The organism is Niveispirillum sp. FG156, from assembly GCF_057809555.1.
In genome coordinates this window covers 1-40,681 of the sequence record NZ_JBMDKE010000055.1, presented here as the reverse complement: position 1 = coordinate 40,681, position 40,681 = coordinate 1, and the positions used below count along the sequence as shown (strand labels likewise).

Annotated in this window: 40 protein-coding genes; 15 read left to right on the top strand and 25 right to left on the bottom strand. The window is 63.1% G+C overall.

Translation table 11 applies throughout. The features are described 5' to 3' along the window. Positions 1-99: 99 nt before the first annotated feature. Positions 100-477, top strand: a complete 378-nt coding sequence (locus ACODSP_RS25900; RefSeq protein ID WP_488968405.1) for an Mth938-like domain-containing protein — start codon at positions 100-102, stop codon at positions 475-477. Between the two features lie 7 nt (positions 478-484). On the opposite strand, the gene ACODSP_RS25895 is transcribed toward ACODSP_RS25900, so the two are convergent. Both ACODSP_RS25895 and ACODSP_RS25890 read right to left on the bottom strand, forming a co-directional pair. Continuing rightward, positions 485-949, bottom strand: a complete 465-nt coding sequence (locus tag ACODSP_RS25895) for a spore coat protein U domain-containing protein (protein WP_444734486.1) — start codon at positions 947-949, stop codon at positions 485-487. A 65-nt stretch (positions 950-1,014) separates the two neighbouring features. After that, positions 1,015-1,476: a spore coat protein U domain-containing protein gene (locus ACODSP_RS25890; protein ID WP_054167577.1), complete on the bottom strand. Its 462-nt coding sequence runs from the start codon at positions 1,474-1,476 to the stop codon at positions 1,015-1,017. 377 nt (positions 1,477-1,853) lie between these two features. On the opposite strand from ACODSP_RS25890, the gene ACODSP_RS25885 reads away from it, so the two are divergent. The 6 genes from ACODSP_RS25885 (at position 1,854) to ACODSP_RS25860 (ending at position 9,198) form a co-directional block, all read left to right on the top strand. Next, positions 1,854-3,227: an adenylate/guanylate cyclase domain-containing protein gene (locus tag ACODSP_RS25885; protein ID WP_488968404.1), complete on the top strand. Its 1,374-nt coding sequence runs from the start codon at positions 1,854-1,856 to the stop codon at positions 3,225-3,227. Positions 3,228-3,281: 54 nt separating this feature from the next. After that, positions 3,282-4,472 (top strand): vWA domain-containing protein, encoded by a 1,191-nt coding sequence (locus tag ACODSP_RS25880; protein WP_488968403.1) that lies wholly within the window; start codon positions 3,282-3,284, stop codon positions 4,470-4,472. 438 nt (positions 4,473-4,910) lie between these two features. Beyond that, positions 4,911-6,362, top strand: coding sequence for an NADP-dependent isocitrate dehydrogenase (locus ACODSP_RS25875; protein ID WP_102111246.1), 1,452 nt, complete (start codon positions 4,911-4,913; stop codon positions 6,360-6,362). Positions 6,363-6,624: 262 nt separating this feature from the next. Then, a complete protein-coding gene (locus tag ACODSP_RS25870) occupies positions 6,625-6,999 on the top strand; it encodes a GcrA family cell cycle regulator (RefSeq protein ID WP_082372212.1) in 375 nt (124 codons plus the stop codon). A gap of 227 nt (positions 7,000-7,226) precedes the next feature. Beyond that, a complete protein-coding gene (locus ACODSP_RS25865) occupies positions 7,227-9,044 on the top strand; it encodes a methyl-accepting chemotaxis protein (protein WP_488968402.1) in 1,818 nt (605 codons plus the stop codon). A gap of 1 nt (position 9,045) precedes the next feature. Continuing rightward, positions 9,046-9,198, top strand: a complete 153-nt coding sequence (locus ACODSP_RS25860; protein ID WP_488968401.1) for a hypothetical protein — start codon at positions 9,046-9,048, stop codon at positions 9,196-9,198. A 63-nt stretch (positions 9,199-9,261) separates the two neighbouring features. Here ACODSP_RS25860 and ACODSP_RS25855 read toward each other — a convergent pair whose 3' ends face one another. From ACODSP_RS25855 to ACODSP_RS25795, 13 genes are all read right to left on the bottom strand, one after another. Then, positions 9,262-9,771 (bottom strand): NmrA family NAD(P)-binding protein, encoded by a 510-nt coding sequence (locus tag ACODSP_RS25855; RefSeq protein ID WP_488968400.1) that lies wholly within the window; start codon positions 9,769-9,771, stop codon positions 9,262-9,264. After that, positions 9,768-10,049, bottom strand: a complete 282-nt coding sequence (locus tag ACODSP_RS25850) for a hypothetical protein (protein ID WP_488968399.1) — start codon at positions 10,047-10,049, stop codon at positions 9,768-9,770. Before ACODSP_RS25850 ends, ACODSP_RS25855 begins: the two co-directional genes overlap by 4 nt. 2 nt (positions 10,050-10,051) lie before the next feature. Then, complete coding sequence (locus ACODSP_RS25845; RefSeq protein ID WP_488968398.1) at positions 10,052-10,213, bottom strand: hypothetical protein; 162 nt, start codon at positions 10,211-10,213, stop codon at positions 10,052-10,054. Between the two features lie 232 nt (positions 10,214-10,445). After that, complete coding sequence (locus tag ACODSP_RS25840; RefSeq protein ID WP_488968397.1) at positions 10,446-11,492, bottom strand: oxidoreductase; 1,047 nt, start codon at positions 11,490-11,492, stop codon at positions 10,446-10,448. Positions 11,493-11,530: 38 nt separating this feature from the next. After that, positions 11,531-12,325, bottom strand: coding sequence for an MBL fold metallo-hydrolase (locus tag ACODSP_RS25835; RefSeq protein WP_488968408.1), 795 nt, complete (start codon positions 12,323-12,325; stop codon positions 11,531-11,533). 9 nt (positions 12,326-12,334) lie between these two features. Then, a complete protein-coding gene (locus tag ACODSP_RS25830; RefSeq protein ID WP_488968407.1) occupies positions 12,335-13,129 on the bottom strand; it encodes a TatD family hydrolase in 795 nt (264 codons plus the stop codon). Then, positions 13,129-14,676, bottom strand: coding sequence for a methionine--tRNA ligase (gene metG, locus ACODSP_RS25825; RefSeq protein WP_488968396.1), 1,548 nt, complete (start codon positions 14,674-14,676; stop codon positions 13,129-13,131). The genes ACODSP_RS25830 and metG overlap by 1 nt, the downstream gene beginning before the upstream one ends. A gap of 31 nt (positions 14,677-14,707) precedes the next feature. Continuing rightward, positions 14,708-15,835 (bottom strand): DNA polymerase III subunit delta', encoded by a 1,128-nt coding sequence (locus tag ACODSP_RS25820; protein ID WP_488968395.1) that lies wholly within the window; start codon positions 15,833-15,835, stop codon positions 14,708-14,710. Continuing rightward, a complete protein-coding gene (tmk, locus tag ACODSP_RS25815; protein WP_488968394.1) occupies positions 15,832-16,467 on the bottom strand; it encodes a dTMP kinase in 636 nt (211 codons plus the stop codon). The genes ACODSP_RS25820 and tmk overlap by 4 nt, the downstream gene beginning before the upstream one ends. An 8-nt stretch (positions 16,468-16,475) precedes the next feature. Beyond that, positions 16,476-17,666, bottom strand: a complete 1,191-nt coding sequence (locus ACODSP_RS25810) for a D-alanyl-D-alanine carboxypeptidase family protein (protein ID WP_488968393.1) — start codon at positions 17,664-17,666, stop codon at positions 16,476-16,478. Positions 17,667-17,830: 164 nt separating this feature from the next. Then, on the bottom strand, positions 17,831-18,859 hold the full coding sequence (locus ACODSP_RS25805; RefSeq protein ID WP_488968392.1) for a septal ring lytic transglycosylase RlpA family protein: 1,029 nt from the start codon (positions 18,857-18,859) through the stop codon (positions 17,831-17,833). Positions 18,860-18,901: 42 nt separating this feature from the next. Next, complete coding sequence (locus ACODSP_RS25800) at positions 18,902-19,888, bottom strand: lytic murein transglycosylase (protein WP_488968391.1); 987 nt, start codon at positions 19,886-19,888, stop codon at positions 18,902-18,904. An 80-nt stretch (positions 19,889-19,968) separates the two neighbouring features. Further along, positions 19,969-20,760: a YdcF family protein gene (locus tag ACODSP_RS25795; RefSeq protein ID WP_488968390.1), complete on the bottom strand. Its 792-nt coding sequence runs from the start codon at positions 20,758-20,760 to the stop codon at positions 19,969-19,971. A gap of 345 nt (positions 20,761-21,105) precedes the next feature. On the opposite strand from ACODSP_RS25795, the gene ACODSP_RS25790 reads away from it, so the two are divergent. Further along, entirely contained in the window at positions 21,106-22,446 is a 1,341-nt protein-coding gene (locus ACODSP_RS25790) for a putative bifunctional diguanylate cyclase/phosphodiesterase (RefSeq protein ID WP_488968389.1), read from the top strand. A gap of 64 nt (positions 22,447-22,510) precedes the next feature. Here ACODSP_RS25790 and ACODSP_RS25785 read toward each other — a convergent pair whose 3' ends face one another. The 8 genes from ACODSP_RS25785 to ACODSP_RS25750 all read right to left on the bottom strand — a co-directional run bounded on the left by ACODSP_RS25785 (position 22,511) and on the right by ACODSP_RS25750 (position 30,498). Further along, positions 22,511-23,821: a LysM peptidoglycan-binding domain-containing protein gene (locus ACODSP_RS25785; RefSeq protein WP_488968388.1), complete on the bottom strand. Its 1,311-nt coding sequence runs from the start codon at positions 23,819-23,821 to the stop codon at positions 22,511-22,513. Beyond that, positions 23,761-24,417: a protein-L-isoaspartate(D-aspartate) O-methyltransferase gene (locus ACODSP_RS25780; protein WP_488968387.1), complete on the bottom strand. Its 657-nt coding sequence runs from the start codon at positions 24,415-24,417 to the stop codon at positions 23,761-23,763. Before ACODSP_RS25780 ends, ACODSP_RS25785 begins: the two co-directional genes overlap by 61 nt. Beyond that, positions 24,414-25,190, bottom strand: a complete 777-nt coding sequence (gene surE, locus ACODSP_RS25775; RefSeq protein WP_488968386.1) for a 5'/3'-nucleotidase SurE — start codon at positions 25,188-25,190, stop codon at positions 24,414-24,416. The genes ACODSP_RS25780 and surE overlap by 4 nt, the downstream gene beginning before the upstream one ends. Continuing rightward, complete coding sequence (gene serS / locus ACODSP_RS25770; protein WP_488968385.1) at positions 25,183-26,457, bottom strand: serine--tRNA ligase; 1,275 nt, start codon at positions 26,455-26,457, stop codon at positions 25,183-25,185. Before serS ends, surE begins: the two co-directional genes overlap by 8 nt. A 131-nt stretch (positions 26,458-26,588) precedes the next feature. Next, the gene (locus ACODSP_RS25765) at positions 26,589-27,626 is read right to left on the bottom strand and encodes a hypothetical protein (RefSeq protein ID WP_488968384.1); all 1,038 of its coding nucleotides are present in this window, start codon (positions 27,624-27,626) and stop codon (positions 26,589-26,591) included. A 273-nt stretch (positions 27,627-27,899) separates the two neighbouring features. Next, positions 27,900-29,267, bottom strand: a complete 1,368-nt coding sequence (locus tag ACODSP_RS25760; RefSeq protein WP_488968383.1) for an ATP-binding protein — start codon at positions 29,265-29,267, stop codon at positions 27,900-27,902. After that, positions 29,264-29,974, bottom strand: coding sequence for a response regulator (locus ACODSP_RS25755; protein ID WP_488968382.1), 711 nt, complete (start codon positions 29,972-29,974; stop codon positions 29,264-29,266). The genes ACODSP_RS25760 and ACODSP_RS25755 overlap by 4 nt, the downstream gene beginning before the upstream one ends. 32 nt (positions 29,975-30,006) lie before the next feature. Next, positions 30,007-30,498, bottom strand: coding sequence for a MarR family winged helix-turn-helix transcriptional regulator (locus ACODSP_RS25750; protein ID WP_102111230.1), 492 nt, complete (start codon positions 30,496-30,498; stop codon positions 30,007-30,009). A gap of 72 nt (positions 30,499-30,570) precedes the next feature. Here ACODSP_RS25750 and ACODSP_RS25745 point away from each other — a divergent pair, with 72 nt between their 5' ends. Beyond that, on the top strand, positions 30,571-31,464 hold the full coding sequence (locus ACODSP_RS25745) for a branched-chain amino acid aminotransferase (RefSeq protein ID WP_488968381.1): 894 nt from the start codon (positions 30,571-30,573) through the stop codon (positions 31,462-31,464). 92 nt (positions 31,465-31,556) lie between these two features. Here the strand turns inward: ACODSP_RS25745 and ACODSP_RS25740 are convergent, their stop codons facing one another. Further along, a complete protein-coding gene (locus ACODSP_RS25740) occupies positions 31,557-32,801 on the bottom strand; it encodes a pyridoxal phosphate-dependent aminotransferase (protein WP_488968380.1) in 1,245 nt (414 codons plus the stop codon). On the opposite strand from ACODSP_RS25740, the gene ACODSP_RS25735 reads away from it, so the two are divergent. Next, complete coding sequence (locus ACODSP_RS25735) at positions 32,800-34,167, top strand: M48 family metalloprotease (protein ID WP_488968379.1); 1,368 nt, start codon at positions 32,800-32,802, stop codon at positions 34,165-34,167. The two genes, ACODSP_RS25740 and ACODSP_RS25735, sit on opposite strands and share 2 nt — an antisense overlap. Positions 34,168-34,208: 41 nt before the next feature. Here ACODSP_RS25735 and ACODSP_RS25730 read toward each other — a convergent pair whose 3' ends face one another. Continuing rightward, entirely contained in the window at positions 34,209-35,783 is a 1,575-nt protein-coding gene (locus ACODSP_RS25730; protein ID WP_488968378.1) for a DUF3369 domain-containing protein, read from the bottom strand. Between the two features lie 237 nt (positions 35,784-36,020). Between ACODSP_RS25730 and ACODSP_RS25725 the strand changes: the two genes are divergently transcribed. The 5 genes from ACODSP_RS25725 to accC all read left to right on the top strand — a co-directional run bounded on the left by ACODSP_RS25725 (position 36,021) and on the right by accC (position 40,511). Continuing rightward, complete coding sequence (locus ACODSP_RS25725; protein WP_488968377.1) at positions 36,021-36,785, top strand: DsbA family protein; 765 nt, start codon at positions 36,021-36,023, stop codon at positions 36,783-36,785. A gap of 144 nt (positions 36,786-36,929) precedes the next feature. Beyond that, positions 36,930-38,075, top strand: coding sequence for an MBL fold metallo-hydrolase (locus ACODSP_RS25720; RefSeq protein WP_488968376.1), 1,146 nt, complete (start codon positions 36,930-36,932; stop codon positions 38,073-38,075). A 97-nt stretch (positions 38,076-38,172) separates the two neighbouring features. After that, positions 38,173-38,631 carry a type II 3-dehydroquinate dehydratase gene (gene aroQ / locus ACODSP_RS25715; RefSeq protein ID WP_488968375.1) on the top strand — a complete coding sequence of 153 codons (459 nt, stop codon included), beginning with the start codon at positions 38,173-38,175 and terminating at the stop codon, positions 38,629-38,631. A 34-nt stretch (positions 38,632-38,665) separates the two neighbouring features. Next, on the top strand, positions 38,666-39,133 hold the full coding sequence (gene accB, locus ACODSP_RS25710; RefSeq protein WP_488968374.1) for an acetyl-CoA carboxylase biotin carboxyl carrier protein: 468 nt from the start codon (positions 38,666-38,668) through the stop codon (positions 39,131-39,133). 31 nt (positions 39,134-39,164) lie between these two features. Then, positions 39,165-40,511: an acetyl-CoA carboxylase biotin carboxylase subunit gene (accC, locus tag ACODSP_RS25705; RefSeq protein ID WP_488968406.1), complete on the top strand. Its 1,347-nt coding sequence runs from the start codon at positions 39,165-39,167 to the stop codon at positions 40,509-40,511. Positions 40,512-40,681 lie beyond the last annotated feature (170 nt).

Genomic DNA, 40,681 nt, shown 5'->3' with positions numbered 1-40,681 from the left:
GAGCAGGCGGCTGTTAACCGCCCGGTCGGGGGTTCGAATCCCTCCCTGGGAGCCATTTCAACCTGGCCCGTCAGACGGGCCCATCGGAATATCCCCGACATGGTCGATATCACCCCCATCATCCCCGCTGACCGTCAGGTCATCGACACCTATGCCCCTGGCCGTTTCCGGGTGTCCAACATGGTGCATGAGGGGGCTGTGATCGTGTTCCCCGATCATACCATCGCATGGGATGTACCCAGCTTCGCTGATCTGACCGTCGATCATTTCGCCGCTGTGCTTGCCGCCGATCCAAAGCCGGATGTGCTTCTGCTTGGCTCTGGTGCCCGTATGCAGCTTTTTCCCTCTGCCCTGCGCAAGGCGCTGCGGGAGCAGGGTCTGGTCGTGGATGTCATGGACAGTCCTGCCGCCTGCCGCACTTATAATGTGCTGCTGGCCGAGGGGCGGCGTGTGGCCGCCGCCTTGCTGACGGTCTGATCCAGCCTCACCGGGCGGCGATGGTCACTGTGATCGTGTCGGCATAGTCGCCGGCCACATGCTGATTGGAAATCGGCACCGTCACCTTCAGATCGGACTTCTTGCCGAACTGTGCCGTCGCACGCTGGACCACCATCTGGCTGGTCAGGTTGCCGGCATTGCTGTCGTAATCGACGGAGTAGGCGATCTCGTTGACGCCGCTTTTCATCTTGCCGCCATTGGCCGAGGCCAGGCTGATGGAATAGCCATTGCCGGCATTGCAGCTTTCCGTCACCGACCCGACCGTCTTCGACCCTTCGCCGCTGGTCAGGTTCCAGATGACGTTATTGTCCTGCACGCTGATGGCGCAGGACATGGGCATATTGCCCCGCAATGACAAATTGCCGCCCGTGCTCTGCGCCATGGCGGCGGGCATCAGGGCGGTTGATGAGAGAAGCAGGGCCAGAACGGCCCGGACCAGTACACGGCGCATTCTGCACCTCTTTGTCCGGATATGGAAAACCCCGCCCGGTTTCGGGCGGGGTTGGGTCGGCAAACTTACTTGGCGGCGATGGTCACGGTGACTGTATCGGCATAGTCACCCGCGATATACTGGTCGGAGGCGGCGATGGTGACCTTCAGGTCGGACTTCTTGCCGAACTGGGCGGTGGCGCGGTCAACGACCATCTGGCTGGTCAGCGCGCCGCCCTGGCCGTCATAGTTCACCTGATAGTCGATGGTGAAGTTGCCGGACTTCAGCTTGCCGGCATTGGCCGACGCCAGCGTGATCTTGTAGCCGGAGCCGGAATTGCAGGTCTCGGTGACCGAACCAACCGTCTTGGCATTCTCACCGGCCTTCAGCGCCAGGGACTGGTTCAGGTCCTGGACGGCGATGGTGCAGGACAGAGCGACATTGCCCTTCAGCGCAATCGTGCCGGACGCATTCTGGGCCATTGCCGGGGCGGCGAAAGCAACAGCGATGGCAGCGGCGGCGGCGGTCTTGGCGAAGAACTTGGTCATGATGTCGGCTCCGTCTGGGCTTTTTTTTCTGGGAAGGCGTTTGCCTTTCTGATCACTCCTGCTGCACGGGGTATGCCAATCGGATAAGGGCGGATTCTCGGGTGGAAATGATGGTCACAGGCGGAAAATCGTTTCATAATGATTTGCATAATGCAAACATTGCGATGGCTAATGCATTTCGCATTGATTATCGCAAATGCAGGATGTGGAAAACCACATCCTTGCCATCAACCCTCCATGATTGCCGTTCATCGTCGCCCGGCTTGCGGGATCGGCTGGGGTGGGTTGATGCTTGGCCCTGTCATAAAGACCCATTGTCGCGTTAACTTGGTAAGCAGGGGACGGCACCGTCGGCAAAGACGGTGGGAAAGGGTGGCATGAGCAACCTGTCGGATCGCAATCTGGGGGCGGAAGCGCGGCTGAAGGCCGTGTTTGCGCGCGAACAGGCGCGCGGCATCGAGATGGCCACCTGGGCGCGGCTGATCGGGTTGGGCGCGATCTTGAGCTGGATCACCGCCCTGGACCAATCGGTCGGTAACATCGCGGGCTATATCTGCATCGCCATTCTGGCCTGCAACGGCATGGGTCTGTGGGCGCTGCACCGGACAAGGGCGTTCCGGCCATGGCACCTGTTCGCGTCGGTCGCCTTCGATCACGCGGCAATTGCGGCTGTGATGACAGTGCCTGTGGTTTTCAGCGGGGAGGTGATGCCGGCCGCCCTGACCACGCGCAGCGTCTGGTTCGCGGTCTTCTTCCTGATGGTGGTCAGCTCCGCCACGTTGCAGCGGCCAGCCCTGGTGGTGTGGAGTGGGTTGACCGCCGTCCTGTCCTGGTCGGCGGTGGTCGTCCATGCCCTGCGAGAGCCGCGATCCTTCACCATGCCGATGGATTGGCCCTTTCACAGCACCAGCCTGAACGAGATTTTCGAGGTCATGCTGGACCCCTACTATATCGACCTGCCCGGCTGGCTCAGCCAGGTGCTGATCTTGATGCTGGTTGCCCTGACCCTGGCGGCGGCGGTACGGCGGTCCAAGATGCTGCTGGTCAGTCAGGCCGCGACAGAGTGTGAGCGGGCAAACCTGGCGCGGTACTTCTCGCCTGACATGGTGGAACGGCTGGCGGCCAGCGACAGCCCCCTGTCGCAACCCAATACTCGCGTCGTCTGTGTCCTGTTCGCCGACCTGACAGGTTTCACCCGCCTGTGCGAGAATGCGCCGGCAGCGGAGATCATCGACCTGTTGCGCCAATTCCGCATCCGGATGGAGCGGGCCGTCTTCACCCATGGCGGCACGGTCGACAAATATATCGGTGACTGTGTGATGGCCACTTTCGGCCTGCTGGCTCCCAGTGGCCGGGACCCGGCGGCGGCCCTGGCCTGTGCCCATGACATGCAGGATGCCATCCATGACTGGAACCGTGAACGTGCAGTCCATGGCCTGCCGTCGGTCGGGCTGGGTATCGGTGTGCATTATGGAGCTGTCGTGGCGGGTGATATCGGGTCGGATCAGCGGCTGGAATTCACCGTCATCGGCGATACGGTCAATGTCGCCAGCCGTCTGACGCATCTGACCCGCGAGTTGGAAGCCGGCATTGTCATTTCCGATGAGGTGGCGGGTGCGGCCCTGGTCACCGATGGTGAGACGGCGCTGGCGGGATATCGCCGGGTGGAGGAAATGCCCCTGCGCGGGCGTGATGGCGCTATCGCGCTATGGTACCGGCCCCTGGTCTTGCGCGATGATGTCGCGGCCTGAGCCGGGGCCTGCTATCCTGCGTCCTCTCTGCCCTTCCCAAGTACGTGAGAACCCATGTTCACCGGCTTCTTCTATGACCTGCGCAAGGCCGGCGTGCCTGTCAGCCTGAAGGAATATCTGGCGCTGATGGAGGCGATGCAGGCCGGCATCGCGGGCTATGCGGTGGAGGATTTCTATTACCTGTCGCGCGCCATCCTGGTGAAGGATGAACGCAACCTGGATAAGTTTGACCGGGTGTTTTCGACTGTTTTCAAAGGCTTGGAAGGTTCTGCTGCCATTGGCGCTGAGGAGCTGACGGCCCAGATTCCCGAGGAATGGCTGCGCAAACTGGCCGAGAAATTCCTGACCGACGAGGAGAAGGCGCAGATCGAGGCGCTGGGCGGCTGGGACAAGCTGATGGAGACACTGGCGCAGCGGCTGGCCGAACAGAAGGACCGGCATCAGGGCGGCAATAAATGGATCGGCACGGCGGGGACCAGCCCGTTCGGCGCCTATGGCTACAATCCCGAGGGGGTGCGCATCGGCCAGGATGGCAGCCGCCACCGTCGCGCCGTGAAGGTCTGGGACAAGCGGGAATTCCGCAATCTGGATGACAGCGTCGAACTGGGCACCCGTAACATCAAGGTGGCGCTGCGCCGTCTGCGCAAATTCGCGCGCCAGGGGGCTGCCGATGTGCTGGACCTGCCCGACACGATCAGCTCAACCGCCCGCAATGCCGGCTGGCTGGACATCAAGATGGTGCCGGAACGGCACAATGCCGTGAAGGTGCTGCTGTTCCTGGATATTGGCGGGTCGATGGACGACCATATCCGCCTGTGCGAGGAATTGTTCAGCGCCGCGCGTGGCGAGTTCAAGCACCTGGAATATTATTACTTCCATAATTGCGTCTATGAGGGCGTGTGGAAGGACAATAAGCGCCGGCATGTGGAGAGGCTTTCCACGTTCGACGTCATCAATACCTATGGCCCCGACTATAAGCTGGTCTTTGTCGGCGATGCGTCGATGAGCCCTTATGAAATTACACAGCCCGGCGGCTCGGTGGAGCATTTCAACGAGGAGGCGGGCATTGTCTGGATGCGTCGCCTGCTGGACAAATACCCGCATTCAATCTGGCTGAACCCGTCGGATGAGCGCTACTGGACCTATACGCAGTCGATCGGGATTTTCCAGAAGATCATGGAAGGCCGCATGTACCCGCTGACCCTGGCCGGGTTGGACGCGGGCATGCGGGAACTGATGCGCTGATCAACTCTCCCGCCGGCATCGGTTTTTTGTTAGGATGATTGCCGTTCCACCCGATCTGCATCCGCTGTGAAACACGCAGGCGAACCCTGTTGCGTAGGGTTTCGCATCTGTCGGTGGGGCACACGCCGCGTAACATCGCCGACATGGATGTTGCGTAGGGTTTCACAGGGCCGGGCCAGCACATCCTGTGAAAGACGTGCCGATGGGATGGTGCACAATGTTTCACAGGGCCGGTTCGTCGCCTTGTCGCGAAAAATATCGGGGACAGGCGTGGTTTCGACACAAAAGTTCTTTGTGATCCGTGACTTGTGTCACGGGGTCAGGGCCGCCCCGACCTTCGGTGCGATTGTGCGCAAACGGTAACGGGATTAACTTCCCCCCCGCCAAGCCCGGCAAACCCCGCTGAAGGGGACGGGCATTGACGAAAAGGAACATCACATGACCGAACCTACCCCCATTACCATTGCGCGCGGCGATGGCATCGGCCCCGAGATCATGGACGCCACGCTGGAAGTGCTGCAGGCATCGGGCGCCAATCTGGCGTTCGAAGAAATCCAGATCGGTGAAAGCGTCTACAAGCGCGGCATCATGAACGGCATGGAGCCCAGCGCCTGGGACAGCCTGCGCCGCACCAAGGTCTTCCTGAAGGCCCCGATCACCACGCCGCAGGGGGGCGGGTACAAGTCGCTGAACGTGACGATCCGTGGCGCGCTTGGCCTTTACGCCAATATCCGCCCCTGCGTCTCCTATCATCCCTATGTCTCGACCAAGCACCCGACCATGGACGTGGTCATCGTGCGCGAGAATGAGGAAGACCTGTATGCCGGTATCGAATACCGCCAGACGCAGGAAGTGACCCAGGCGGTAAAGCTGATCACCCGGCCCGGTTCGGAAAAGATCATCCGCTACGCCTTCGAATATGCCCGCGCGAACCATCGCCGCAAGGTGACGGCCTTCGTGAAGGACAACATCATGAAGATCAGCGATGGCCTGTTCCATCGCGTCTTTGATGAGATCGCCGCCGAATATCCCGATATCGAACATGAAAGCATGATCGTCGATATCGGCGCTGCCCGGCTGGCCGACACGCCGGAGCAGTTTGACGTGATCGTCACGCTGAACCTCTATGGCGACATCATTTCCGACATCGCGGCCCAGATAACGGGTTCGGTCGGTCTGGCTGGATCCTCCAATATCGGCGACCAGTGCGCCATGTTCGAGGCCATCCACGGCTCTGCCCCCACCATCGCCGGTAAGAACATTGCCAATCCGTCGGGTCTGATCCTGGCGTCGGTGATGATGCTGGTCCATATCGGGCAGGCCGAGGCCGCGGAGAAGATTCACAATGCCTGGCTGCGCATGATCGAAGACGGTATCCACACTGTCGATATCTTCAAGCGCGGCGTCTCCAAGGCCCGCGTGGGCACCCGCGATTTCGCCCAGAACCTGATCGATCGCCTGGGTGAGCGCCCGACCCAGCTGATCCCTGCCTCCTATCAGGTGGGCGAGAAGGCCAGCTTTGCCGGTATCGCGCTGAAAGATTATGCGCGTCAGGAAAAGAAGCTGATCGGCGTCGACGTGTTCCTGGACCATAAGGGCGGCAATGGCGACGACATGGCAGCGCGTGTGGCGGGCCTGATCGGCGGCGATCTGAAGCTGTCCATGATCTCCAATCGCGGTCAGAAGGTCTGGCCCGATGGGGCGCCGGAAACCTTCTGCACCGATCATTGGCGCCTGCGCCTGCTGGGCGATGGCAAGGCTCCCGTTAGCCCGGCTGCCATCATCAGCCTGCTGGGCCGTTTCGCCGATGCCGGCCTGGACGTGGTGCAGACGGCCAGCCTGTACAGCTTTGACGGCGCCAACGGCTTCTCTGCCGCCGCCGGGCAGTAAGCGCAAAGGATGAGGTGGGGAAGGGGGCCTATACTCCTCCTTCCCCCTTTGGGTAGGTAACGGAGTTACCCACAGGAATCCGTACCACGCCCCCTACCCAAGCCGAATCAAATTTGGTAGGTTCACATCCAAGAGGCCACTATATTTAGTGGCCGGATAATGGATAAGACAGCGATCCGCAGTGTCTGGGGCTAGACCCGCCAATGTGGTGAACTATCTGTTCCGGTGTCGGTAATTGCCATAGCACAAGGGGACCTGGAGCGTGGAAGCGACGGAAAGCACCTGGAGCGAAGAGCGCGTTGAGAAGCTGCGCCAGCTTTGGGGTCAAGGCATGAGCGCCAGCGAGATCGCCGAGCTGTTGGGGAATGTCACCCGCAATGCCGTGATCGGTAAGGCGCACCGTCTGGGCCTGTCTGGCCGGCCGTCACCCATCAAGAAGAAGCCGACCAAGGGTGCAACGATCCTTTCCCTGACGGAACGGATGTGCAAGTGGCCGGTTGGCGATCCAAAGTCGCCTGACTTCCATTTCTGCGGCAAGCCCTCCTTGAATGGTTTGCCCTATTGCGCTGAACATGCGGCTATCGCCTATCAACCGGCCCGCAAGCGCGAGGATGACCGCAAGTTGGGCGTGGCCTGAAAGCCCCTGACTGAACGGTGACAAGGATAACCCCGGCATCGAAAGATGCCGGGGTTTCTTTTTGCCTATTGATATGTTTGCCGAATTATCTACACATATTTTTCTGTGCAAATGGATGGTTTCCAATATTTCAACCATGTCAACAGCAAAAGTTAAATTTCAGGTAATAATCAGGGCGCACGTTAAGCGCAGGCGAAGAAATCGTCGTGCCAGAACAGGAGCGTGCCGTGCGGTCTTATCTTTCTAACCTTTCGGTTACAGGCAAGCTGTCACTAGCCTTTGGTATAGTGATCGGTGTCGTCGCCCTTTCCGGTGTCGGGATCACCAGCTTCTTGAACAGGGCACATGAAGCGGTTGATCTGAACACCCAAAGTTATCAGGTGCTGGATAAGGTCTCGGTCCTTCAGCAATCGATCCAGCAGCAGGAAAGCGCGCTGCGCGCCTTTCTGGTGACGGGCGATAAGGAGTTCCTGACCCCGATGCCCCCGGCCCGCGCCAATTTTACCAAGGCCATGGATGAAGCTATGGGCCTGTCGGGTGAAGATCCTGCGACACAGGCCCAACTGCGGGAAATTGCTGCTGCCGCGTCGGACTGGCAGACGAGTGTGGCTGATCGGGAGGTCACGCTGGCCGGACAGCCCGGCGGGCTGCAGGCGGCCCGGGATATGGTGGCCCAGCATGCCAGCGCGCCGATCATGGCGCGGTTGAGCAAGGCCCTGGATGCCATTGAAAAGGCAGAACGGGCGCAGCTGGCCGACCGGACGGTGATCGCCGACAACGGATTGGATGGCATGCTGACCATGCTATGGTCGGTCATTGCGGGTGCCGCGCTGGTCGCACTGCTTTGTGCTTTCGCCCTGGCGCGGACGGTCGTGACGCCACTGAACCGGGTCAGTGCCGCCATTGGCGAACTGGCGGGCGGCAAGGTGACCCGCGCGCTGGATTGGGCGCGGGGCGATGAGATCGGGCGGATCGCGCAGGCCTTCGACACACTGCGTGGCACCGTGGCCAAGGCCTTTGCCCAGGCGCAGATGATTGCCGATGCCCCGCTGGGCGTGATGACCTGTGATCCCGCCGACAATTTCCGCATCAACTACATGAACAAGCGCAGCGCCGAGGTGCTGAAGACGGTTGAACACCTGCTCCCCTGCAAGGTGGACGAGATGGTGGGCAAGTCGATCGACATTCTGCACAAACATCCCGAACATCAGCGCCGCCTGTTGTCCAATCCGGCCAACCTGCCGCACCGGACCAAGATCAAGCTGGGTGGGGAGGTCATGGATCTGCGGGTGACGGCGATCCTGGACAGTGAAGGCCGTTATGTGGCGCCTATGCTGACCTGGTCGCTGGTGACCCAGCAGGTCAATCTGACCAATGACTTCGAGGCGAATGTGAAGGGCGTGGTGGATCTTGTTGCCCAGGCTGCCGACGAGATGGCCCGCGCCGCCGATGCGCTCAGCATGACGGCCAACAATGCCAGCGGGCAGTCGGTGGCTGTCGCCGCCGCTGCCGAGGAAGCCAGCGCCAATGTCGCCGCCGTGGCCAGCGCCACCGAAGAGCTTGCCGCTTCCATTCAGGAGATCGGTCGTCAGGCAGAGGCATCGAACAGCAGGACGAGCATGGCTGTGAAGGAGGCTGGCCAGGCTGACGAGTTGATGCGTCAACTGACTGAAAGCGCTCGGGAAGTGGGCGAGGTTGTTGAACTGATCAAGGCCATTGCCAGCCAGACCAATCTCCTGGCCCTGAACGCCACGATTGAGGCCGCGCGGGCCGGGGACGCAGGCAAGGGCTTTGCCGTCGTGGCCGGTGAGGTGAAGGGGCTGGCAACCCAGACGGCGCAGGCCACCGACCGTATCCGTCAGAAGGTGGAGGAAATCCAGGCCGCGTCAGGACGGGCTGGTGGTGCCCTGCGCGGTGTCACGACCATGATCCGCGAGTTGCACGCCACCGCTGCGGCCATCTCTGCGGCCGTGGAGCAAGCAGCAGCAGGCCGCCACCCGCGAGATTGCCAGCAACATCGCCCAGGCGTCTGCCGGCACCCGTGACGTGACGGAGCATATCAGCGGGGTCAACCAGGCCACTGGCGAGACCGGGGCCGCCGCCGCACAGGTGCGAGGCAGCGCGGATGAGTTGAGCCTCGGCGCCGGCAAGCTGTCGCAGCAGGTTGAACGCTACCTTACGGAAGCACGCGCCGCCTGACCGGTTCACGCTCCCGGTAACAGGTGAAAACTGGGCCGGACGGGCGACCGTCCGGCCCGATCTTTATCCGCGGTTCAGGATGAGACGCGCCCATTCGGTCAGCGCGGTTGCGCCGTGCAGGGCAGGGCACCCTTCCCAATCCACGGTCCCGTCCGCGATGCCGGTATGCATTTCCAAGAATTCCTTCTGCACAGCCGGGTGAAGGCCCCACTGGGCTATCGCTTCCGCCCAACCTTGCGCGGGTACCCCCAGGACCTGTACTGGTTTACCCGGCACCTGTTCGAAGGCGGCGCCAATTTCCCGGATCGTGATCGGCTTCTGCCCGTGCAGTTCCACGACCGGGGCTGCCGCAGCCAATCCGGTCAACAGATCGGCAGCAGCGGCGCCGATATCACGAACCGGGATCATGTCCATCCGCTGGTCCAGATCGATCAGGCTGGGAAGCAGGCCCTGTTCCTGAACCAGCGGCAGCACCGAGCCCAGATTCTCCAGGAAATAGGGGGCCCGCAGGAAGGTCGCCTTGGCACCTGCCGCTTTGAATGCCATCTCCACCCGGTTGTTGGTTTTGATCATGCCGGTGCCGGTCGTGTGTTGGGCCGCGATGGAGGACAGCACCACGACCAGGGCAGGGGCAGGTCAGCTGCCTTGCTGGCCGCTGCAAGGGCGGTTCCGGTCCGGGCCGCTGCCTCAATCGGGTCAGCAATGTCATAGCGGGGCGGGCTCAACAGAAAGGCCCCATCCGTTCCGCGCAGTGCCTGGGTCAGGGCAGGGACATCGCCCAGGTCTGCTACGGCCACCTCCGCCCCCCGTGCTGCCCAGGCGGCTCCCTTGCCGGTATCGCGGACGATCATCCTTACGCCATGCCCCCGCGACAGAGAAGGGCATTGGCAACGGCGGCGCCGGTATTGCCGGATTTCATGGCCTCCCCCCTTGTGGTGGCACAGACCGATATGGGGTCCTTGACGGTGCCATCCGGATTGGCAAGGCGGGTGGCCGTTCTGGCACCGCTGGCCATCCTGCCAACGCCAATCGACCTTGGTGGCTTCGATGTCAGCGTCGCATGGCATAAACGGCTTCAAGACGATCCGGCCCACACATGGTTCCGGCGCGAGATCGTCAGTGCACTACGCGAAGGTGTTTCCATAACCAACTGATTATAAAGAAGAGTCGCACTTCAAAATAGAACCCACCCCGCTTACAATAAAAAAATTGATAATTTATCTTATGGAAAATAATATCCCATCCCATCAAAGCTTTACGGTATGTTCCGTCAATGCGCTTTGCACACCGGCCTCAATCATCTCCATCACGTTTATGGCCTGGCTGGCTGTGACCGGGTTTGGCCGCAGGCCCCTGATCGTGTCTGCTACCCCTGCATAATAGCAGCGATAATCACCCGGTAGGCCCGTATGGGCTGCCATTGTCATGGTTCCATCAGCATCAACGCGTGTCAGCTGCCCAGGTCGCGGATCCAAGCCCCAGCCGTCGCAGCCCGGTGCCAGACCTGCCTTCAGCATGTCCTCCTGGCTATCAAGGCCGTGCTTCACAAAGCTGCCACTGTCCCCATGCACTGCAAAACGCAAAGCACTGTCTGCTGTCAGCATCGATCCATGCAAGATCACACGCAAACCGTCAGCATAGCGCAGGATGGCGTGGAAATAGTCAGTGGCACCGCCACCGGGCCGTTGTGTGCCGATATCGGCCCATAGGCTGGCTGGCCTGCCGAACAGGCATAAGGCCTGATCCAGGATATGCGGGCCCAGATCGTACCAGAGGCCGGCCCCAGGCACGCCCGCCTGTTCACGCCAACGGTCGCGTGGGACCGGCCGGAACCGATCGAAATGGCTTTCAAACTGTGTAACCCGCCCCAGGGTCCCATCCTTGATCAAGCGTGACAGGGTCAGGAAATCAGCGTCCCAGCGTCTATTATGAAAAATAGATAGGGTCCGGCCTGTCTGCTGTTCCAGGGTTGCCAGCGCCCGGGCCTCGTCCAGCGTAACGCTAAAGGGCTTATCCACCACCACATGCTTGCCTGCCAGCAGCGCGCGCTGCGTCAGGTCGGCATGGGTATCGTTGGGTGTCGCGATCACCACCAGATCGATATCGGGATCGGCCAGCACCATGTTGATGTCCGGCGTGACAGCGACGTCTTCTCCCCAATATTGCCGCACCTTGCCGGCATTTGAGGAAACGATGCAGGCCAGTTCCAGGCCCACCGTTGCCGCGATCAGGGGCGCATGAAAGGTCTGGCCCGCATAACCGAAGCCGACAAGGGCGGTGCGCAGCGTGGCCATAACTCTTCCTTTCAAAACAATCAATTGTGGGAGGATGTTTAATCCCCCTGCCCGCCCGGTATCAGCACCATGCCATCATAGCCCGGTTCGACCCCCGGCGGCAGCATGGCGCGCAGGGTGGCGTAATCCATGCTCTGGTTCATGTGGGTCAGGATGGTCCGGCGGGGACGCAGCCGCTCGATCCAGCCGCGCGTGATCTCCCAATGGGCATGGACCGGATGCGGCGGTTCGATACGCACACAATCGACGATCCAGGTATCGACCCCGGCCAGGATATCGAACGCTTCGTCCGACAGATGAACGACGTCGGTGGAATAGCCGATGGGGCCAAAACGGAACCCTAGGCTTTCCGAATAGCCATGATCCTGCACGAACGGCAAAATCTCAATGGAACCAATGGTCAAAGGGCCATCGATGATATTGGGGATCAGGACCGGACGCGGAAAAAAGGGCGGCTTCACCTCTGCCGCCGCGAAGCAGTAATCAAAGCGGCGGGTCAGGATGTCCATGGTGGTGGCGTCACCATGAAGCTGTACCGGTGCATGCTGCAGCCAGTTCACGGCCCGCAGGTCGTCGATGCCATGGGCGTGATCGGCATGGGCATGGGTATAGAGTACCCCATCCAGCCGCTTCACCCCGGCATCGTTCAGCTGTTCGCGCATGTCGGGGCCGGTATCGACCAGAATGGTCGTATCCCGGTTCTGGACCAGGATGGAGGGTCGCCGGCGGCGATTGCGCGGCTCTGTCGGGTCGGCATTGCCCCAGACGTTGCCGACCAGCGGCACCCCGCCCGACCCGCCGCAGCCCAGGATGGTGACACGCATATCATCCATCGCGGACACTTACGCCGCCTTCAGAGCCGATGTCGGCACCTTATTGAAAAGATGCAGAAAATTGGCGGTGGAGACGGACGCCATGGTGGCCGCGTCCACGCCCTTTACCTCGGCCAGGGTGCGGGCCGTGTGCGCCACGAAGGCCGGCTCGTTCCGCTTGCCCCGCATCGGCACGGGCGCCAGATAGGGGGCATCGGTTTCTACCAGCAGCCGGTCCATCGGCACGATGGCGGCGGTATCCCGCAGCTCCTCCGACTTCTTGAAGGTCAAGATGCCGGACAGGGAGATGTAGAAGCCGATTTCCAAAGCCTGTTCAGCCAGTTGCCGGCTGCTGCTGAAGCAATGCAGCAGGCCGCGCAGACGTCCCTGCCCCTCTTCTCGCAGGATGCGGATCGTATCCTCATCCGCATCGCGGGTATGGACGATGATGGGCAGGTCTGTTTCCAGGCAGACGCGGATATGGCGGCGGAAGCTTTCCTGCTGCACATCGCGCGGCGACTTGTCGTAAAAATAATCCAGCCCCGTCTCCCCGATGCCCACGACCTTGGGCTGCCGCGCCAGGCGCAGCAGCTCTGCCTCACTGCACAGGGGGAATTCTTCGGCGGCCTGATGCGGGTGCACCCCAAGAGTGCAATAGACATCGTCATAATTCATGGCGATATCATGTACTTGGCCGAACCGGCTGATATGGGTGCAGATGGTCAGCATCAGACCCACGCCCGCATCCCGCGCCCGCTGCACCACCGCGTCACGCTCCGGCGCGAAGTCGGGGAAATCCAGATGGCAGTGGCTGTCGACCAGCATCATTTCGCCTCCTCCGGCTCAACATAGCGCGGGAAGGCCGGGGCCGGGGGCGGCAGCAGCGTGCCGGGCGTCAGCGGATGGGCCGCCAGATTGGCAAAGCCACGCTGGTCAGCCGGCACCACCAGCAGATCCAGGATGCGGTTGCTGGTATCGGGCATGAAGGGCTGGGTCATGATTGCCAGCTGGCGAATGACATCGGCCAGGGTGTATAGGACCGTGCCTAGCCGCACCTTGTCGGTCTTTGACAGGGTCCACGGAGCCATTTCCTGAACATAACGGTTGGCTTCGTCCACGACGTGCCAAATCGCATCCAGCGCCTTGTTAAAGGCCTGAACGTCCAGTTCGGCCCGCACGGCTTCCAGCATGCCCTTGGCGGCATTCAGCAGGGCATGATCATCATCGCTCAGCACGTCCGGTGCCGGCAAATGACCGTCATGATACTTCTGAATCATGGAGAAAACGCGCTGGCACAAGTTGCCGTAACCATTGGCCAAATCGACATTGATCCGCTGGGCCATGGCGCGTTTGGAAAAGTCGCCGTCATTGCCGAACGGGATTTCCCGCATCAGGAAATAACGCGTCTGGTCCAGGCCATAGGTCTCGATCAGGTCGGAGGGCTTGACCACATTGCCCAGCGACTTGGACATCTTCTCACCCTCGACCGTCCACCAGCCGTGGGCGAAGACGCGGCGCGGCAACGGCAGCTTGGCCGCCATCAGGAAGGCCGGCCAATAGACGGTGTGGAAGCGCAGGATGTCCTTGCCCACCATATGCAGGTCGGCCGGCCAGTACTGCGCAAACTCTCCCGTCGTATCCGGATAGCCGACGGCGGTGATGTAATTGGCCAGGGCGTCCAGCCAGACATACATCACATGCTTCTCGTCACCCGGAACCTTGATGCCCCAGTCAAACGTAGTGCGGCTGATCGACAGGTCACGAAGGCTGCCCTTCACGAAGCTGATCACTTCCGACCGCTTGCCCGAGGGCATGATGAATTGCGGCTGCTCCTCGTAGAGCTTCAGCAGCGGTTCGCCATAGGCGGACAGGCGGAAGAAATAGCTGGGTTCCTCGACCCATTCGACGGGCGCGCCGGTGGGGGCGAAACGCTGGCCGTCGCGTTCCGTCAGCTCATCTTCATTGTAATAGGCCTCGTCGCGGACGGAGTACCAGCCGCTATAGCTGCCCAGATAGACATCACCGCTTTCAAGCAGCCGTTCCCACAGGAACTGCACCGCCTTGATATGGCGGGCCTCCGTCGTGCGGATGAAATCATCATTGCTGACGTTAAGCAGCTTGGCCAAGTCCCTGAAATTCTGGGAGTTCTTGTCCGCCAGTTCCTGCGGACTGGTGCCGAACGCCTCCGCCGACTTCTGGACCTTCTGGCCATGTTCGTCGGTGCCGGTCAGGAACTTGACGTCGAAACCATCCAGCCGCTTGAAGCGGGCCATCACGTCGCAGGCGATCGTCGTGTAGGCGTGGCCGACATGCGGCGCATCGTTCACGTAATAGATCGGCGTGGTGATGTAATAGGGCGCGCGCCCGGACATGGGACTTCTCCGCGAAGCGACAAGGACGGGTTCAGCCGGCAGCGGCCGCTTCGATCCGCGACAGCACCGACATCAGGGTCTGGCGCCGGTCGAGATTGGCGGATTCCGCCTTGGCGAACATATGGTTCGTGTTCTCCCACACCTCTACCCAGCGATCAAGGTTACCCGACCGTTGGCTCCCCTGCATCAGGCGATGGACAAGGGCGGCCTCACCGGGAACCACCTCCGGCGGGATGGTGCCACGGACACCGGCGCGGGCCACGCGGCCCAGCCACCAGCCGATCAGTTCGGTGACGGCGACCCAGTTCGCCTCCTCGTTTCCGCCGCGCAAGGTCGCGTCGATGAAGGTATAGGCCTCCACGATGTCGAGCCTGGGCAGGCTGTCGAAGACGCCCAGCATGGCCTTATACAGGGTCAGGCCGCCGGCGGTGTGAAGTTCCATCGCGCGGCCGATGCTACCTTCCGACAGGCGCGCCAGGGCCGTGCGCTCCGCATCGTCCAGGTCGGGCAGATAACGGAACAGCAGAGCCTTCACCTGCGCCTCGCTCAGCGGTTCGAGCGCCAGCTTGCGGGTGCGCGACCGGATGGTGGGCAGCATGGCGCCGACATTATCGGCCACCAGCAATATCAAGGCCTTGGAGGGTGGTTCCTCAAGGATTTTCAGAATGGCGTTCTGACCACTGGTATTCAACTGATCGGCGCCATCGACGATCACCACCCGCCAGCCACCCTCTGCCGAGGTCAGGCGCAGGAAGGGGGCGATCTTGCGGATTTCGTCAACGGGCAGGTCACGCTTGAAGCGCTTGCGCTTTTCATCCCAGGTGCGCTGCACCGTCAGGAGGTCGGCATGACCGCCAGAGGCAATACGGTGGCAAACGGCGCTATCGGGATCGACCACCAGACTGGTCGGTTCGGGGGGCGGGCCGAACAGGCCCATTTCCTGCTCCCCATGCCCCCCCTTGGTCAGCACGAAGCGCGCCATGCGGAAAGCCAGGGTGGCCTTGCCGATACCGGGTGGCCCGCCGATCAGCCAGGCATGATGCATGCGTCCGGAATTCCAGCTGTCCAGCAGCAATTTCTGTGCGGCGACATGGCCTTCCAGATGGGTATTGCGACGCGGGTTGAACGCGTCATCCGCCTCATGCGGTTGCCCGCTCACAGCGCCACCCCCAGCCGGTCGGCGACGGCGGCACGGATCGCGGCCTGGATTGCATCGATCCCGACCGACGCGTCAATAACGGTACAGCGAGAAGGTTCAGCCTTTGCAATGGCTTGGTACCCTTCCCTCAACCGCTCATGGAACGTGACCTGCATCTTCTCATACCGATCCTCCCCCCCACGACGAGCGGCGGCACGGGCCAAGCCCTGGGCGGGATCGATATCGAGGATCAGGGTGAGGTCGGGTCTGGTGTCGCCCACGGCGATATCGCGCAGGGTCGTCAGCACGCCATGGTCCAGACCATGGCCGTAACCCTGGTAGGCCATGGTGCTGTCGGCAAAGCGGTCGCACAGCACCCACTGGCCGGCATCGAGCGCGGGGCGGATGGTGCGCATGACATGATCATGGCGGGCAGCGGACAGCAGCATCGCTTCGCTGACCGGCAGCCAGCGGCCCGGCTCCCCATTGACCAGCAGGTCACGCACCGCTTCTGCGCCCGGAGAGCCGCCCGGCTCGCGAGTGGTCACCACATTGATGCCGGCGGCGCGCAGCGCGTCGGCCAGCAGGCGGATCTGGGTGGATTTTCCCGCCCCCTCGCCGCCTTCCAATGTGATGAAGCGCCCGTGTCCCATGCTGGCCGTCACTGTGCCGGAGCTGGGGTCGGCGCCGGCTGGCTGGACCCGCCGAAGAAGTGCGACAGGGCAGCACCCATGCGACCGAACAGACCCAGCTGTGCCACATCGGCACCGGCCAACAGCGGCAGCTCCAGCGTCTCCAGACCCGGTGCGGTGACGGTCAGGGTACCCAGCTTGGCGCCCTTGGTGACGGGAGCCGCCACGGGGCTGTCGGCCTTGAAGCTGACCTTCATCTTCTGCTTCTGATCATGGGTCATGGTGACCTTCACCTGATCCTGGATGACCAGCGGCACCGTTTCAGCGACACCCAGCCAGACGGGCAGACTGTCCACCGTCTCCCCCGCCTTGAACAGGGTGAAATTATCGAACTCACGCCAGCCCCATTCCAGGATGCGCGCACTTTCATCGGCGCGGGCCTGCATGTTGGGCAGACCATTGACGACCAGCACCAGACGGCGGCCATCGCGTTCACCCGACGCGATCAGGCCATAACCGGCAGCCTCTGTATGGCCGGTCTTGATGCCGTCCACACCCATGTTCCGGTACAAAAGCGGGTTGCGGTTGCCCTGCTTGATACCGTGATAGGTATAATCCAGCTCCGAATAATAATGATAATGATCAGGGAAATCCCGGATCAGGTGGCGGGCCAGGATCGACAGGTCGCGGGCCGTGGAATAATGGTTCGGATCGGGCATGCCCGAGGCGTTCATTAGGTTGGTATTGTTGAGGCCCAGTTCCTTCATCCGCTTGGTCATGGCGGCGGCAAAGGCCTCTTCGGTGCCGGACATGCCTTCGGCTAGAACCACACAGGCATCATTGCCCGACTGGATCACCATGCCGCGCACCAGATCCTCGACCTTGATGTTGTTGCCTAGCTCCACAAACATTTTGGAGCCCTGGACCTTCCAGGCGCGTTCCGACACGGGCAACGTGTCGTCGAGCGAGATACGGCCTTCCTTCACGCGTTCGAACAGCATGTAGGCGGTCGCCACCTTCGACATGGACGAGGTGGGCATACGCTCATCCGCGTTCTTTTCGAACAGGATGGTGTTGGTCTCGGCATCGACCAGGATGGCTTCCCTGGCAATGGTGTCCAGATCGACCGCCATCGCGGGCAGCGCCGACACCGTGAACAGGAGGGTCGCGGCAAAGAAGCGGGCGGCACCCTTCATCCGATGTGCGATCCGAATATCCATCTCTTTCATCAACCCTTCACAACAAGAACAGGTGGGGGCCAGACCCCCAGGGCGACAGTGGGACGGGCGAGGTGGACATGTCCAGCCCTGCGCGCCACCGCGACATTGTGCAACATCGTGAAACATGGTGCCGGCCCTGGTTTCACAGGCGCCGGGCGCCAGGATCAGTCCACGATGATCTTCGCTTCCGACGTGCCGGCCTGCAGAACCTGGGCCAGCACCTGATCGGCGCGTTCGACCTGATCGAACGGACCGACACGAACGCGGAAATATTGCGTGCCATTGACCATGGCGTTTGACAGGTTGGTCGGCGCAATGGAATTCAGCTTGGCCCGCAGCTTGTTGGCATTGTCATAGCTGGCGAAGGCGCCGGCCTGGATATAGATCTTGCCGGGCTTGGCCGGAACCGCGCGCTGTTCGACCACGGGGGCCGGCAGGAAGCGGCCATCATCGGTGGTGGTGCCGGCCAGACTGGTCGGGGCGGCGATGGTACGGGGCGGTGCCGGCGTTGCCTGCGCCACCTTGGGCGGAATGGCGCTGCCGGGAGCGGCCTTGGTCCCGGCGGGCGGGGCCAGGGGCGTGGATTCCACCGTCACGCTGGGGCGCGGGGCGGCCTGCGGCACGGGGCCGCCGTCGGGCGATACGCCAGCGACCTGGGAGGCGAAGTTCATGGCGGCGGCGGCGATGGCGCGGCTTTCCTCCGCCAGAACCTCAACCCGGACCTTGGCGGTGCCCTGCTGGTCAAAGCCCAGCAGCTGTGCCCCACGACGCGACATGTCGATGATGCGGCCCGACACGAAGGGGCCACGGTCATTGATACGCACCACGATGGAACGGCCATTTTCCAGGTTGGTGACGCGCACCAGACTGGGCATGGGCAGGGTCTGATGCGCCGCCGTCAGCTCATTCTCATTATAGCCCTCACCATTGGCGGTGATCTTGGTGTGGAAGCCGGGGCCATACCAGCTGGCGATACCTGTCTCGTTATAGGAATAATCGACGCGGGGGTAATACCAGACGCCATCGATCTGATAGGGATTGCCGACCTTGTAGCTGCCGCCCGGCGTGGGCTTGGGCTCCACTGGTGCGGGTGCAGCAGCCGGGGGCTTGGGCGGCGGCGGCGAGGAACAGCCGGCCAGCCCCGCAATGGTGACACCCAGGACCGCCAGTTTTACAAGATTTGCCCGCGCCATACTTCCCTACCCCAACCAATTGTGGCCGCAGCCTACATCAACTCATTTACCGGAGCCAATATGGTCGGCGAGAATTCCGACTGCGGTTGCGAAATAGGTGGACCGGTTCCAGTCCATGATGGTCCGATAATTGCCATAGACCAGGAATGCCTTGCCCTTCGGCCCATCCGGCTGCACCAGCCAGGCATCGATCTTGGCCTTGGGCAGCGGTTTGCCGTCTGAACTGCGCAGACCGCGCTTTGCCCAGACGGACAGCGGCTGTGCCGGCTTGTCCAAACCGGCCCAGGCCGCCGAATCAGCACCCTTGGGCAGACGGACCGCCCTGCCCCAGGTCTGGTCGGTTTTCCAGCCCACGGTGGCCAGATAATTGGCCGCAGACGCGAAGACATCGGCAGGCGTGGTCCAGATGTCCCGCTTGCCGTCGCCATTTCCATCCTGGGCGAACTTGAAGAAGCTGGAGGGCATGAACTGACACTGCCCCATGGCGCCCGCCCAGGAACCCAGCATGCGGTCTGGCGCGATATGCCCCTCATCCAGGATGCGCAGCGCCTTCAACAATTCCCCCCGGAAGAAGGTGCTGCGGCGACCGTCATAGGCCAGCGTCGTTAGCGCATCCACCACCTTGAACCCACCCATATTGCCGCCGAAATCCGTCTCCATGCCCCACAGGGCGACGATGAAGCGGGCAGGAACGCCGTACTTCTTCGAAGTTTCGGCCAGCAACGCCTTGTGCGTCACCATGCGTTCACGCGCCTTCTTGATGCGTGCCTTGGTGACCGACCGGGACAGGTAGGTGTCGAAGGTGATGGTCCGTTCGGGTTGTTTGCCATCCAGTTCCAGAATGCGGGGGATTGGGGCGACACCGGTCAGGGCCGTGTCCACGATGGCGGGGCGGATGCCCTCACGCAGCGCTTCAGACTTCAACTCCCCCAGCCATTGCTGGAAATCCGGTGCGGCCTGTGCCGTTTGGGCCAGCAATGTGCCCAGCAGAAGGCAAGCCGGCAACAGGCCCCGAAGGCGGCTTCGCATCGCGTGCATCATCATCTGGGGGCCTTCCGCAGTGTCTGATCCCATCGGTTGTGGCACGGGCAGGCAGACAGGGGCAAGCGTCAGGGAGAGGGTAATACCGTCGGGATACGCCCGGCGAGACGGTAGGCGACCAATCCCCGCCATTCATGGGCGGCATTGTCGAAACGGTCCAGATTATCGGTCAGGTTAAGGCCGAAACGGTCAGCCTCGATGCGGTTGGCGTTGTAGGCGACGGGAAAGGCCGTCAGATGGACATCGGGCATGACGGACCGGAAAACACCCATGGCGCGCGGCATATGGGCCGCAGATGTCACAAGCAGCCAATGTTCGCCGGTGTTCAGCAAAGGCGCGCTGTGCACCGCATTCTCCCAGGTGTTGCGCGACGCATCCTCCAGCGTGATCCGGGTGGTATCGACGCCCCAATCGGTCAGCAGGGCAAGGACGAAGGCCGCTTCCCGATCATCGGGATAGCGCGGGTCACCACTGCCGCCGGTGAAGACCACGCGGGCCTGCGGAAAGCGCCGCATCAGTCCCGGCAGCACCGTCAGCCGTTCGGCATCGCGCGTCAGCTGTGGCGCGCCATGTTCGCGCGAGGCGATGGGCATCAGTGCGCCGCCCAGGACGATGATGCCGTCAACCGGCGGGATCACCGTCAGGTCCGGTGCGGAGAACCGCTCCTCCAGCGGCAGGAGTGCCCATGTGGAAACAGGGGTGACAGCAATGATCAGCAAGGGGAACAAGCCCGCAGCCATAATAACCAAGCCCCAGTGCCGCCGGGCCAGAACCGCGATCATACCCGTCAACATTATCAGCAGCAGAAGATTGCCGGGCGATGTCACGGCTGCGAACAGTTTACCCAGCGCAAACTCCATCCCCGGCTCTCCAAAAATATCAATAATTTAACGAACGTTCTTTTCTATGGTTATAAGAAACTGGTGCCGAAAAAGAGTGTCAGAAAATGATCGTTGCCGCTATTGATGCGTTCCATCAAGGGGTCGGATGTGCAATGATCTTGCCTACCCTGTAATTTGGACATGCCGGAATGCACCATCGGTGTATCGCCGGCTGAACAGGTTTCGGGGGGTGCCGGGAGCCCGGATGCCGGAACAGCCGTGGAAACCCGCGACAAAGGCAGCAGGTAGGATGATGCATATGGTCAAGTTCTTGTCCGCCGAACATTCCCCGATCTGATGCCTGGACCACGGAACAACGCTGTCGTGACTTTGTCCAAGATACTGAATACGGATGGCGGTCAGGCTGCCGACTTCATCCCCCGCGATGCCGTTACCGGCGTCTGGGAGATGCGGCCCTTTGCCAACCGGGTGGCCGAGATACTGGCCCAGCATGACGGGCGGCTGATTGCGGGCATCCTGGTGGTCGAGATTGACCGCATGCCGCAGCTATTCCGCGTCCATGGCCAGCAGGCCCTGGATCAGGCCATGGCGACGTTGGTCAAGCGCCTGATGCCGGTCTGCGGCTCCAACGATCTGATCTGCCGGTTTGCGCAGACGCAGTTCGCCATTTTTCTGCCGGGCTTGGACCATGCCGGCAAGGCGCTGTTTGCGGCGTCGGCCATCGCCAATTCCATGGTCGAACCGATTATTGTCGAAGGCCAGCAGCTGTTCGTGTCGGCCAAGATCGGCGTGGCCGTGTCGCCCAATGACGCCACCGATGGCCCGTCGCTGATCCGCAATGCCTGCGTGGCGCTGGAACAGGCGGTGAAGTCGGGGACGGCCAATTACCTGCATTTCACGCGCACCATGCGCGACGATTTGAAGGAACGGCTGGACCTGGAGGATGAGCTGCGGGCCGCCATCCGTGATAACCAGCTTGTCCTGCATTACCAGCCCAAGGTCGCCATCCAAGGCGGGGAGCCGGTGGGGGGAGAGGCGCTGCTGCGCTGGCGCCACCCCGTGCGGGGCATGGTGCCGCCCGGCGTGTTCATTCCCACGGCGGAGGAAACGGGCCTGATTGTTCCCATCGGGGAATGGGTCCTGCGTAACGCCATCAAGCAGATTCGCGAATGGCTGGATGCCGGCCTGCCGCCGATCCAGATCGCTGTGAATGTGTCGGAACGGCAATTCCGCTGGGGCCACCTGCCGGCCCTGATCGATGTGCTGCTGGCCGAGAGCGGTATACCGCCGCATCTTCTGCAGCTTGAGATCACGGAAACCATCCTGCCGGAAGACCTTGAAGGGGCCCTGCAGCAGATGCGCTGGATCGCCGACCGTGGGGTGGCGTTGGCGCTGGATGATTTCGGAACTGGATACTCTTCGTTGTCCTACCTGCGGGAATTGCCGCTGGACTGCCTGAAGGTGGACCGCAAGTTCGTGATGGATATGGAGCGGGACCAGAGCACTCGCCATATCGTGGAGGCCATCGTGGCCATGGCGCAGGCCATGGACCTGAAGGTGGTAGCCGAAGGCATCGAAACCCCGGCGCAGTGGGAAATCCTGAAGCGGCTGGGCGTTGAGGAAGGCCAGGGCTACCTGTTTGCCCGCCCGATGCCGGCGGAAGGTTTCGCCGAATTCATCCGGCATGCGGCGAAGCCGGTCTGAACCGGATATAAGCTTGATTTAGGAATGATGTCGGAAAGGGCAAGGGATACCTTGCCCTTCGCCGTTATTTTTCCAGCTGATCAATGGGGTTCAGGACCTGTTCGCCCTTACGCACGGCGAAGTGTAGCTGTGGTGAGCGGACATTGCCCGTCTGGCCGACGGTACCGATCCCCTGCCCGCGCGTGATGCGCTGTCCCTGCTCCACGCCAATGGCATCCAGATGGGCATAGACGGTGACCCAGCCGCCATCATGGCGGATCAGCACCAGATTGCCGAAGGATTTCAGCTGATTGCCGGCATAGGCGACGATGCCGTTTTCGGCAGCGGCCACGGCGGTGCCGCGCGGCGCACCGATATTGATGCCATCATTGCGCAGGCCACCCGGCTTTTCCCCATATCCCGACAGGATTGTGCCGCGCACGGGCCAGAGGAAACGGTTACCGGCACGGGCGGGCACCGCCTCTTCCCGTGGGGGAACCGGCGGCGGGGCCGTGGCGACCTGGGTGGGGGGTGGTTCGGCCACCGGGGCGGATGCCGGCGGTGGGGTCGTGCTGACCGGGGGCGGAGCCAAACGGCGGTCGGGTGCCACGGCGGCGGGCACTGTCTGTGCCGGCGCAGCGGCGGGCGGCGGGGCCAGGGTTTCCGTCTCCACGCCCTTGCGACCGAGTGCCGATCCAGACGCGGTGGCCGGTGGTGCGACGATGCCGGGCCGCGTGGGCGCCGTTGTGGCCGGAGCGGCGGATGGCGGAGGCGGCAAGGTCGCCACCTCCACCGTCGGGCGCTGTGCGCGCTCTGCCGGCATGGAGCTTGCGGCGGGCGGTGCCTCCGGTTTGCGCCCCGGTGCCGGCATGCCGGGCGGTTTGGCGACGGGGGCAGAGGCGATGGCGGTCGTGCTGGCCGGCACCGGGCTTTGGCCCGGCAGGCGCAGGGTTTGACCGGCTTTCAGCGTGTAGGGCTGCTGCAAGTTATTGAGGCGGACCAGTTCGGCGGTATCCACCTGATATTGCCGCGACAGGCCATAGAGCGTGTCGCCGGGCTTCACCACATAGACCTTGGGCAGCGGCAGCAGCAGACGCTGCCCCGGCTGCAGCATATAGGGCGCGGTCAGGCCGTTCGCCTCAATCAGGTCACGGACAGGCACATTGTACTGCTGCGCCAGCTTGTAGAGATTGTCGCCACGGGAAACGAAGATGGAATTGATGGGGGCCGCCGGGGCACGCGCCGCCTTGCTGGGCAGATCGCCCTCCGTCGAGCAGCCGGCCAGCATCAGGCCCGGCAGCAGCAGGGCCGCCAGGGCAAAGCCCAACCGGCGCTTCAGGCCGATACGGTCTCCGGCGCGATTTCCGGCAGCAGGGGAACAAACCTGACGGGCCACAGTACCTCTCGCTTCAATCCATCTTCGTCACGGCGGATACGAACCACATTCAAGGCCCGATGATCCGGCCCCAACGGGATCACCATGACGCCACCAACCGCCAGTTGCTCCACTAGACCATGAGGTGGATTGCCAATGCAACCTGCGGTGACCAGTATCCGTTCAAAGGGGGCCGCTTCCGGCCAACCCTTGATGCCATCCCCTACCCTGGCCGTCATGTTGTGAAGACGCAAGGCGGTAAATCGCTGCTCCGCCTCCTGCGCCAGGGGACGATGTCGTTCGATTGTATAGACCCTACGCGCGATCTTGGCCAGAATCGCGGCCTGATAGCCCGAACCGGTGCCGATCTCCAGCACCTTATGCCGGTCGGTCAGCTCCAGTGCCTGGGTCATCAGGCCCACCACCTGTGGCTGGCTGATGGTCTGGCCATGGCCGATGGGCAGGGCCGTATCCTCATAGGCCTGATCACGGAACAGCCGCGGCACGAAAAGCTCCCGCGGGATCAACTCGATCGCGCGCAGGACATTGACGTCCGTTACCCCCTGGCGGCGCAGCAGCATCAGCAATCTGATCTTGCGCGCCGCCCCGCTGGTCATGCGAAGACCCCTTTCAGGCTCTCCAGGCAACCATAATGGGTCAGGTCCAAGAAGATGGGCGTGACCGCGATGCCGCCATGATTGACGACATGCACGTCGGTGTCGGCGGGCACATCATCATCGCCGCGCGCCGCGCCGATCCAGAAGTACCGCCGACCACGCGGGTCAATCCGCTCGTCCAGCTCGTCCCCGATCTTGCGGTTGCCGTGGCGGACCACATGCACGCCCGTGACATCGCCGACAGAAACGTCGGGATAATTCACATTCATCAGGACCAGCTTGGGCCAGTCGGCGGCCATCACCTTGCGCACCACCTGCCCGCCCAGTCCTTTAGCTACCGCCCAGTTGGGCGGGCCGCCATGGGGCATGCGCTGGCTCATGGCGATGGCGCGCACGCCCAGCAGCGTGGCCTCCATGGCGCAGGCGATGGTGCCGGAATAGGTCACATCCTCACCCAGGTTGCTACCATGGTTGATGCCCGACAGGACCAGGGCCGGCTTCTTGTCGGCCATGAAATGGTTGATGGCCAGCAGCACGCAGTCGGTGGGGGTGCCATCCACGGCAAAACGCTTCGGCCCCAGTTCCCGCACCCGTAGGGGCCGGTGCATGGTCAGCGAGTGGGAGGCGCCGGACTGCTCCGTCTCCGGCGCCACCACCCAGACATCGTCCGTCAGTTCCCGCGCGATTGCTTCCAAGACGGCCAAGCCCTGAGCGTGGATGCCGTCATCATTGCTGATCAGGATGCGGGTGCCGGTGAAGTCGAAATCAGCCATGGGCGGCAATCCGCTCCAGCCCGCCCATATAGGGGCGCAGGGCCTCCGGGATCAGGATGGAGCCGTCGGCCTGCTGATAATTCTCCAGCACCGCGATCAGGCAGCGGCCCACGGCGGTGCCGGACCCGTTCAGCGTATGCACGAACTGGGTCGACTTCTCCCCCTTCGCGCGGAAGCGGGCCTTCATGCGGCGGGCCTGGAAGTCGCCGCAGTTGGAGCAGGAGGAAATCTCCCGATAGGCGCCCTGGCCCGGCAGCCAAACCTCGATATCGTAGGTCTTCTGGGCCGTGAAGCCCATGTCGCCGGAACAGAGCGTGACGGTGCGGAACGGCAGGCCCAGACGCTTCAGCACCGTCTCCGCCGCATCGGTCATCCGCTCATGCTCAGCCGCCGATTGGTCGGGGCGGGTGATGGAAACCATTTCCACCTTGTAGAACTGATGCTGGCGGATCATGCCGCGCGTGTCACGACCGGCGGACCCGGCCTCTGAGCGGAAGCAGGGCGTGCGGGCGGTCAGGCGCAGGGGCAGTTCCTCGGCGTCCAGGATGGCATCGTTGACGAGGTTGGTCAGCGGCACTTCAGCCGTGGGGATCAGCCAGAAGCCGTTGGTTGTCTGGAACAGGTCCTCGGTGAATTTGGGCAGCTGGCCCGTGCCGAAGGCGGCATCATCCTTGACCAGCAGCGGCGGGGACACTTCCTCATACCCGTATTCGGTCGTGTGGATGTCCAGCATGAAATCGCCCAGGGCGCGTTCCAAGCGGGCCAGTGCCCCGCGCAACACCGTGAAACGCGCGCCCGACAGTTTGGCCGCCAGATCAAAGCTCATCAGGCCCAGGGCTTCGCCCAGTTCAAAATGCTGCTTGGCATTGGCGATGGGCGTGGGTGTGCCGATGCGGCGGATTTCGACATTGTCATGTTCATCCTTGCCGTCGGGAACCTCCGCGGCCGGGATGTTGGGATAAGACGCCAGGATCCGGTCCAGCTCGGCCCCCAGCTCCTTCTCCCGCTCTTCAAGCTGCGGCATCTTTTCCTTGATCGCCGCCACCTCATCCAGCAGGGGCTGGGCGTCCTTGCCGTCCTTCTTATAGGCGCCGATCAGCTTCGACGCCTCGTTCCGGCGCGCCTGCAGCTCCTGCGACTGCGTCTGGCAGGCGCGGCGTTCCTGATCCAGTTCCAGGATGCGGGAAGACAGCGGTTCCACGCCGCGCCGGGCCATGCCGGCATCAAAGGCAGCGGGATTGTCGCGGATGGAACGGATGTCGTGCATGGAAAACCAGAAGCAAAGGGTAAACGGTGCCCCGTTTATAGATGCACGGCGGGCGGCGCGTAAAGCGCCCGTAGGTCAGACCATGGCGTTAACCCTGTGAAACATGGCGCAACCTCCCCTGCGTGCCGGTTTCACAGGATGCCGGGCTTGGGTGCCCAGGACAGCCAGCGCGGACGTTCGGCCCAGACAATGTTGGTCAGGCCGGGGGTGGTGGGCAGGTTGTCCAGCACGGTTTGGGTCTCAAAGAGAATCCGGACCAGCAGGCGTGGGGCCGACCGGCGGTGGCGCGCGGCGGGGCGGAAGGGCGGCGCCGGATTGCGCGGGATGGGCGGGCATGCGGCGTTCACGCGGGCCGGCGGTTTGGGCGGGGCGAAGCGCAGTTCGGGGGGGTAGTCAGGCGGGTAATCGCCGGACTGGCCCATGGCGTCGGAGGGGGGTGGGGGCAGGTCCTGGGCGGGAACCGGCGTGGTGGAGAGGTCGGGCGTGTGGCCCCTGGGTCCCGGCGTCCGCCGGGATGACGAGGGGAGTGGATCGGTGTGAGCCGACGGGTCGGGCAGGTCGGCGGCAAGGTCGGCGGCGAGGTCGGGGGCTTCGGCGGTGGGGGCGGTCAGGGGTTCCAGGCGGATGGCATCGGCACCATCCGGGGAAAACCAGTCCGAGGGGACGCGGGCGTGGCCGGGCTTGGGCTTTTTTTCCGACGGTTGCAGCAGGTCCCCGCCCAGGCCCAGACGGTCGGCGGCCCACAGGGTGGCGCGCATGTCGCCGCTGGCCACGGCATGGTAGATGCTGTCGACCACCAGGGTGCGCAGGGAGACGAAGCGGCTTTCCGCCTCCCGCCGCAGCAGGGCGCGTTCTTCAGCGATGCGGCGGCGTAGATTGTGGGAGCGCTGCAGGGCGCGCCAGATGGTGGTGCGCGACACGCCATATTCCGCCGTGATCTCCTTGATCTTGCGGCCTGCCGCGATGTGGAAGGCGATCTTGGCCCAGGCGACGTCCGTCACCTTGCGGGAGACGTAACCCTCCGTCAGATGCTCATCAGGGGCGAAGCCCACATCCTCGGTAAAGGGCTTGGTATGAAGGTCGGAGGACCCGCGCCACCAGGCCTCCGACTGTTCCTGCGGCGTCAGGGTGGGGTGGTCGGTGTCGTAGGGATTATGGGACAGGGACATGGGCCGGCGCTCCCGAAGGCAAGGGATGGGTCCATGATCCTAACAGGTTTTGGGAATTTATTCCATTAATAGCGTTTGGAGCGCATTGCTTCAATTGCCCTCCCCTTCGTCATCCCGGCGGAAGCCGGGACCCAGGGGCCACAGGATCAAACCTTCCCACCGCCGCTGGAAAAGCAGCGGAAAGGTGGGGCGCTTGGCCCCTGGGTCCCGGCTTTCGCCGGGATGACGAGGGAGAAACGGGATGACGATGGGGGGCGATGGTGTATTCAAGCCCTATAACGGCAACCGTACGACTGCGCGCAGGCCCTTTTGCGGGCTGTCGCGCAGCAGGATGTCGCCGCCATGGCGCCGGGCGATGTCGCGGGCGATGGTCAGGCCCAGGCCGACGCCGCCGGTTTTCTGATTGCGCGACGGTTCCAGGCGGTGGAAGGGGCGGAAGACGGCTTCCCGCTGATCCTCCGGGATGCCGGGACCGTCATCATCGATGAGGATTTCCACGAAATTGCCGCGCCGTTCCAGGCTGAGCCACACATGCCGCCCATAACGTGCGGCATTGCCGATCAGGTTAGTCAGGCAGCGGCGCAGCGACAGGAGGCGCAGCGGCAGGACCACGGCGTCGCCCTGTGTGACCATCGGGTCCAGCGTCAGGCGAGCCCCTTCCCGTCTGGCATTGCCGGCGATTTCGGCCAGCAGCAGGGAGAGATCGACCTGCCGCTCCTCCTCCTCCCCGTCGCCGCGCGCGAAGGAGAGATAGCCGTCGATCATCACCTGCATCTCGGCGACGTCGGCCTTGATCTCCTCCACCTCCGCCATGTCGGGCATCATGGCCAGTTGGAGCTTCATGCGGGTCAGGGGGGTGCGCAGATCGTGGCTGACGCCCGCCAGCATTTCCGTGCGCTGCGCGATCTGGCGGCGGATGCGGTCGCGCATCAACAGGAAGGCATGGGCCGCCTGCCGCACCTCCACCGCCCCTTCCGGGCGGAAATCGCTGATATCGCGGCCCTTGCCGAACGCGTCGGCGGCGACGGCCAGACGGCGGATGGGCCGGATCTGGTTACGCATGAACAGGGTGGCGATGGAGAACAGGACCAGCGAACTGCCCAGCATCCAGATGATGAACAGGTAGGAAGTGAAGCTGTAGAGCCGTCGTTCGGGCGACAGGACCGACAGCACCCCGTTCGGCATCTGCACCCGGATTTCGATCCATTTATGGGCGACGTTGGAATTGATGCGCCAGGGCCGGCGGACACGGTCGTCCAGAGCCTGGCCCAAGGTTTCCTCCAGCCCGCTATAGAGCCGGGCGGGCGGGTCGTCCAGCACCTCCCCGCCGGTCCAGGTGAACAGGATGTCGGTATGGCGCGCGGCCATGGACAGGGTTTCTTCGCGCGCCTTTTCATCGCCGTCGCGCGACAGCTGCTCGATCACCAGGGCGATTTCACCGGCCACCGAATTGGCCAGCCGGTTGGTCATCGTGTCCCAGTGCCGGTCATAGAAGACGAAGGTGGCGATGGCCTGGGCCAGCACCACGGGCGTCATCATGATCAGCATGGAGCGCGCGAACAACGTGGCCGGCATCATCCGTTTCAGCCCACGCAGGGGCCGGGGACGGTTTTTCCACAAGGACTGCAACCAGCCGGTCAATCGGGCCTCAACACATAACCTTCGCCACGCACAGTATGAAGATAACGCGGTTCACGCGGATCATCTTCCAATTTGCGGCGCAGGCGGGTGACCTGAACATCAATGGTGCGTTCATTGGCGGCGTCAACGCCAGCCTTTTCCACCAGCGCCTCGCGGCTGAACACCACGCCGGGTTCGGCGGCCAGCACGCGCAGCAGGCCGGACTCCATGGCGGTCAGGCGGATGATCTCTTCCCCTGCCCGCAATTCCTCCCGCTCGGCATCGAACAGGTACCGGCCCAGGCGGATGGGCACAGCGCTGCTGGCGGTGCGGCCACGGGGGCGTAGGGTGCGGCGCAGGATGGCGTTCAGGCGCAGGACCAGCTCGCGCGGCTCAAACGGTTTGGGCAGATAGTCGTCGGCCCCCGCCTCCAGCCCGTCGATCCGGTCGCCCGCCTCCACCCGCGCGGTCAGCAGCAGGACGGGCGGGCCGCCCGTGGCCGACAAATGGCGGCAGAGCGACAGGCCATTCTCGCCCGGCATCATCACGTCCAGCACCACCAGATCGAAGGCCAGCCCCGCCAGCTTGGCCCGCGCGTCAGCCGCGTCAGCAGCACCGGTGACCAGAAAACCGTTCTGGCACAGGTACCGGCGCAGCGCCTCACGCAGGCGCGTGTCATCATCCACGACCAGGATGTGGGGCTGTTCGGCGGGATCATCACTCATCATGGCCCTTCACATAGCATGGAAGGGCGCGATGGTCACCGCTTGCCGGGGGGCGGAAATTTGGCGCGGTCTTCGGCGTCGATGATGCCCAGCATGACGGTGCGGAACCCCTCCACCGCCGCGGCACCCGCCGCGCGATAGGCGCTGGCGATGCGGGCGCGTTGCGCGTCCGACAGGCTGCGTTCCAGGTCCACGCCCTTGTCCGTCAGTGTCAGCAGGCGCTGGCGCCGGTCCTTGGTGCCCGGACGCTGCGCGATATATTCCTGATCGACCAGATCGGACAGAACACGGCTCAGGCTCTGTTTCGTGATCTGCAGGATGCCCAACAGTTCGGTCACCGTGATGCCGGGATAGCGGCCCACGAAATAGACGACGCGGTGATGCGCGCGGCCCAGACCGATCTTGGCCAGCATGGCGTCGGGTTCCGCCGTGAAGTCGCGGTAGGCGTAGAACAGCAGCTCAATACCCTGGCGAAGATCCTCCTCGCGCAGGAAAAGCGGGTTCGGCCCCGATTTTATGTCAGCCATGTTGACTTATTTCCGCAATTCTGTATCGTGGATGCTGTTGTACACGACATAAAACAACAAGGAAGCCCCAAAATGTCCGTCATCCCCTTCCATGACCGTGATGGCCATATCTGGTTCGACGGGGCGATGGTGCCCTGGCGGGAAGCGCAGGTCCATGTGCTGACGCACGGGTTGCACTATGCCAGCTGTGTATTCGAGGGGGAGCGCATTTACAACGGCGTGATCTTCAAGTCGCATGAACATGCGGTCCGCCTGCGCCGATCGGCGGAACTGCTGGGGTTCGAGATCCCGTACAGCGTGGCGGAGATCGAGGCCGCGAAGGTGGAGGTCTGCCGCGCGGCGGGCCTGGCCAACGGATATCTGCGCCCCGTCGCGTGGCGCGGCAGCGAGATGATGGGCGTGGCGGCGCAGAAGAACCGCATCCATCTGGCCGTCGCCTGCTGGGAATGGCCCAGCTATTTCAGCGCGGAAGCCCGGATGCAGGGCATCGATCTGGAAATCGCCCGCTGGCGCCGGCCGGCCCCTGATACGGCACCCACGGAGTCCAAGGCGGCGGGGCTTTATATGATCTGCACCATTTCCAAGCATGAGGCGGAGCAGAATGGGCGGCAGGATGCGCTGATGCTGGATTACCGGGGGTTTGTGGCCGAAGCGACGGGGGCCAATTTCTTCATGGTCAAGGATGGCGTGGTGCATACGCCCATCCCCGATTGCTTCCTGAACGGCCTTACGCGCCAGACCATCATCGATCTGGCGCGGCGCCGGGGCCTGACCGTGCTTGAACGGCATTTCACCCTGGACGAGGTGCAGGGGGCGGATGAGGTGTTCCTGACCGGGTCGGCGGCGGAGGTGACGCCCGTGCGCCGCATCGGCGATTGGGAATTCACCCCCGGTGCCATTTGCCGGGCCATGATTGGCGATTACAGCGATCTGGTGAATGGGCGCATGGCGGCGGTGGCGGCGTGATCAGCCGTAGGTCAGCCCGAGGCCTGACAGACACGGATTGAAGGCCTTTTCTGTCAGGGCTCGCTCACGCTCGACCTGACCTACGGGGTTGGTCATCTGTGCCAGGCGACGAGGCGGCGGGCGGCTTCGGCCACTTCCGCCTCGGCCGCGGCGAAGCTGATCCGCAGGTAGCGGTGGCCGCGCGCGGTGTCGAAATCCAGGCCGGGCGTGATGGCGACGCCGGTTTCGGCCAGGATGCGTTTGCAGAAGGCCTGACTGTCGTCGGTCAGGCCGCTGACATCGGCATAGACATAGAAGGCCCCGTCGGCGGGGGCCAGATTGTCGAACCCGGCGCGCGGCAGCTCGTTCAGCAGCAGGTCGCGGCTGCTTTTGTAGCGGGCGACGTGGCTGTCGGCCTCTTCGGTGCAGTCGAAGGCGGCGATGGCCGCGCGCTGGGACAGGGTGGGCGCGGAGATATAAAGGTTCTGGGCCAGACATTCGGCAGAGCGCACCAGTTCCGGCGGCACCACCATCCAGCCCAGACGCCAGCCGGTCATGCTGAAATATTTTGAAAAGCTGTTGATGATGATGGCGCGCTCGCTAAAGGCCAGGGCCGTCTGGCCCTTCACGCTCGTAAACTCGATGCCGTGATAGATCTCGTCGGAGATCAGGCGGACGCCGTTTTCCTCACACCACACGGCCAGTTCGCGCAATGCCTCGGGCGACAGCATGGTGCCGGCGGGGTTTGACGGGCTGGCCACGATCAGGCCCTTCACGGGCCTATCCAATGCGGCCAGCAGGGCCGGGGTTGGCTGGAACCGTGTTTCGGGGCCGGTCGGGATTTCGACCGGTTCCAGGCCCAGGGCACGCAGGATGTTGCGGTAGGCGGGATAGCCGGGGGCCGCCAGGGCCACGCGGTCGCCCGGCTCAAACGCGGCCAGGAAACCCAGCAGGAATCCTGCCGACGAGCCCGTGGTGATGGCGATGCGTTCGGGCGCCACCGGCACGCCGTAATGGTCGCGATACCAGCGGGCGATGGCTTCGCGCAGCGGCGGAATGCCGAACGCGTCGGTATAGGCGATGCGGTCATTATCCAGCGCCTCATGGGCTGCCGCGATGACGCCGCGCGGGGCTGGCGTGCCCGGCTGCCCGATTTCCAGATGCAGGACATCGCCCCCGGCGGCGGCGCGTTCATTGGCCGCACGCATCACCTCCATCACGATGAAGGGCGAAACGGCGCCACGCTGTGAGGGGGCCCAGATCGTGTCACCGGCGAGGGCCTTTAAACTCGCCCTTCCCTCGCCATGTTTTTCGTGGCTAGTGTCGGGCCGAGGGGCCTTGCCGATGGATAAAGACATGTTTGCGGTTCCAAAGCGGATTGCCAGTGCGGCCGTGGCGTTGTTGATGTCGGCGACGCTGGCCGTGCAGCCCGCCATTGCCCAGCGGTCGATCAGTTTCATTCGCGACACCGAAATCGAACATATCCTGCGCGTCTATTCCACCCCCATCTTACAGGTGGCGGGTGTCGTGCCGGAATCGGTGACCATCGCCATGGTCAATGATGACAGCCTGAACGCCTTTGTGGCGGGCGGGCAGAACATGTTCTTCCATACCGGCTTCCTGATGGACACGACGGTGGAGGAACTGCTGGGCGTGACGGCGCACGAGACGGGGCATATTGCCGGCGGCCATCTGGCCCGCGCCGGCGATGCCATGTCGAACGCCGCCACCATCGCCAGCATCTTCACCCTGCTGGGCATGGCGGCGGCCATCGGGGCCGGGCGCACCGATGTCGGCATCGGCCTGATGGGCGGCGGCCAGGAAGCGGCCATGCGCACCTTCTTCGCCTTCACGCGCGGCCAGGAAGGGTCGGCGGATGAGGCGGCCATGCAGTACCTGGAAAAGCTGGGCTGGTCGTCCGAAGGCCTGATGAAGATGATGCAGCGGCTGGCGGGACAGGAGCTGCTGCCCGAAAGCCGGCAGGTGGAGTTCGTGCGCACTCACCCCCTGACCCGCAACCGCATCGAGGCCATCCGCAATTTCGTGGAAACGAAATCACAGAATAATGGCAAGCGCTTGCCGGATAATTTTTATGCGATGCATGAACGCATGGTGGCCAAGCTGATGGGCTTCATGCGGCCGGACGTGGCAATACGCCATTATTCGCCGACCGATACCAGCATCCCCGCGCGCTATGCCCGCGCCATCGCGCTGTATCAGCGCGGCAATGTCCGCGAGGCGCTGACCATCACCGACAGCCTGATCGCGCAGGAGAAGGAAAACGCCTATTTCCATGAATTGAAGGGGCAAATCCTGTTTGAGGATGGCAAGGCCGCCGAAGCCGTCATCCCCTATCGCGAGTCTGTACGGCTGGACCCGGAATCGGGCCTGCTGCGCAATGCCCTGGGCCATGCGCTGCTGGAGGTGGGCAACGACCGGTTCCTGAACGAGGCCATCACGCACCTGACGGCGGCGGCCCGGCTGGAACATAATTCGGCGCTGACCTGGCGGTTGCTGTCATCAGCCTACAGCCGGGGCGACATGCAGCCGCAACTGGCCTATGCCCGCGCCGAGGAAGCGCTGGCGCGCGGCGATATCCGGGCGGCGAAATACCATGCCGACCGGGCCGAACGCATGCTGCCCGCCGGTTCGCCGGAATGGATCCGGGCGCAGGATATCCGCGTGATGGTGGAAAGCCATCCGGGGGTTCGGGAATATAATTAAGGGTTTGCCCCTTGCGGTCGCGTGGGTGGATGCGAACGTGATTACCGCATCCGGCCCCGCGCCTGCCGCACCTGGAAGAAGGCGGCGACGACGGTGGGGTCGAACAGGGTGCCCGCCCCTTCCTCAATCGACTTCAACGCATCGGCCAACGGCACCGCATCACGCCAGGAACGGCGGTGGGTCAGTGCGTCATAGACATCGGCCACGGCCATGATGCGGGCGGCGGGCGGAATATCGGCACCCGACAGGCCGTGCGGATAACCACTGCCGTCCCAGCGTTCATGGTGCGCGCGCGCGATGGCGGCGCCGAAGGACAGGTAATTGCTGCCCTCCACCAGCCGCGAGGCCTTTTCCAGGATGGCGGCGCCGCGTTCGCAATGCATCTCCATCTGGTGGCGTTCATCCGCATCCAGCATGTTCTCCTTGCGGATCACGCTGTCGGGGACACCGACCATGCCGATATCATAGAGCATGGCGGCCATGGTGATCTGTTCCAGGAACTCATCATCGATGATCCTGTCCCATCCCTCCTGCTGACGCAGCGCGAAGGCGATTTCGGTGACCAGCCGCGACAGGCGCAGCCCATGGTCGCCGCCGCCATCCGGGTCCTTGTATTCGGCAAGGCCCGCCAGCGCGATGACGGCGGCCTTGTGCGAGCGCTTCACCTGATCATAGAGGTGCAGATTGTCGAAGCCGATGGCGATCTTGGCGCCCATCACCTCTGCCAGCTTGCGTTCCAGCCCGTCCAGGGAGCGGCCCACATGCAGGCAGGCGGCGGCATCACGGCCATCGGCGGTGCGCAGCCACAGGATGGCATCGTTGTCATCGAAATGATGCTGCCGGGCGCGCAGCACGTCCATCACCTTGGCCGCCAGGGCCGGATCGACGCTGTGGCCCAGCGGCAGGCCCACACTGTCGGCATGCCTTCCCTGGGCGGCCAGTATCTGTGCATCGGCGCGGGCATTGCCACGCGGCACGCAGACAAGACCGTCAGGCACCACATCCAGCACGCGGGCCAGCTCCCGCAGCACCGCCTCGGCAAAGCGGTCGATGGCGCGCAGGGTGAACAGGTTGCTGGAGGCATCGATGATGCGTTCCATGCCCTGGCGGGAGCGCATCAGTTCGGTGATATGCTCATACGAACGCAGGGCGGCGACGGTGGCGGTGCCCAGCTTCTGCGCCGTCAGTTCGGTCTTGGCCTTGTAATCATTGATGTCATAGCCGTGGATGACATCATCTTCGGGCGCCTGTCCCGGCTGTCCGGTGCGCAGGATGATGCGGACCTGGCTGTTGCCCAGTTCATCACGGATTCGCGGTACCAGGCGCAGGCCGGCATCGTCCGTTTCCATCACCACGTCCAGCAGGACCATGGCGATACCGGGATCGTTGCGCAGGATGCCCAACGCCTCTTCCGCCGAATAGGCGGACAGAAACTGCACCGGACGGCTGCGATAGGCGAATTTCTTCATGACCAGACGGGTCATGGCATGCACTTCGGGATCGTCATCGACGATCAGAATCAGCCAGGGACGGACAGAAGCAGCGGACGCGTCAACGGCGACCGGAAGTTCCGGACCCTCCTCCTTGAAGAGGAATTCGTCGTCGTCGCCCACCATCACAACCGTACGCCGCTCCCTGTCATCGTCCGTAACCCCCGTCCTTTTGCCGGACGTATCAGCCATGGTCACGGTCGCATATTGCCATTGGCAATACCAATGCACACTTACGTATCACGGCATAGCTCGTGCCCAGAGGCAAGCCCCTTGAAAACAGGGGTTTCATTCCGCGTCGCGGTTGCGCGCGTGGTCTGACCGGTCCATGGTGCGGGCAACCACTTCATGGATGCGTGATCAATGTTCTCTCGTCTTCGCCTTTCGGGTCCGGTTCTGGCGCTGAGCTTGGCCCTGTCCTGTACAACCGCCCTGCCCGTGTTCGCCGCCGACAAGCCGCTGGACAAGAATGCGGTTGAACAGATCGTCCGCGACTATCTTCTGACCCATCCGGAGATCCTGTTGGAGGCCATGGAGGCGCTGGAGAAGAAGCAGCAGGCCGAGGGCGACAAGGCCGTTGCCGAGGCCTTGAAATCGAATCGGAAGGCATTGGAACAGAATGCCGTGTCGCCGGTGGGCGGCAATCCCAAGGGCGATGTCACCCTGGTCGAGTTCTTCGATTACAATTGCGGCTATTGCAAGCGCACCCATCCGGAACGCAGCGCCGCCGTGAAGGGCGATGGCAAGGTCCGCGTCGTCTATAAGGAATTCCCCATCCTGGCCCCTTCATCCAAGGAGGCCGCCAAGGCCGCCCTGGCCGCCAACCGCCAGGGCAAGTATGAGGCGTTCCATACCGCCCTGATGACCCATGAGGGCCGCCTGGACAGCGACGCCATCCGCGCCACGGCCAAGGATGTCGGCCTGGACCTGAAGAAGCTGGAACAGGATATAGGCGACCCCGCCATCGAGGCGGAGATCAAGGCCAATATGGAGCTGGCCCAGAAGCTGGGCATCCGTGGCACGCCGGGCTTTGTCATCGGCGACACCGTGGTGCCGGGCGCCATCGAGACGGAGCAGTTCATCGCCCTGTTCAACGCGACGCGTGCGGCGAAGAAGGCGGGGGGGTGAGGCCCAAATTTGTCACCGGGATGACGATTGGGGGGGAGCATTGCGCAGATTAAACAGGCCCCATCGCTGAGGGGCTGAGCGGTCCGGAGGTGAAGCCGTTTCCGGCGGTATGATCGGATGATCAACCGCCCGGAGCCCCCGCCCATGTGGAAATACGCCTGCCATACCGCGCTGGTCCTGACAGCACTGGCATATCCCGTCGGGGCGCATGAGGGGCCCCACCTGCCCTACCCGCCCGGTGCCGGGGTAACGGCGGCGGATGGGTATCTGTATGAGGCGTCGAAACTGGCCGACGGGGTCTGGCTGTTCGCGTCGCCGGAACCGTTCCATGTCCAGCCCTATGGCAATGTCGTGGCCGTGGAGCAGGCGGACGGGTTCGTGCTGTTCGACAGCGGCGGCACGCCGGCGGGGGCGACGCGTATACTTGATCTGCTGGCCACCCTGTCGCCCAAACCGGTCAAGGCCGTCATCGTCAGCCATTGGCATGGCGACCATATCAACGGGCTGCGCATCATTCAGCAGCGCTGGCCGCAGGTGCGGACCATTGCCACCAACGCCACCCGCCGCACCCTGACCGATCCCAAGGTCGCGCGTTTCATGCCCACAGGGGATACCGCTTCCGATGATGCGATTCGTCGCAATCTGGAGGGGGCGGTGGGTCATCTGCGCAGTCAGGCGGCCCGGACCGACCTGCCCGAGGCGGTGCGCGCGGGCAATGCCCAGGCGGCCCGAGAGCTGCAACATTACGGTCAGGAACTGCTGGGCGGGGCCATGCTGGTGCCCGCCGAAGGGTTCGATGACAGGCTGCTGATCGATGATCCGCAGCGCCCCATCGAGCTGCGTTTCCTGGGGCGCGCCAATACGGATGGGGATGCCGTCGCCTGGCTGCCCAAACAGAAGATATTGGGGAGCGGTGATATCGTGGTCTCCCCCATCCCCTATGGTTTCGGGTCCTATCCCAAGGATTGGGAGGCCACGCTGGCCGCCCTGAAAGCCTTTGATTTCAAGATGCTGGTGCCCGGTCATGGCATGGTGATGAAGGATGCGACATATCTGGACCGGCTGTCCTCCCTGATCGCGGAGACGCGCGCCAAGGTGGCGCCGATGGTGGCGCAGGGGCTTTCATTGGACGATGTTCAAAAACAGATCGATCTTTCGGCACAGGCGCAGATGTTCAGCGGCGGTGATGCCTTCCGGTCCCGCATCTTCGACCAATATTGGCGCCAGCCCTTTGTTGCCAGCGTCTTTAAAGAGGCCAAGGGTGATCCCATCATACAGGGAGGTGGTTGACCACCTTCCGTTACGTAATGTCGATCTCCATTGCCGATGCGGCCAGCCATGCTATAACCGCCCGGCTTCTGGCGAACATCACAAGGGACGGCCCAAGTTGGCCCAACAGCCTTCGATCCTTATCCTGAACGGGCCGAACCTGAACATGCTCGGCACCCGTGAACCCCAGATCTATGGGGCGGAGACGCTGGCCGATGTTGAGGCCCTGTGCCGTGCCGAGGGCGCGCGCCTGGACCTGGAGATCGATTTCCGCCAGTCGAACCATGAGGGCGAGCTTGTCACCTGGATCCAGCAGGCGCGCGGAACCCGTTCCGCCATCCTGCTGAACGCCGGAGCCTATACCCACACCTCGGTCGCCATCCTGGATGCGTTGACGGCGGTTGAACTGCCGGTTATCGAGGTGCATCTAAGCAACATCTTCCGCCGCGAACCGTTCAGGCATCATTCGTATGTCTCGATGGCCGCGCGGGGGGTCATTTGTGGCCTGGGTTCCCATGGCTATGTCCTGGCGCTGCAGGCGGCTGACCGCCTGATCCGTGCCACGGCCAAGCCCTGAAACCACCGGTCCCTATCATAAGGTTGAGAACACCATGTCGAGCTTCGATCTGGATGCCAAGTTCGTGCGCACCATGGCCAAACTCCTGGAGGAGTCGGGCCTGACGGAAATGGAATATTCGGAAGGCGAGCGCCGCATCCGGCTGAGCCGTGCCGCCCCGCCGATGCCCATGGGCTATGCCCCGGCCTATGCGCCGGCCCCGGTCGCAGCAGCAGCCCCCGCTGCCCCGGTTGCCGCAGCGCCCGCCGCCGTGGCCCCGGCGCAGCATCCCGGTGCCGTGAAGTCGCCCATGGTCGGCACCGCCTACATGGCAGCCGACCCCAACTCCCCGCCGTTTGTGAAGGAAGGCGATACCGTCAAGGCCGGTCAGACCATCCTGATCATCGAAGCCATGAAGGTCATGAACCCTATCAAGGCCGCCAAGGGCGGTACCGTGACCCAGATCCTGGTCGCCAATGCCCAGCCGGTCGAATTCGGCCAGCCCCTGCTGATCATTGAGTGATCGACCCATGACGGCGAAATCCCAGGACGGGCTGTTCGAAAAAGTCTTGATCGCCAATCGCGGCGAGATCGCGCTGCGTATCCATCGCGCCTGCCGCGAGATGGGGATCAAGACGGTGGCCGTGCATTCCACGGCCGATGCCGACGCCATGCATGTGCGTCTGGCCGATGAAAGTGTCTGTATCGGCCCGCCGGCCGCCAAGGACAGCTATCTGAACATCCCGGCGATCCTGTCGGCGGCGACCATTACGGGCGCCGACGCCATTCATCCCGGCATCGGTTTCATGGCCGAGAATGCCCAGTTCGCCGATATGGTGATCGAGCATGGCTTTGCCTGGATCGGGCCGACGCCGGAGCATATCCGCGTCATGGGCGACAAGGTCACCGCCAAGAAGACGGTGATCGCACGCGGCCTGCCCTGCGTGCCCGGTTCCGATGGTCCCGTGGACAGTTTCGAAACGGCGGCGAACGTTGCCGATCAGATCGGCTATCCGGTCCTGATCAAGGCGGCGGCCGGCGGCGGCGGCAAGGGCATGAAGGTCGCCTTCAGCCGTGACGAACTGAAGGAAGCCTATTCGCTGGCCCGTGGCGAGGCCCGCGCCGCCTTCGGCAATGACGAAGTGTACCTTGAAAAGTACCTCGCCAATCCGCGCCATATCGAGGTGCAGCTGCTGGGTGATCACCACGGCAATGTGGTGCATTTCGGTGAACGCGACTGCTCTGTCCAGCGCCGTCACCAGAAGGTGGTTGAAGAGGCCCCCTCGCCCGCGCTGAATGCCGAGGAGCGGGAAAAGGTCGGCTCACTGGCCGCCCGCACCGCCAAGCTTCTGGGCTATCGCGGTGTGGGGACCATGGAGTTCCTGTATGAGAACGGGCAGTTCTATTTCATCGAAATGAACACCCGTCTGCAGATCGAACACACGATCACCGAAATGGTGACGGGCGTCGATCTGGTGCGGGAACAGATCCGCGTCGCGACCGGCGCGCCGCTGGGCTATACGCAGCAGGATATCCGGTTCCACGGCCATTCCATCGAATGCCGGATCAATGCCGAACATCCCGAGACGTTCATGCCGTCGCCGGGCCAGATCAAGCAGTACCATGCGCCGGGCGGCCTGGGCGTGCGCGTTGACAGCGCGCTGTATGACGGCTATCGCGTGCCGCCCTATTACGACAGCATGATTGCCAAGCTGATCGTCCATGGCAACACGCGTAATGAGTGCCTGATGCGCCTGCGCCGGGCGTTGGAGGAATTCGTCATCTCCGGTGTCGATACCTCCATCCCGCTGCATCAGAAGATCATTGCGGAGCCGGATTTCATCAACGGCGATTACGACATCAAGTGGATGGAAGCCTGGATGAAGCGTCAGCAGGGCTGAGGTTTCATTCGGTTCGAACAAAGAAAACCCCCGGTGGCCGGTTGGCCGCCGGGGGTTTTTGTTTGGGCGTGCTTAAGGCGGACTTCCGTTGACGGGAATAGTATTTTCTTCGTCCTCCCGGCGAAAGCCGGGACCCAGCGAGAGCAGCGATAGCTGCGACATGACTCATA

Excerpts from the sequence above, each read along its gene's own strand:
- ACODSP_RS25885 (WP_488968404.1), top strand. The coding sequence starts at position 1,854 with ATGAGCAACCTGTCGGATCGCAATCTGGGGGCGGAAGCGCGGCTGAAG.
- accB (WP_488968374.1), top strand. The coding sequence starts at position 38,666 with ATGTCGAGCTTCGATCTGGATGCCAAGTTCGTGCGCACCATGGCCAAA.
- ACODSP_RS25845 (WP_488968398.1), bottom strand. The coding sequence starts at position 10,213 with ATGGCCAGCGGTGCCAGAACGGCCACCCGCCTTGCCAATCCGGATGGC.
- ACODSP_RS25805 (WP_488968392.1), bottom strand. The coding sequence starts at position 18,859 with ATGGCGCGGGCAAATCTTGTAAAACTGGCGGTCCTGGGTGTCACCATT.
- ACODSP_RS25740 (WP_488968380.1), bottom strand. The coding sequence starts at position 32,801 with ATGTCTTTATCCATCGGCAAGGCCCCTCGGCCCGACACTAGCCACGAA.
- ACODSP_RS25875 (WP_102111246.1), top strand. The coding sequence starts at position 4,911 with ATGACCGAACCTACCCCCATTACCATTGCGCGCGGCGATGGCATCGGC.
- surE (WP_488968386.1), bottom strand. The coding sequence starts at position 25,190 with ATGGCTGATTTCGACTTCACCGGCACCCGCATCCTGATCAGCAATGAT.
- ACODSP_RS25810 (WP_488968393.1), bottom strand. The coding sequence starts at position 17,666 with ATGGATATTCGGATCGCACATCGGATGAAGGGTGCCGCCCGCTTCTTT.
- ACODSP_RS25755 (WP_488968382.1), bottom strand. The coding sequence starts at position 29,974 with ATGATGAGTGATGATCCCGCCGAACAGCCCCACATCCTGGTCGTGGAT.
- ACODSP_RS25835 (WP_488968408.1), bottom strand. The coding sequence starts at position 12,325 with ATGGATGATATGCGTGTCACCATCCTGGGCTGCGGCGGGTCGGGCGGG.
- ACODSP_RS25900 (WP_488968405.1), top strand. The coding sequence starts at position 100 with ATGGTCGATATCACCCCCATCATCCCCGCTGACCGTCAGGTCATCGAC.
- ACODSP_RS25745 (WP_488968381.1), top strand. The coding sequence starts at position 30,571 with ATGTCCGTCATCCCCTTCCATGACCGTGATGGCCATATCTGGTTCGAC.
- ACODSP_RS25855 (WP_488968400.1), bottom strand. The coding sequence starts at position 9,771 with ATGATCAAAACCAACAACCGGGTGGAGATGGCATTCAAAGCGGCAGGT.
- ACODSP_RS25840 (WP_488968397.1), bottom strand. The coding sequence starts at position 11,492 with ATGGCCACGCTGCGCACCGCCCTTGTCGGCTTCGGTTATGCGGGCCAG.
- ACODSP_RS25800 (WP_488968391.1), bottom strand. The coding sequence starts at position 19,888 with ATGCGAAGCCGCCTTCGGGGCCTGTTGCCGGCTTGCCTTCTGCTGGGC.
- ACODSP_RS25850 (WP_488968399.1), bottom strand. The coding sequence starts at position 10,049 with ATGATCGTCCGCGATACCGGCAAGGGAGCCGCCTGGGCAGCACGGGGG.
- ACODSP_RS25750 (WP_102111230.1), bottom strand. The coding sequence starts at position 30,498 with ATGGCTGACATAAAATCGGGGCCGAACCCGCTTTTCCTGCGCGAGGAG.
- ACODSP_RS25880 (WP_488968403.1), top strand. The coding sequence starts at position 3,282 with ATGTTCACCGGCTTCTTCTATGACCTGCGCAAGGCCGGCGTGCCTGTC.
- ACODSP_RS25780 (WP_488968387.1), bottom strand. The coding sequence starts at position 24,417 with ATGACCAGCGGGGCGGCGCGCAAGATCAGATTGCTGATGCTGCTGCGC.
- ACODSP_RS25730 (WP_488968378.1), bottom strand. The coding sequence starts at position 35,783 with ATGGTGGGCGACGACGACGAATTCCTCTTCAAGGAGGAGGGTCCGGAA.
- ACODSP_RS25795 (WP_488968390.1), bottom strand. The coding sequence starts at position 20,760 with ATGGAGTTTGCGCTGGGTAAACTGTTCGCAGCCGTGACATCGCCCGGC.
- metG (WP_488968396.1), bottom strand. The coding sequence starts at position 14,676 with ATGTCCGGGCGCGCGCCCTATTACATCACCACGCCGATCTATTACGTG.
- ACODSP_RS25890 (WP_054167577.1), bottom strand. The coding sequence starts at position 1,476 with ATGACCAAGTTCTTCGCCAAGACCGCCGCCGCCGCTGCCATCGCTGTT.
- ACODSP_RS25725 (WP_488968377.1), top strand. The coding sequence starts at position 36,021 with ATGTTCTCTCGTCTTCGCCTTTCGGGTCCGGTTCTGGCGCTGAGCTTG.
- ACODSP_RS25720 (WP_488968376.1), top strand. The coding sequence starts at position 36,930 with ATGTGGAAATACGCCTGCCATACCGCGCTGGTCCTGACAGCACTGGCA.
- tmk (WP_488968394.1), bottom strand. The coding sequence starts at position 16,467 with ATGGGACACGGGCGCTTCATCACATTGGAAGGCGGCGAGGGGGCGGGA.
- ACODSP_RS25735 (WP_488968379.1), top strand. The coding sequence starts at position 32,800 with ATGTTTGCGGTTCCAAAGCGGATTGCCAGTGCGGCCGTGGCGTTGTTG.
- serS (WP_488968385.1), bottom strand. The coding sequence starts at position 26,457 with ATGCACGACATCCGTTCCATCCGCGACAATCCCGCTGCCTTTGATGCC.
- ACODSP_RS25895 (WP_444734486.1), bottom strand. The coding sequence starts at position 949 with ATGCGCCGTGTACTGGTCCGGGCCGTTCTGGCCCTGCTTCTCTCATCA.
- ACODSP_RS25765 (WP_488968384.1), bottom strand. The coding sequence starts at position 27,626 with ATGTCCCTGTCCCATAATCCCTACGACACCGACCACCCCACCCTGACG.
- ACODSP_RS25830 (WP_488968407.1), bottom strand. The coding sequence starts at position 13,129 with ATGCTGGTCGACAGCCACTGCCATCTGGATTTCCCCGACTTCGCGCCG.